Origin of the sequence: Luedemannella flava (genome assembly GCF_039528515.1) — a bacterium.
Classification (GTDB): domain Bacteria; phylum Actinomycetota; class Actinomycetes; order Mycobacteriales; family Micromonosporaceae; genus Luedemannella; species Luedemannella flava.
Map to the genome: position 1 here is coordinate 1 of NZ_BAAALT010000050.1, position 50,970 is coordinate 50,970.

48 protein-coding genes, 2 tRNA genes, 1 other RNA gene and 3 pseudogenes are annotated in these 50,970 nt (G+C 71.9%); 24 read left to right on the forward strand and 30 right to left on the reverse strand.

From position 1 onward, the window contains the following. Nucleotides 1–1,713 (reverse strand): DNA polymerase III subunit gamma and tau (locus tag ABD211_RS09750; protein ID WP_344128533.1); only part of this gene is annotated, 1,713 nt, incomplete at its 3' end. 128 nt (nt 1,714–1,841) lie between these two features. Here ABD211_RS09750 and ABD211_RS09755 point away from each other — a divergent pair. Then, entirely contained in the window at nt 1,842–2,537 is a 696-nt protein-coding gene (locus ABD211_RS09755; protein WP_344128535.1) for a hypothetical protein, read from the forward strand. 11 nt (nt 2,538–2,548) lie between these two features. Here ABD211_RS09755 and ffs read toward each other — a convergent pair. Next, nucleotides 2,549–2,643, reverse strand: an RNA gene (ffs, locus tag ABD211_RS09760) — signal recognition particle sRNA small type. A gap of 53 nt (nt 2,644–2,696) precedes the next feature. Here ffs and ABD211_RS09765 point away from each other — a divergent pair. Next, nucleotides 2,697–2,784, forward strand: a tRNA-Ser gene (locus tag ABD211_RS09765). A gap of 62 nt (nt 2,785–2,846) precedes the next feature. On the opposite strand, the gene ABD211_RS09770 is transcribed toward ABD211_RS09765, so the two are convergent. The 3 genes from ABD211_RS09770 to ABD211_RS09780 form a co-directional block, all read right to left on the reverse strand. Next, entirely contained in the window at nt 2,847–3,311 is a 465-nt protein-coding gene (locus tag ABD211_RS09770) for a DUF3592 domain-containing protein (protein ID WP_344128536.1), read from the reverse strand. A gap of 60 nt (nt 3,312–3,371) precedes the next feature. Further along, on the reverse strand, nt 3,372–3,836 hold the full coding sequence (locus ABD211_RS09775; protein WP_344128538.1) for a hypothetical protein: 465 nt from the start codon (nt 3,834–3,836) through the stop codon (nt 3,372–3,374). 89 nt (nt 3,837–3,925) lie between these two features. Further along, complete coding sequence (locus ABD211_RS09780; protein WP_344128540.1) at nt 3,926–4,150, reverse strand: winged helix-turn-helix domain-containing protein; 225 nt, start codon at nt 4,148–4,150, stop codon at nt 3,926–3,928. 649 nt (nt 4,151–4,799) lie between these two features. Between ABD211_RS09780 and ABD211_RS09785 the strand changes: the two genes are divergently transcribed. Together ABD211_RS09785 and ABD211_RS09790 are read left to right on the forward strand one after the other, a co-directional pair. Beyond that, nucleotides 4,800–5,285 carry a SigE family RNA polymerase sigma factor gene (locus ABD211_RS09785; RefSeq protein WP_344128542.1) on the forward strand — a complete coding sequence of 162 codons (486 nt, stop codon included), beginning with the start codon at nt 4,800–4,802 and terminating at the stop codon, nt 5,283–5,285. Further along, nucleotides 5,282–6,277: a hypothetical protein gene (locus ABD211_RS09790; protein WP_344128544.1), complete on the forward strand. Its 996-nt coding sequence runs from the start codon at nt 5,282–5,284 to the stop codon at nt 6,275–6,277. The genes ABD211_RS09785 and ABD211_RS09790 overlap by 4 nt, the downstream gene beginning before the upstream one ends. 50 nt (nt 6,278–6,327) lie before the next feature. Here ABD211_RS09790 and ABD211_RS09795 read toward each other — a convergent pair whose 3' ends face one another. From ABD211_RS09795 to ABD211_RS09805, 3 genes are read right to left on the reverse strand one after another with little or no spacing between them, the layout of a single operon-like run. Next, on the reverse strand, nt 6,328–7,023 hold the full coding sequence (locus tag ABD211_RS09795) for a hypothetical protein (protein WP_344128546.1): 696 nt from the start codon (nt 7,021–7,023) through the stop codon (nt 6,328–6,330). After that, complete coding sequence (locus tag ABD211_RS09800; protein ID WP_344128548.1) at nt 7,020–7,919, reverse strand: ABC transporter ATP-binding protein; 900 nt, start codon at nt 7,917–7,919, stop codon at nt 7,020–7,022. Before ABD211_RS09800 ends, ABD211_RS09795 begins: the two co-directional genes overlap by 4 nt. Next, the gene (locus ABD211_RS09805) at nt 7,916–8,302 is read right to left on the reverse strand and encodes a GntR family transcriptional regulator (RefSeq protein ID WP_344128550.1); all 387 of its coding nucleotides are present in this window, start codon (nt 8,300–8,302) and stop codon (nt 7,916–7,918) included. The genes ABD211_RS09800 and ABD211_RS09805 overlap by 4 nt, the downstream gene beginning before the upstream one ends. A 294-nt stretch (nt 8,303–8,596) precedes the next feature. Between ABD211_RS09805 and ABD211_RS09810 the strand changes: the two genes are divergently transcribed. Next, on the forward strand, nt 8,597–9,292 hold the full coding sequence (locus tag ABD211_RS09810; protein ID WP_344128552.1) for a hypothetical protein: 696 nt from the start codon (nt 8,597–8,599) through the stop codon (nt 9,290–9,292). Nucleotides 9,293–9,365: 73 nt separating this feature from the next. Here ABD211_RS09810 and deoD read toward each other — a convergent pair whose 3' ends face one another. Next, nucleotides 9,366–10,073, reverse strand: a complete 708-nt coding sequence (deoD, locus tag ABD211_RS09815; RefSeq protein WP_344128554.1) for a purine-nucleoside phosphorylase — start codon at nt 10,071–10,073, stop codon at nt 9,366–9,368. 108 nt (nt 10,074–10,181) lie between these two features. Here deoD and ABD211_RS09820 point away from each other — a divergent pair. Then, nucleotides 10,182–10,271 (forward strand) — tRNA-Ser (locus ABD211_RS09820). An 801-nt stretch (nt 10,272–11,072) separates the two neighbouring features. Continuing rightward, nucleotides 11,073–11,981 (forward strand): aminoglycoside phosphotransferase family protein, encoded by a 909-nt coding sequence (locus ABD211_RS09825; protein ID WP_344128556.1) that lies wholly within the window; start codon nt 11,073–11,075, stop codon nt 11,979–11,981. Between the two features lie 171 nt (nt 11,982–12,152). Here ABD211_RS09825 and ABD211_RS33865 read toward each other — a convergent pair whose 3' ends face one another. Beyond that, nucleotides 12,153–12,449, reverse strand: coding sequence for an AbrB/MazE/SpoVT family DNA-binding domain-containing protein (locus tag ABD211_RS33865; RefSeq protein ID WP_425560387.1), 297 nt, complete (start codon nt 12,447–12,449; stop codon nt 12,153–12,155). 97 nt (nt 12,450–12,546) lie between these two features. Between ABD211_RS33865 and ABD211_RS09830 the strand changes: the two genes are divergently transcribed. Further along, the gene (locus ABD211_RS09830) at nt 12,547–13,176 is read left to right on the forward strand and encodes a TetR/AcrR family transcriptional regulator (protein WP_344128618.1); all 630 of its coding nucleotides are present in this window, start codon (nt 12,547–12,549) and stop codon (nt 13,174–13,176) included. A gap of 4 nt (nt 13,177–13,180) precedes the next feature. Continuing rightward, nucleotides 13,181–13,633: an acyl-CoA thioesterase gene (locus ABD211_RS09835; protein WP_344128558.1), complete on the forward strand. Its 453-nt coding sequence runs from the start codon at nt 13,181–13,183 to the stop codon at nt 13,631–13,633. On the opposite strand, the gene ABD211_RS09840 is transcribed toward ABD211_RS09835, so the two are convergent. The 5 genes from ABD211_RS09840 to ABD211_RS09860 all read right to left on the reverse strand — a co-directional run bounded on the left by ABD211_RS09840 (nt 13,571) and on the right by ABD211_RS09860 (nt 16,401). Beyond that, nucleotides 13,571–14,128, reverse strand: coding sequence for a nucleoside deaminase (locus ABD211_RS09840; protein WP_344128559.1), 558 nt, complete (start codon nt 14,126–14,128; stop codon nt 13,571–13,573). The two genes, ABD211_RS09835 and ABD211_RS09840, sit on opposite strands and share 63 nt — an antisense overlap. After that, nucleotides 14,077–14,595, reverse strand: a complete 519-nt coding sequence (locus ABD211_RS09845; RefSeq protein ID WP_344128561.1) for a tRNA adenosine deaminase-associated protein — start codon at nt 14,593–14,595, stop codon at nt 14,077–14,079. The genes ABD211_RS09840 and ABD211_RS09845 overlap by 52 nt, the downstream gene beginning before the upstream one ends. Nucleotides 14,596–14,682: 87 nt before the next feature. Further along, nucleotides 14,683–14,838: a hypothetical protein gene (locus ABD211_RS09850; RefSeq protein WP_344128563.1), complete on the reverse strand. Its 156-nt coding sequence runs from the start codon at nt 14,836–14,838 to the stop codon at nt 14,683–14,685. 87 nt (nt 14,839–14,925) lie between these two features. Then, nucleotides 14,926–15,264 carry a hypothetical protein gene (locus ABD211_RS09855; RefSeq protein WP_344128565.1) on the reverse strand — a complete coding sequence of 113 codons (339 nt, stop codon included), beginning with the start codon at nt 15,262–15,264 and terminating at the stop codon, nt 14,926–14,928. Nucleotides 15,265–15,291: 27 nt separating this feature from the next. Next, entirely contained in the window at nt 15,292–16,401 is a 1,110-nt protein-coding gene (locus tag ABD211_RS09860; RefSeq protein ID WP_344128567.1) for a PQQ-binding-like beta-propeller repeat protein, read from the reverse strand. A gap of 120 nt (nt 16,402–16,521) precedes the next feature. Between ABD211_RS09860 and ABD211_RS09865 the strand changes: the two genes are divergently transcribed. Next, entirely contained in the window at nt 16,522–17,511 is a 990-nt protein-coding gene (locus ABD211_RS09865) for a prephenate dehydrogenase/arogenate dehydrogenase family protein (protein WP_344128568.1), read from the forward strand. 118 nt (nt 17,512–17,629) lie between these two features. On the opposite strand, the gene mtnA is transcribed toward ABD211_RS09865, so the two are convergent. Then, nucleotides 17,630–18,607 (reverse strand): S-methyl-5-thioribose-1-phosphate isomerase, encoded by a 978-nt coding sequence (gene mtnA / locus ABD211_RS09870; RefSeq protein ID WP_344128570.1) that lies wholly within the window; start codon nt 18,605–18,607, stop codon nt 17,630–17,632. A 13-nt stretch (nt 18,608–18,620) separates the two neighbouring features. After that, a complete protein-coding gene (locus tag ABD211_RS09875) occupies nt 18,621–18,815 on the reverse strand; it encodes a hypothetical protein (RefSeq protein ID WP_344128571.1) in 195 nt (64 codons plus the stop codon). A 172-nt stretch (nt 18,816–18,987) separates the two neighbouring features. On the opposite strand from ABD211_RS09875, the gene ABD211_RS09880 reads away from it, so the two are divergent. Further along, entirely contained in the window at nt 18,988–20,049 is a 1,062-nt protein-coding gene (locus ABD211_RS09880) for a PHP domain-containing protein (protein ID WP_344128573.1), read from the forward strand. Here ABD211_RS09880 and ABD211_RS09885 read toward each other — a convergent pair. Beyond that, the gene (locus ABD211_RS09885) at nt 20,036–20,962 is read right to left on the reverse strand and encodes a DMT family transporter (RefSeq protein WP_344128575.1); all 927 of its coding nucleotides are present in this window, start codon (nt 20,960–20,962) and stop codon (nt 20,036–20,038) included. The genes ABD211_RS09880 and ABD211_RS09885 overlap by 14 nt on opposite strands. Nucleotides 20,963–21,033: 71 nt before the next feature. Here ABD211_RS09885 and ABD211_RS09890 point away from each other — a divergent pair, with 71 nt between their 5' ends. From ABD211_RS09890 to ABD211_RS09900, 3 genes are all read left to right on the forward strand, one after another. Further along, complete coding sequence (locus tag ABD211_RS09890) at nt 21,034–22,713, forward strand: DUF885 domain-containing protein (protein ID WP_344128577.1); 1,680 nt, start codon at nt 21,034–21,036, stop codon at nt 22,711–22,713. 87 nt (nt 22,714–22,800) lie between these two features. Continuing rightward, on the forward strand, nt 22,801–23,781 hold the full coding sequence (locus ABD211_RS09895) for a glycosyltransferase family 2 protein (protein WP_344128579.1): 981 nt from the start codon (nt 22,801–22,803) through the stop codon (nt 23,779–23,781). Between the two features lie 9 nt (nt 23,782–23,790). Next, a complete protein-coding gene (locus ABD211_RS09900; protein WP_344128581.1) occupies nt 23,791–24,792 on the forward strand; it encodes a glycosyltransferase family 2 protein in 1,002 nt (333 codons plus the stop codon). Here ABD211_RS09900 and ABD211_RS09905 read toward each other — a convergent pair. The 3 genes from ABD211_RS09905 to ABD211_RS09915 form a co-directional block, all read right to left on the reverse strand. After that, nucleotides 24,776–26,188 carry a DUF6114 domain-containing protein gene (locus ABD211_RS09905; RefSeq protein ID WP_344128583.1) on the reverse strand — a complete coding sequence of 471 codons (1,413 nt, stop codon included), beginning with the start codon at nt 26,186–26,188 and terminating at the stop codon, nt 24,776–24,778. The genes ABD211_RS09900 and ABD211_RS09905 overlap by 17 nt on opposite strands. A gap of 50 nt (nt 26,189–26,238) precedes the next feature. Beyond that, entirely contained in the window at nt 26,239–26,862 is a 624-nt protein-coding gene (locus ABD211_RS09910; protein WP_344128584.1) for a DUF6230 family protein, read from the reverse strand. Nucleotides 26,863–27,231: 369 nt separating this feature from the next. Beyond that, complete coding sequence (locus ABD211_RS09915) at nt 27,232–29,355, reverse strand: HelD family protein (RefSeq protein ID WP_344128586.1); 2,124 nt, start codon at nt 29,353–29,355, stop codon at nt 27,232–27,234. Nucleotides 29,356–29,492: 137 nt separating this feature from the next. Between ABD211_RS09915 and ABD211_RS09920 the strand changes: the two genes are divergently transcribed. Next, a complete protein-coding gene (locus ABD211_RS09920; RefSeq protein WP_344128588.1) occupies nt 29,493–30,536 on the forward strand; it encodes a lysylphosphatidylglycerol synthase transmembrane domain-containing protein in 1,044 nt (347 codons plus the stop codon). Here the strand turns inward: ABD211_RS09920 and ABD211_RS09925 are convergent. Next, complete coding sequence (locus tag ABD211_RS09925) at nt 30,533–30,925, reverse strand: PPOX class F420-dependent oxidoreductase (RefSeq protein WP_344128589.1); 393 nt, start codon at nt 30,923–30,925, stop codon at nt 30,533–30,535. The genes ABD211_RS09920 and ABD211_RS09925 overlap by 4 nt on opposite strands. Before the next feature lie 62 nt (nt 30,926–30,987). Here ABD211_RS09925 and ABD211_RS09930 point away from each other — a divergent pair, with 62 nt between their 5' ends. Then, nucleotides 30,988–31,908 (forward strand): phosphatase PAP2 family protein, encoded by a 921-nt coding sequence (locus tag ABD211_RS09930; protein WP_425560388.1) that lies wholly within the window; start codon nt 30,988–30,990, stop codon nt 31,906–31,908. A gap of 113 nt (nt 31,909–32,021) precedes the next feature. On the opposite strand, the gene ABD211_RS09935 is transcribed toward ABD211_RS09930, so the two are convergent. Then, entirely contained in the window at nt 32,022–32,369 is a 348-nt protein-coding gene (locus ABD211_RS09935; RefSeq protein ID WP_344128593.1) for a hypothetical protein, read from the reverse strand. 417 nt (nt 32,370–32,786) lie between these two features. After that, nucleotides 32,787–32,885, reverse strand: a pseudogene (locus ABD211_RS33870) (zf-HC2 domain-containing protein); the annotation flags it as partial. A gap of 102 nt (nt 32,886–32,987) precedes the next feature. Between ABD211_RS33870 and ABD211_RS09940 the strand changes: the two are divergent. From ABD211_RS09940 to ABD211_RS09960, 5 genes and pseudogenes are all read left to right on the forward strand, one after another. Continuing rightward, nucleotides 32,988–33,566: a sigma-70 family RNA polymerase sigma factor gene (locus ABD211_RS09940; RefSeq protein WP_344128594.1), complete on the forward strand. Its 579-nt coding sequence runs from the start codon at nt 32,988–32,990 to the stop codon at nt 33,564–33,566. Between the two features lie 125 nt (nt 33,567–33,691). After that, nucleotides 33,692–34,264: a septal ring lytic transglycosylase RlpA family protein gene (locus ABD211_RS09945; RefSeq protein WP_344128596.1), complete on the forward strand. Its 573-nt coding sequence runs from the start codon at nt 33,692–33,694 to the stop codon at nt 34,262–34,264. Nucleotides 34,265–34,441: 177 nt separating this feature from the next. Continuing rightward, nucleotides 34,442–35,530, forward strand: a pseudogene (locus tag ABD211_RS09950) (PP2C family protein-serine/threonine phosphatase); the annotation flags it as partial. 668 nt (nt 35,531–36,198) lie between these two features. After that, on the forward strand, nt 36,199–36,732 hold the full coding sequence (locus tag ABD211_RS09955; protein WP_344128600.1) for an endonuclease domain-containing protein: 534 nt from the start codon (nt 36,199–36,201) through the stop codon (nt 36,730–36,732). Between the two features lie 184 nt (nt 36,733–36,916). Beyond that, entirely contained in the window at nt 36,917–38,776 is a 1,860-nt protein-coding gene (locus ABD211_RS09960; protein ID WP_344128602.1) for an acyl-CoA dehydrogenase, read from the forward strand. A gap of 120 nt (nt 38,777–38,896) precedes the next feature. Here the strand turns inward: ABD211_RS09960 and ABD211_RS09965 are convergent, their stop codons facing one another. Further along, nucleotides 38,897–39,403 carry a SixA phosphatase family protein gene (locus ABD211_RS09965; protein ID WP_425560389.1) on the reverse strand — a complete coding sequence of 169 codons (507 nt, stop codon included), beginning with the start codon at nt 39,401–39,403 and terminating at the stop codon, nt 38,897–38,899. A gap of 70 nt (nt 39,404–39,473) precedes the next feature. Beyond that, nucleotides 39,474–40,151: a PAQR family membrane homeostasis protein TrhA gene (gene trhA, locus ABD211_RS09970; protein ID WP_344128606.1), complete on the reverse strand. Its 678-nt coding sequence runs from the start codon at nt 40,149–40,151 to the stop codon at nt 39,474–39,476. 113 nt (nt 40,152–40,264) lie between these two features. On the opposite strand from trhA, the gene ABD211_RS09975 reads away from it, so the two are divergent. Genes ABD211_RS09975 through ABD211_RS09985 form a run of 3 tightly spaced genes read left to right on the forward strand, consistent with a single transcriptional unit; the run spans nt 40,265 to nt 42,526 of the window. Further along, on the forward strand, nt 40,265–40,918 hold the full coding sequence (locus ABD211_RS09975) for a 5-oxoprolinase subunit B family protein (RefSeq protein ID WP_344128607.1): 654 nt from the start codon (nt 40,265–40,267) through the stop codon (nt 40,916–40,918). Beyond that, the gene (locus tag ABD211_RS09980) at nt 40,915–41,787 is read left to right on the forward strand and encodes a 5-oxoprolinase subunit C family protein (RefSeq protein ID WP_344128609.1); all 873 of its coding nucleotides are present in this window, start codon (nt 40,915–40,917) and stop codon (nt 41,785–41,787) included. Before ABD211_RS09975 ends, ABD211_RS09980 begins: the two co-directional genes overlap by 4 nt. Further along, nucleotides 41,771–42,526, forward strand: coding sequence for a LamB/YcsF family protein (locus ABD211_RS09985; RefSeq protein ID WP_344128611.1), 756 nt, complete (start codon nt 41,771–41,773; stop codon nt 42,524–42,526). Before ABD211_RS09980 ends, ABD211_RS09985 begins: the two co-directional genes overlap by 17 nt. Before the next feature lie 92 nt (nt 42,527–42,618). Here the strand turns inward: ABD211_RS09985 and ABD211_RS09990 are convergent, their stop codons facing one another. The 4 genes and pseudogenes from ABD211_RS09990 to ABD211_RS10005 all read right to left on the reverse strand — a co-directional run. Continuing rightward, nucleotides 42,619–44,451: an NHL domain-containing thioredoxin family protein gene (locus ABD211_RS09990; protein WP_344128613.1), complete on the reverse strand. Its 1,833-nt coding sequence runs from the start codon at nt 44,449–44,451 to the stop codon at nt 42,619–42,621. A 169-nt stretch (nt 44,452–44,620) separates the two neighbouring features. Then, on the reverse strand, nt 44,621–48,997 hold the full coding sequence (locus ABD211_RS09995; RefSeq protein WP_344128615.1) for a DUF7927 domain-containing protein: 4,377 nt from the start codon (nt 48,995–48,997) through the stop codon (nt 44,621–44,623). Nucleotides 48,998–49,053: 56 nt separating this feature from the next. Beyond that, on the reverse strand, nt 49,054–50,376 hold the full coding sequence (locus ABD211_RS10000) for an MFS transporter (RefSeq protein ID WP_344128617.1): 1,323 nt from the start codon (nt 50,374–50,376) through the stop codon (nt 49,054–49,056). A 65-nt stretch (nt 50,377–50,441) separates the two neighbouring features. Beyond that, nucleotides 50,442–50,970: pseudogene (locus ABD211_RS10005) on the reverse strand (hypothetical protein); the annotation flags it as partial.

Genomic DNA, 50,970 nt, shown 5'->3' on the forward strand with positions numbered 1-50,970 from the left:
GCCGCCGGCGTCGCCGGTGCGCGCCGGGACACGTCCGCCGGCGTCCCGACCCGCGCCCGGCCGGGTGGCCTGGGCGGGTGCCGAGCCGGGGGAGACGCGCGGGCCGCCGCCGTCGCCGCCGATCTCGCAGCGGATCTGCCACGTGCCGCCGAACCGCTCGTAGAGCGCCTCGACCAGCAGGGGCGAGTTGTCGGTGAGCATCGTCGCCAGGGCCGCCGACTTCACGACGAGGACGACCGTGTCGCCGTCGAGGGCGCGTACGACCGCGTCGCGCGCCAGCGCGGCGGTCTTCTGGCTCTTGCGGCGCACGGCGGTGAGCAGGTCGTCCCAGACCAGCCGGATCGCCGCCACATCGAGCTGCCCGGCCGGCGCGGGTGCCGCGTCGTGGCGCAGGGCTGGCGCGGGATCGGAGGGCACGGCCGGCGCGGCGGCTGCGGGCGTTGCCACCGGCGCCGGGTCGGCCGGCGCCGCGGTCGGGACGGGCGCTGCCGGGGTGTGTGCTGCCGGGGTGTGCATTGGTGGGGCGTGGGTCGCGGCCGTGCCTTCGGGGGCGGCGGCGAGGCGACGCTCCATGCGTTCCATGCGCTGCAGCAGGGCGGCCGCAGAGTCGTCGGCGCCGGGCAGCAGCATCCGGGCGATGACCAGCTCCAGCAGCAGGCGCGGGTTGGTCGTGCCGCGCATCTCGGTGAGGCCGTTGTGCAGCATGTCGGCCATCCGGGACAGGGTCGCCGGGCCGAAGCGGCTGGCCTGGGCCGCCATCCGGTCGAGCTCGTCGGGCGGGCCGTCGATGATGCCCTTGTCGATCGCGTCCGGCACCTGCTGCAGGATGATCAGATCCCGCAGGCGCTCCAACAGGTCACTGGCGAACCGGCGCGGGTCGTGCCCGGCCTCGGCCACCTTGTCCACCCCCGCGTACGCCGTGGCGCCGTCGCCGGCCGCGAGCGCGTCGCAGACCTCGTCGAGCAGGGCGCCGTCGGTGACGCCGAGGAGGGCGACCGCGTGCGCGTACGTCACGCCACCGTCGCCCGAGCCGGCGATGAGCTGGTCGAGCACGGACTGCGAGTCGCGGGCGCTGCCGCCGCCGGCGCGCACCACGAGCGGGAACACGGCCGGCTCCACCGCGACGCCCTCGGAGGCGCAGAGCTGCTCCAGATGGGGCCGCATCACGCCCGGCGGAATCAGCCGGAAGGGGTAGTGGTGGGTCCGGGAGCGGATGGTGCCGAGGACCTTCTCCGGCTCGGTCGTCGCGAAGATGAACTTGATGTACGAAGGAGGTTCCTCGACGAGCTTGAGCAGGGCGTTGAAGCCCTGGGTCGAGACCATGTGGGCCTCGTCGATCACGTACACCTTGAAGCGGCTCTGCACGGGCGCGAAGAACGCGCGTTCGCGCAGGTCACGGGCGTCGTCGACGCCGCCGTGGCTGGCCGCGTCGATCTCGATGACGTCGATCGAGCCGGCTCCGTCGGGGGCGAGGGCACGGCACGACTCGCACTCGCCGCACGGCTCGGGCGTCGGGCCCTTCTCGCAGTTCAGCGAGCGCGCGAGGATGCGCGCGGACGAGGTCTTCCCGCAGCCGCGCGGGCCGGAGAACAGGTACGCGTGATGGAGCCGGCCCGTACGTAGCGCCTGGATCAACGGCGCGGTGACGTGATCCTGCCCGATGACCTCGGCGAACGTACGCGGCCGGTACTTGCGGTACAGCGCCAGAGCCACGCGGACAACCTACCGCGCCGGTGCGACGCGCGACATGAGTCCAGCTCCGGCGAGGCGCCACGCGGCATACGTACTTTTAATGTGTTTTGTCCTTTGGAATCCGTTTCTCGGCCGCGAGACTGGCCGGCATGACCAACATCACGCGCCGTCTTCTCGGCCTCGCACTCGCCGGCGGTCTGGCCGCCGGCCTGCTCATGCCCGGTGGCCAGGCGTCCGCCGCGGCGGAGGACGTCAACACGCACCGTGCCCAGGTCGCCGGCCGCATCGACGAACGGCTCGCGTCCCTGACCGGCTCCACCCGGATCGTGGCCGAGTCCGAACACCTGACCCGGCGGCACCGCGCCGCCCTGACCTCGATCATCACCCGCGAGCGGGCCGGGCTCACCCGACTGCGGGCGCGCGTCATGGCCGAACGGACCAACCGCGCCCTGCGCGTCCACGCGACCACACTGACCAACAGCCAGGACGCCTTCGGCGCCATCCGCGACAAGGTGCGCACAGTCATCTCGGCCGACACCGACGCGGCCACGATCGTCTCGCTCGGCGAGGTGCGGCACCGGTTCGTCGGCCGGGTGGCGGCCGTCGCGGCGACGGGGGTCGACACCCGCCCGGCGCAGGCGTCGCTGGCCACCCTGCGTACGTCGCTCGCCCAGGCGGGCCGGCTGCTGCGCGGCCAGGCCGACGCGGCGATCGCCGCCCGCCCGGCCGCGCTGGCACGGATCAGCCGGACCGTTGAGGCAGCCCACGAACAGATCCGGGCCGCGCTCGCGGCCTCGCGCGCCGTCCGCGCGTTCCTCGCCGCCCACCCGCCGGGCACCCGCTAGGCCCGGGAACGTAAAGGGCCTCCCGTGCACCCGCCAGAGCCCGCTTATCCTTGCTGCCTTCCGGCCCTGGGGAGGTTCACGAGATGTACGCCGCACGAGAGGCTGCGGACTACTGTACCCGAGTGCGCGGGGCGCCAACCCTTCGGTATCGTTGCCGGCGGAGGATTCGCCTAGAGGCCTAGGGCGCACGCTTGGAAAGCGTGTTGGGATAAAACCCTCACGAGTTCGAATCTCGTATCCTCCGCCACCTGAACAGCACATACGCGTAGGGCCGGCCCTGATCGGGGCCGGCCCTACGCGTATTCGGTCTCAGTTCCGGCGCCGCGCACGGGCACCGGCGGTCCGGCCCCGGGTGGACCACCACCACGCACCGAAGACGTTGAGGCCGATGATGCCCAGGCCGCTGACGGTGTAGAGCCAGCGCGTGATCGCGGCGTTCGTGCCGTCGACGTCCTCGACGCGACCCGCGGGGTCATCCGGGTCGTAGCTGACCGACATAGGCCCGCCGACCTCGTACGGCCCGGAACCCTGATCGTGGACGCGGGCCGTCACCGTTTCGCCCGAGAGTGAGACGAAGCGGACCTCGGCGGACTTCCTACCGAGTTCCAGTACCGTGGCCGTGGTGACAACACCCCGGTCGCCCAACACCCGGTGGTCGTTGAACCGAATCAGCCCGCCCACCAGCAGGGCCACGCCGAACGCGAACGTCGTCAGCATGATCAGCGCATGCCGTATGGTGAACCGCTGCTCCTCGGTCCGTCGCCCGTTCGCCATCGGAACCCCCCGTCTGGTCACCAGCGTAGGGACTCCGCAAAACCCGCCCGCCAGCCGGATTCAGGCGACGGGCGCCGCGGCCGGGGTGATGAAGACCGCGCTCGGCGGGTTCATCTCCGCCACGCGCTCGACGAAGTCCTGCGGCAGTCCGCTGAAGGTCAGGCCGACGCCCCGCTTGTAGACGGGAAACCCCGCCGGACGCAGCAAGCGAAAGAGCACCGACCTAACGATGGTCGCTGCCACGAGAATGCCCCACAGCGTCCAGTTGACGCTGCTCGCGCACGCGAAGTAGATGAACCCGGCCGTAATCGCCAGGCTTACGACGATGCTGATCTTGAGAACCACCTGGAACCGCCGCACCCGACGCGCCTCAGCCGCGGCGTAGGGCAGCTGCCAGATCGCGGTCTTACGCAGGAAGTGCGGAATGGGAAGCGACACGATCTCCCGCTGCCCGGTGGGGTCCGGCTCCAATTGCGGCAGCAACAGACTTTCGTAGTACTCCGGGTTCACGGTCATCGTGTACATGCTTGCTCCTGGCGATCTTTAAACTCGCGTGATCATGGAGCGCGCACCGCCCGACGTCAAGATCTCTTCGGGCGACTGGACGGAGGCCGTTACTCCGCTTGCGTGGCCACGAACACGGCGCGGCCCGGTTCGCCCCGGATCAGCCCTTCGGCCTTGAGGACGAGCATCGCGGTGCGGACCGGGCCGTACGACACCTCGTACTGAGCCTTCAACTGCTCGATCGACGGCAGGGGGTCACCCGGGCGAAGTACGCCCTCACGGATCTTTTCCCGGATGTCTTCCACGATCTCTGGGTAGCGTGGCGCGCGCGGCATGTCAGGCTCCTCGTTGGCCCTGCCATAACACCACCCTCCCTTCTTGATCTCAAGAAACGTAATAGATCAGGTTCTCCGTGCGCTTGTGATCACCAACCTAATCTATTAGGTTCAGCTACGGGAAACTCGCTCCTCGTTGGCGCTTGGAGCACTAGTTGTCTCTGGTCGAGCCCTTAGATATGGCTCGGCGCCGCATGCAAGATGCGGCAAAAGCGACGTTCGGGGCACAGCCTTGGTGGTCGCCCCGACCGTCGCCAGCATTCGCTCCGCATGAAGGCCCCGGCGGGTCGCGACGCGTCTCCGGTCCGCCGGGCTGCCAACCGATGGAGGTGCACATGAGTCAGAGCGACGCTCAGCGGTACCGCTCACACGTACGCGCTGATCTCGCCGACGAGATAACGGCTCACGACCCAACCATGTGTCCGTACTGCACCGACGGGCAGCCGTGCCCCGAGTTGGAGTACGCCCGGCGCGCCGACGAACTCGTCGAGCGCCGGCTGCGTCGTCGCGCCGGCGGCCCCTCACAAGAGCCGGGCCCGTGCTCACCCGTGCAGCGGAACGTTGGCCGGAACCGCCGCTGAGGTGAGGTCCCACACGGCTGCACAGATGGGGCCCGCCAGGCGTGTACTTAGCGGACCTGGGAGGGTGGATGACATTCGAGGAGTTCGTCGCGGCGCGGCTTGCCGCGCTGATGCGGTACGCCACGGTGGTCACGTGCGACCCGCCACTGGCGGAGGACGTCGTCCAGGACGTGATGATCCGGGCGCAGCAGCGGTGGGACCACATCGGAGCGCTGGACAAGCCCGAGTTCTACGTGAAACGCATGATTCTCAACGAGTTCCTGTCCTGGCGACGGCGCTGGGCGGCGCGGGTCGGGCAACTGCACGAGACCCTGCTGCCGGCCGTGCCGGACCATGCGGGCCTGGTCGACGAGCGTGACGCGCTGCTGCGCCAGATCGCCGCCCTGCCGCCGCGCCAACGGGCGGTGCTGGCCCTGCGCTACTTCGACGACCGCTCCGACGCCGATATCGCGGCCCTGCTGGGCTGCTCGGAGGCGACCGTACGCAGCCACAGCTCACGGGCGCTCGCCGCGCTGCGCGCCTCGTACGCCAAGGAAGGAGAGCTGGCGCGATGACCCAGGACGAACTGATCCGCGCCGCGTTCGCGCGGGCCGCCGATTTCACCCCCGATGAGCAGGCGGTACGCCGGACGCTGCTGGAGCGGGACGCCAAGCGCCGGGGGCGGCGCACGATGCTGTTCGCGGGCGGGCTGGCCGCCGCGGCCACCGGTGCCGCCGCGGTCGGGCTCCCGATCGTGCTGCGCAGCTCGCGCGATCCCGATGTGACCTACCCACCGGACATCCCGATGGGCGACGTGCCGGCCAGCGGCAACCTGCGCGCGGCGATGGCCCTGCGCCCCACCTACCTGCCAGCCGGCGTACGTGAGACGGTCCGCATGGCCTCGTTGGGCATGCCCACCGTCACCCAGGTGCGGTCCTGGTTCGACGGTGACGTGAGCGTCCGCCTCGATCTCGGCCACTACGAGGGCAGTGGTCCGCTCGACGACACGACACGGATAACGACGATCAACGGCCTGACGGCGTGGAGCAACGAGGCGCCGGACGAGTCGAGGATCACATGGTTGATCAACCCTCGGGCGGTGGCCAGGCTGACCGTGCGGGGCCTGTCGGACGCCGCCGAGGTGGCCCGGCGCGTGGCACGGTCGGTCACCGCGGACCGCGACGCCGCGGTCGAGGTCCCGGTCCGGTTCGGCTGGCTGCCCGCCGGCATCCCACGTGACCAGATGACCATCGCCGTCACCCCCGGACCGTCGGGCGACAGGTACTACGAGGTCGCCACCGCGTCGGTCGACAGCGACACGTACGAGGTGCCACGCCAGTTCAGCCTGAGCTTCGTCCCGAAGCCGGAAGTCTCGGCCGGCGAACCGGTGACGGTCCGGGGTCGTCAGGGGTCCTACAGTCGCGGCACGTTGAGTGTCCAGCACACCGACGGCCGGTGGCTGGTCCTGAATGCGGCCGCCGAGGAGCCGCTGTCGGTGCTGGTCCGGGTCGTCAACGAGGTCCAGATCGGACCTGAGCCGGCCAACGACTGGTTCGGCACCCGGTAGACGCGCCAGGGCCGGGTCGCGAGAGCGGCCCGGCCCTGGCGACACACACGTCAGGCGGACACCCGCCGCAGGACCAGGTACGTGACGCCGCCCGCGAGTGCCGCGACCGCCGTCGGCCAGACGGTGAGCAGGACGCTGACGGGCTGGTCGGCGAAGAAGCCGAAGATGTTGTCCCACCAGTGCTGCCAGGTGATGACCACGGCGATGGCGCCCAGCACCAGCGTCGCGCCCAGGGTGATGATCCAGAAGCCGCTCGCCCCCCAGCGGAGGAGCACGGTGCCGAGTGCGAACCCCAGGAAGACCATGGCCGTGAGCGTCGCGGCGTACTCCAGGATCTGCAGTATGGGGTTGTCGCGGGTCAGGAACGGCAGGTCGAAGAAGGTCAGGTCGATCCACCAGCCGTCCGTGGCGCGCTCGACCAGCGCGCACAGGTAGAGGCCGACGCCCGAGGCCAGCGCCCAGGCCGTCCAGAGGACGGCGCTCGACGCGACGAAGGTGCGCCGGGTGACGCCGAAGCCGAGCAGGAACGGCAGGACCTGGTACACCAGGACGGTGCTCGACACGATCGCGACGATGAAGATGCTCATCAGGGCGCCGGTCTTCGGTCCCCCGGGGATCTCGTCGCCGATGACGCTGAACAGCGCGACGTTGATGACGAACGCGCCGGCCATGATGATCCACGGCCACACCAGGCCGTTCTGCGCCGTGAGCGTCTGGATGCGGACGACCTGCAGGGCCCGGTTCATCGGGTCGCCTCCTCGCGGGGACCGGGGATGGAATGGGTCGTGAGGCGGACGACGAGCTGCTGCAACGTGGCCGGGTCGATGGCCACCCCGCGCGCCCTGGCGTCGGCGAGGGTGTCGGCGTCGAAGGAGCCGCGCACGGTGGTCCGGGTGACGGCGCCGAGCCGCTCGGTGTGCAGCACCTGGTGGCCGGCCGTGAGCACGTCGACCGCGCCGGCCGGGCCGGTGACGAGCGCCGCCTCGCCCCGCAGCGCGTCGGCCTCCTGGTCGAGCAGCACCCGGCCGTGGTCGATGAGGATGACGTGTTCGAGCAGGTCAGCGACCTCATCGATCAGATGCGTGGAGAGTACGACGGTGCGCGGGTGCTCCGCGACGTCGGCGAGCAGCCGGTCGTAGAACAGCTGCCGGGCGACCGCGTCGAGCCCCAGGTAGGGCTCGTCGAAGAGGGTGACGGGGGCGCGGGCGGCGAGTCCCACGATGACGCCGAGGGCGGACAGCATGCCCCGGGAGAGCTTCTTGACCGGCCGCTTGGGCGGCAGCGCGAAGTCGGCGACCAGCGACGCGGCGAAGTGCGCGTCCCAGTTCGGGTAGAGCAGCGCCGCGCTGGCGAGCACATGCCGCACCTGGAACTGGTCGGGATAGCGCTGACTCTCCTTGATGAAACACATCCTCGCGAGCACGGACTCGTTCTCCACGGGGTCCTCGCCGAAGACCCGGATCTCGCCGGCGGTGCGGAACTGCTGGCCGGTGAGCAGTTGCATGAGCGTGGTCTTGCCGGCGCCGTTGCGGCCGAGCAGCCCGTACACCCGGTTCTCCCGCAGTTCGAAGCTGACCCGGTCGACTGCCGCGACCCGGCCGAAGGTCTTCGACAGGCCTTCAACGGTGACGACCGCGGTCATGACTTCGCCTCCCACTGGTCGATGAGCGTCTTGATGTCGGTGATGCTCAGCCCGAGCTTGTTTGCCTCGGCGAGCAGCGGGCGCAGGTACTGCTGGGCGAACTGGTCACGGCGGCGGGCGATGAGCTTGGCCCGGGCGCCGGTGGTGACGAACATCCCGATCCCTCGTCTCTTGTAGATGGTGCCTTCGTCGACCAGCTGGTTGACGCCCTTCGCGGCGGTGGCCGGGTTGATCCGGTGGAACGCCGCCAGCTCGTTCGTGGAGGGCACCTGCGCCTCCTCGGCGAGCGATCCGTCGACGATCGAGTTCTCGATCATCTCGGCGATCTGCACGAAGATGGGCCGGCCGTCATCCACCCGGATCGCCTCGGTCCGTCGGTTCATTACTCATGTAACTAACCATGCAACCAAGGAACCTCGATGTCAAGATGAGGTTTTCCCCACGTCACGTTGGGTAGCCATTTCGTAGCACTGAGCTACTGTCGTTAGTGCGGCGCGCCAGTCGGTGTCCGGAGCGGTTCTCCACCCGCGGTCCCCCGGATCCGGCCGACGCGCCACCACATACGCAGCGCCCACATCCCCCCAAGGGCGCGCGGAGGCAAGGCGGTCGCTGGCCGACCGTGGCACACCGTGCCGGGAAATACCCGGCCCGGCCGAAAGGGGGGACGAGTTATGACGATGAGGCGATCATTCACGCCGGCCGTCGCCGTCAGCGCGGGACTGTGCGCAGTCGCCCTCACCGCCTGCACACCGGAGAACTCGAGCATCGGCGCCGCGCCCAGCAGCGACGCGGCCGACCGGCACACGGCGGTCACCACCCGCAGCGCGCCCCGCTCCCCGGCCATCCCGTCCCCACGGCCCACGCCGGCTGCCCCGGCCACCCGCGTCAGCGCCCCCGAGGCGGCCACCTTCGTCACGCCGGCGCCACAACCCACCTCGGCCTCGACCGACCCCACGGTCATCAGCTACGAGGGGACGAACGGCGTCCGGATCGGGCAGACCGTCGCCGAACTCACCGAGGCCGGCCTACTGGCCTCGCCCACCCCCGGCTGCTCCCGGCGGTTCGCCGGCATCGACTACGCCGACCCGGTCTTCGACCACGACCGGCTGGCGTTCATCTGGGCGTACCCGCCGCTGCACACGCCCGAGGGCGTCATGGTGGGTACGGCGATCGCGGACCTGAACCGGGCCTACCCGAACGCGGAGCGGCTCACCCCGCCCGCCGGGTCGCCCACCTTCGACGGGGCGCTCGTGCGCAACCCGAACGGCGTCGCCTACCTGATCCTGCACGACGGACTGGCCGTGCAGAAACTGATCGTGGGCGCCGAGAACGCCGTCCGCATGCTTTACACCCAGCGCCTCGACACGTGTTGAGAGGCGGGGTCGCGGCCCGGCCCGGTTCGGGCCGGGCCGCGAAAGACCCCGTCAGCTGACCTTTAGCTGATCTCTACTTGATCGCCGCGTCGAGGGCGACCTCGATCATCTGGCTGAACGACTCCTGCCGCTCCTCGGCGGTGGCGTGCTGGTGCGTCTTGAGCTGGTCGCTCACCGTCAGGATGGTCAGGGCCCGCGCCCGGTAGCGGGCCGCGATCGTGTACAGCGCGGCGGTTTCCATCTCCACCGCGAGTACGCCGTAGTCGGCCAGCCGGTCGTAGAACCGGTCCTTCTCGATGTAGAAGGCGTCGGCGGCGAACACCTGCCCCACCCGCATCGGAATGCCCCGCGCCTCGGCCGCGTCGACCGCGCCGCGCAGCAGCCCGAAGTCCGCCACGGGCGCGTAGTCGATCAGCCCGTCGAACCGGAACCGGTTCATGTTCGAGTCCGTCGACGCGCCGATCGCCGCGATCACGTCCCGCAGCCCGATGTCGTCGGTGATCGCCCCGCACGAGCCGACCCGGATCAAAGTGTTCACCCCGTAGTCGTTGATCAGCTCGTGGGAGTAGATCGAGGCCGACGGCATCCCCATGCCCGACCCCTGCACGCTCACCCGCTCGCCCCTGTACGTGCCCGTGAAGCCGAACATGTTCCGGACCGTGGAGTAGCACGTCGCGTCCTCCAGGAACGTCTCCGCGATCCACTTGGCCCGCAGCGGGTCGCCCGGCATCAGGACCCGTTCGGCGATCTCGCCCGGCTTGGCGCCGATGTGCGTACTCATGGGGCAGATCCTGCCAGGGGTGTCGTCGGCGGACACCCGGAGGCGCGGATTTGATCCGGGGGCATACCTCTTCGACGGGCCGCCGGGGTATCCGGTACCCTTCTCGGCGGTGGTGTGTCCGAGTGGCCTAAGGAGCACGCCTCGAAAGCGTGTGAGGGTTTACGCCCTCCCGGGGTTCAAATCCCCGCGCCACCGCCACGAGCAGGCCAAACGCCGGGCTCCCCGACCAGGGGAGACCCGGTGTTTGATCTTTAGGCCCACATGCGGTCTCACTTGGTCCCAGCGCAACAGTTCAGTTGTCCGCGCCGGGATGGATATCGCTGTCTCCGGTACGGGCGTGCAGTCCGAGCACCGGTCGTCGCCGCGCGTCCTCCCATGATCGCCGAATGCGGTGCGGACGCGCAGTCCCGGCGCCCCTATAACCGACAAACCGCCCCTCGCGAGTTGCGAAGATCGATGTCTTCTGTACGAGAGCGCTTTCTCGGGGCGCGCGAGCCAGCATCAACACCGTCTGCCCACCCGGCGACCCCGGCCCGCATCGCGGGAACCACCGACGCATGGACAGGTACGCGCGAAACTCGGCGCGCGATAACCACACGAAATTGGCCAAACATCGGCTTTTCCGACCCTCACGACAGGCCGGCGACGCCACTTGATCAAAAGGCAAAGTCGACGGGCGGGCCAGACACCAACCCCGCCCATGATCGCGACACTGAGCCGCAAACCCCAGTTCCGACTCGAAAGATCGCCGTCTCGAGCCGAAAACCCTGGCCGCACTACGGTTTCGTGCTCTGGACGCCGATCTCCCGTCCCGAACACCCACCATGATCGCCATCCGGAGACGGAACACGCCTCCGCAACCGATGAACGATGCCGGGCCGTCGCGTGCATCCAAGCCTCTGACCGGCGATAAGCAGGGCCTCTCAATGCGAGAGGCCCTGCTTGAGCTTCTCGAAAAACTGCTGGCGTCGCGGTTCCGGGTCCGGCAAGGATCGCGGCGTGGCGCTACACGAGGGCGAGATTCCGGTCGACGAGTCCATCGTCAGGTCGCTGCTGACGGATCAACGGCCCGACTGGGCCGATCTTCCGCTGGCCCGGGCCGGCGCGGGCACGGACAACACCATGTTCCGGCTGGGTGACGACCTGCTCGTCCGGCTGCCCCGGACGGCCGACAAGGCACAGTCCTTGCGCAAGGAGCAGGAGTGGCTGCCCCGACTCGGTCCGCTCCTGCCGCACCCGGTCCCCGAGGCGGTGCACGCCGGCGAGCCGGGCCCGATGTTTCCGCTGCCCTGGGCGGTCTACCGCTGGATCGAGGGCGCCGAGGCAGGACCGGACACCGTCGAGAACTGGGCCAGCTTCGGCGCCGAGCTGGCGGCGTTCGTCCACGCGCTGCACGGCATCGACCTGATGGGCGCCACCCGTGCGGACGATCTCAGCTGGTACCGAGGGGGCAGCCTCAAGCCCTGCGACGAGTGGATCAGCGGGTGCATCGAGGACTGCCGGCCCAAGGTCGGCGACGAACTCGACGTGGACGCCCTCGCGCGGATGTGGCGCGCCGCCGTCGCGATGCCGGAGCCGACCGGGGCGCACGTGTGGCTGCACGGCGATCTCAAGCCGACCAACATCCTGGTGGCCGGCGGCCGGCTGCGGGCCGTCATCGACTTCGGCGGCCTGTCGATCGGCTTCCCGGACGCCGAGCACTCCACCATCTGGGACCTGCCGGCCGAGGCCCGGGAGTCCTACTGGAACGCGGTGAGCATCGACGAGGCGACCTGGCCGCGCGCCCGGGCGTGGGCGATCGCCGTGGGCGCCAGCGGGATCGCGTACTACTGGGACACGTTCCCGGAGTTCGTCGCCGAATGCCGCGCCAGACTGCACGCCATCCTGAACGACGCCGCCACCCGGTGATGTGGAGCTAACTACGGAGCCCGCAATACATCATGAGTGCCGATGCGACGCCAGATGAGGCCAGGAATCGTTTGCGCTGTTCGGGGGTCAGCTTGCGGTAGTCAGCGCCGAACGTCTGCAGGCTCGTAGGTCCGCGTTACCGCAGCACAGAGGGGTCGTCAACGCCAGCCGTCAGCGCGGAAAGGAACTCCTCATCGCTGCCGAAGATCTGACCCCGCTTGCCGGCCGCGAGGTCGGCATCCGCCTGCCGCTCGCCGGCCTGCCACTCAGGCGTCCAGTACCACTCCTGGTCCCTTGGAACGAGTGTCGCCGGGTTAGGACCACCCGCCCGGCCTCAACGGTCACCAGTAGGTCGTCGCCATCATGCAGGTCCAGCTCCGTCCGCACGTGGGCCGGCAGTGTCACCTGCCCACGGGCGCGCAGCACGGCACGACCGGTCGCAGTTTCGTGTCCGGGTTGAGCTGCCATGGCGGCCTCCGAATTTCTGATAGTCCGAAATTACGCGATGTGATGAAGCCAATAATATGACCGACCGGTCGGTTAGTTCGGTAGGGTGACTCGCGTGATGGTTGATGGGCGGCTGGCCCGTGGGGAGCGGACGCGGGCGAACGTGCTCGACGCCGCCGTGCGGCTCGCCTCCGTGGAAGGGCTCGGTGGGCTGTCGCTCAGCCAGCTCGCCCAGCGGCTCCCGGTGAGCAAGTCGGCGCTGTTCGCTCACTGGGCATCCAAGGAGGAGCTCCAGCTCGCCACCATCGAGCACGCCCGCGAGCAGTTCGGCGACCTGGTCCTGCGCCCCGCGCTGGCCAACCCCAGGGGGGTCCGGCGGCTGTTCGCCGTGCACGAGTCGCGCCTGCGCTTCTACGCCGACGGCGTACTCCCCGGGGGATGTTTCTTTGTCGGCGCGCAGTACGAGTACGACGCTCGCGAAGGGGCCGTGCACGACCGCCTGTGTGAAGTGTCCGCCGAGTGGCTGACCACCCTGGAACGCCTGGCCGGCGAGGCCGTCGCGATCGGCGATCTGGCCGAGGACACCGACCCTGACCTGCTGGCGTTCGCCGTCGACGCGGCCGGGACCGCCGCCGTCTACCGCGCCCGGATGGTCGACCCGGAGCGCGCCTACACGCTGTCGCGGGGCGCGGTGCTGCGCCTGCTGCGGCCCCTGCTGACCGACCCGACCCTGCTGCCCGAGGAGTGAAAGCATGACCGCCGCCGTCGCCTTTGGACATACCCGCACCGTGCCGGTGCACTTCGACGATCTTGACGCGATGGGCATCGTGCACAACGCGCGGTACGCGCTGATGCTGGAGCGGGCGATCACCGCGTTCTGGGCCGACCACGGGCACGCGTTCACCGAGTCCGGGCCGACCTCGACGGACGTGGTCAACGCGGTGCGGGAGTTCAGCATCACCTACTACCGGCCGATCCGGGGGACCGGCGACGTGATCGTGCGGTTCTGGCTGGACAAACTCGGCGAGACGAGCGCCGTGGTGGGGTTCGAGTTCACCTCGCCGGACGGGTCGGCCGTCTACGCCGCCGGGCGGCGGGTCAACGTGAAGCTCGACCCGCGCACGCTGCGTCCCGCCCCCTGGTCAGCCGACGCCCGCGGCATCGCCGCCACGTTGCTGCGTACTCCGGAAGAAATCTCTCATTAAGGCCGCGCACTCCGCCTCGAGCACCCCCGCGTAGACCTCGGGCCGGTGGTTGAGCCGGGCGTCGCGGACCACGTCCCACAGCGAGCCGACGGCGCCCGTCTTCGGCTCCCACGCGCCGAACACCACGACGGCGATCCTGGCCAGGACCAGCGCGCCGGCGCACATCGTGCACGGTTCGACGGTGACGACGAGGGTGCAGCCGTCCAGGCGCCAGCCGTCGCCGCGGGCGGCCGCCGCGCGGCGCAGGGCGAGGATCTCGGCGTGCGCCGTCGGGTCGCCCGTCAGCTCGCGCTCGTTGCGGCCGACGGCCAGCTCCGTGCCGTCGGGCCCGTAGATGACCGCGCCGACGGGAATGTCGATCGCCGGCCGGCCCGCCACGAGGCCGTCGTCGGCGGCCACCTCCAGTGCACGGCGCATCCACGCAATATGGCGCTCTCTACGGATCACGCCTCGCGCAGTTCTTCGACCTCGTCGCCGGCGCCGATGGCCTGGCACACCTCGGCCGTGATGTCGGCGGGCAGCATGCCCTCCTGCGCGCACAGCGCCAGCAGCCGGGGCGACGGCACGCCCAGGTCCGACAGCAGGTCCGCGTCGCCCACCGGGTCGGCGTCGGGCGGCGTGAGCGGGGGCTGCTCCGCGTCGTCGTCCGCCGGCGCCGCGGTCTCCTCGTCAATGTCGAGTACGGGCTCCTCGATCTCGCCGAGCAGCAGCGCGCCGATGCGCGACTCGTCGGCGAAGGCGGCGTCCGAGCCGAAGACCCGCAGGTCCTCGCCGTCGTCCAGCCTGATGATCACCAGGTACGAGTCGTCGGACTCGACGAAGAGCAGCGCCGTATCGGCGTCCGGATCGACGTCGCGGAGCCGCTCGGCGACGTCCTCGACGTCAGCGAGGCCGGTAAGCGAGAACTCGGACGCGGCCCAGGTCCCGGCATCCCTGACCAGCGCTGCGGCGAAGTAAGACACGGTCCCCCCGGACGACTTGGCACCCCGACCATGAACAACGAACGATCATGTACGCGGGCGACCGGTGCGGCCGCCCGGATCGTGAGCTCAGCCGACGACGCGGCGTCGCGGCACGACCAGCCGGCCCACCCGTCGGACGCTCCCGGCGCGTTCGCGCAGCGCCTTGGCGTTGGCCAACGCGGCGAGCACCTCCAACCGCCGCCGATGGCGGTCCGGGTCGAGCCGCTGCGGGTTCCACACCATGTCGCCGAGAGTGAGCCATGGGCGCGACGCCGTCAAGGGTCGTGACAGGCCGTGACAGAGCCACGACAGTGCGCTTGACGTGGGCCTTTACCAAAGAAACCAGCCAGTGGTCACCCACCTGGCGACGACCAGGCCGATCGCGATCGCGACCCCCGCGCCGGCCGACAACGCGACCCCGACGGCCACCCCGCGATCGCCGACGAACGTCAGCAGTACGGCCACCAACCACGCGAGGATCGCCGCCCCCAGGACGAGCCACACGAAGCTGCGCGGCGACGTGGCGAGCAGCGCGGAGACGAGCAGCCAGCCGGCCGTCGCCCCGGCCCCCGCGAGCACGGCGCCGACCCGGACCGGGTGCGGCTCGCGGAACGCGGGGCGCAGCGGCCCGGACGGGAACAGACCCGAAGGGGTACGGGAGCGATCCATCGCACGAAGCGTAGTGTCCTGTGCCCGTCAGCCAAGACTGAACTGCGCGAATCGCCGCTGCGGCGCGCCGCCGATCGCCGTGAAGAGCCCGCCCACCGACAGCTTGCCGACGGACAGATCCACGGTCATGGCCAGTACGCCGGTCACTCCGTTGGCGTCCGCGCGCCAGGGCAGCAGCCGCCCGTCGGTGACGGCCGCGGCGGCAAGTTTCACGCGCGTCTGCGTGCCGTCCACGCAGCGGCCCCGCTCGCCCGTCCGCCCGGTGCGGCAGGCGTGGTCGAAGTGGCCGCCGAACAGCACCATCGCGCCGACCACGACGACGGCCTGGATGTCGCCGTCCGTGGCGAACGTCCACCGGCGCGCGCCGTCCGGGCCGAACGCGAAGCCGCGCCCGCCGGTGCCGGCCGTCGCGACGTACACGCCCCGGTCGGCGACCGCGATGCCGTGCACCGCCGCGCGGGGGTCGGCCCGGAATCCCGTTTCCAGTTCCCCCGAGTACGGGTCGACGACCGCGAGGAAGCGCGTCCCCGTGCCGTTCAGTTCCGTGAACGCACCGCCGAGGAACACCCGGTCGGGGGCGACCGCGACGGCGTGGACGCGGCCGTTGGCGCGGGGTCGCCAGTCGTCGAGGAGTCGGCCGTCGGAGAGGTCGAACGCCGCCGCGCCGCCGCGCCGCCCGCCGTCGACGCGGTGCACCTCACCGGCCACGTACAGGCGGCCGTGCCCGACGGCGGCCGCGTGGACGGGGCCGTCGACGGTGTGGTCGAACCGCGCGTCCAGGTCACCCGTCGCGGCGTCGAGGGCCGCGAGGTACGCCCGCTCCTCGTCGTTGACGCGGGCGAACTCCCCGCCCGCGAAGACCGTGCCGGTGGCGGCCGCGAGGGCGTACACGGGGCCGTCGGCGACCGGGTGCCAGGGGAGCAGGGTTCCGCTGCGCGCGTCCAGCGCGGCCAGATGCTCCCGGGCGTGCGCCCGGCCGCCCGCGTACGCCCTGGTGAAGTCCCCGCCGACGTAGACGGTGCCGCCCGCGTAGACGACCGCGCGCACGGCGCCGTCGAAGGCGGCGGTGGCGTCGGGCCGGAGAGCGACCACGGGCGTCGCGGCGCTGGCGGCCGACCCGTGGCATACAACGATCACGGCGCCGAGGAGATATCTGAGGACGTTTGTGCGAAATTTCGTCACATAAGCACGCTAACCGCGACGCTCAGACACGGTGGCCGTACGCGAGACCGACACACACCGGAATAAGGTGTCCGCGTGGATGTCGCGGTCATCGGGCTCGGGCTCATCGGGGGTTCCCTGCTGCGCGCCCTCGCGGCCGGCGGGCACCGCGCCATCGGCTTCGACGCCGACCCGGCCACCCGCGCCATGGCCCGCAACGCCGCCGCCCAGGCGCCCGCCGACGCGCGCTGGGAGGTCGCCAAGTCGCTGCGCGACACGCTGCGCCACGCCGACCTGGTCGCCATCGCCACGCCGCTGCCGGCCGTCGGCGGGGTCCTCGACCAGATCGCGGCCGCCGGCTACAGCGGGCTGGTCACCGACGCCGTGTCCGTGAAGCAGCCCGTCCGCGAGCTGGTCAACCAGCGGCTCGGCTGGCGCGACGGCGGGCAGCGGCTGGCCGGCTATGTCGGCGGCCACCCGATGGCAGGGCGCGAGCGGGCCGGCTTCGCCGCCGCCGACGCCGACCTGTTCCGCGGCTGCGCGTGGGTGCTCTGCCTGGACGCCGAGACGGACCTCGGCGACTGGCTGACCGTCGCCACCCTGGTCACCGAGCTGGGCGTACGGGTCGTGCCCACCACGGCGATCGCCCACGACGAGGCCGTCGCGACCGTGTCGCACGTGCCGCACCTGCTCGCCTCCGCCCTGTCCCGCGCGGCGGCCGTCCCGTTGGCCGGCACCCTGGCGGCCGGATCGTTCCGCGACGGCACCCGCGTCGCCAGCAGCCCGCCCGGCCTGATCGCCGCGATGTGCGGCGGCAACTCGGGCCCCGTGCTAGCGGCGCTCGACGCGTTGCTGGCCGAGCTGACCCTCGCCCGCGAGGCCCTCCAGGCCGACGACCCGGTCGCGGCGGTCGGCAGCTGGGCGCAGCCCGGCCACGACGTCCGCACCTCCTGGCCCCGAGGCTGGAGCGCCACCGCAACGATCCCCACCCACCCCAAGGACCTCCTGGCCCTGGGCGAATCAGGCGGCTGGCTGACGTCCATCTCCCCCGACCGCCAAACGGCCACGGCCGTCCGCCCCACCTGACCCCCACCGCTCCCCGCGCTGCAAAAGTCGACTTTCGCCGGTTGTCCGGGCCTGCGAAGGGTGCAGAAGTCGACTTTTGCAGCGCGACGCGGCGCGGCGTGGGGCACGCGGGACGCGGTCAGGGGGCGGGGCGGAGGACGCGGGTGTCCGTGACGATTGCCGTGACCAGGGCGGCGGGGGTTACGTCGAAGGCGGGGTTGATCGCGCGGGCCCCGGGAGGGGTGCTGCGGGTGGTGCCGAAGTGGAGGACCTCGTCGGCGGCGCGGTCCTCGATCTCGACCGAGTCGCCGGACGGGGTGTGCTCGTCGACCGTCGACTCGGGCGCCACGACGATGAACGGGATGCCGGCCGCCCTCGCGCCGAGCGCGTGCGCGTAGCTGCCCACCTTGTTGATCACGTCGCCGTTCGCGCAGACCCGGTCGGCGCCGAGGATCACCGCGTCGACCTCACCGCGGGCCATGAGGAACGGCCCCGCCCCGTCGACCGCCACCCGGTAGTCGATGCCGAGCCGGCCCAGCTCCCACGCGGTGAGCCGGGCGCCCTGCAGCAGTGGCCGGGTCTCGCTGGCGATGACGCCGCCGAGCCCGCCGCGCCGGTGCAGCTCCGCGACCACGCCGAGCGCCGTCCCGCCGGTGACGGTGGCCAGCCCACCGGTGTTGCAGTGCGTCAGCAGCCGCGGCGAGGACCCGCACAGCTCCGTCACGAGGTCCGCACCGAGCGAAGCCATCGCGGCCGAGCTGGTCACCTCCGCGTCGCGCAGCGCCAACGCGGCCTCGAGGACGGCCTCCGGCCCGGTGGCCAGAGCGGCGGCGGCGAGCCGCACCCCACGGGCCAGGTTCACCGCCGTGGGCCGCGCGGTCTCCAGCCGGAGTACGGCCGACGACAGCGCGTCGGGCTCCCCGGCGAACTCGCGCGCGGCGATCGCGACCCCGAACGCGCCGGCCACCCCGATCGCGGGCGCGCCCCGCACGGCGAGCCGCTGGATCGCGTCGATCACCTCGTCGACGGTGCTGAGCCGGAGGGTCCGTTCCGTGTCCGGCAACGCGGTCTGGTCGATGATCTCTACCGCGCCGTCCACCCAGTCGATCGTCCGCATGCGCACACGCTACCTAGAACCGGGGCAGCAGCGCGGCGGCCGCACTCGCCAGCAGCGGGCTCACGATGACCAGACCGGCCTGCATCTCGCCGAGCGTCGTGTGGTCGAGGCCGAGGATCTGTTCGAGCTTGGCCCGGTCCTCGGCGGCGACGAGCCGATGAACAGCAGCAGGCTGCCCAGCAGTTGCAGGACCCGCTTGAGCGGGCACTGAGGGCGCGCGGCGGATAGAACACAGTGGACGCGCGAGCGGGTGCGACCCACGCCCCCTGGGCCGCGGCCTCATCGGCAAGCCCGAACTGCTGCGTGGGTACGTGTGTCATCGCCGCGCACCATACCGAGATGGACGTGGCGGCGGGTGGGGACGGTCTACGGTGGGAGGCATGGCCACCCGTGATCCGGTCGCTGACCTGCAACGCATCGCGTTCCTGCTGGAGACGGCGAACGAGGCGACCTACCGCGTCCGCGCGTTCCGCTCGGCGGCCGCGACCCTGACGAAGCTGTCCGCCGAGGAGATCGCGTCGCGGGCGGCGGCGGGCACACTGACGAAGCTGGCCGGGGTCGGCACCGTGACGGCCCGGTGCGTCGAGGAGTCGCTGGCCGGCGAGGAGCCCGTCTACCTGCGTCGACTGCTCGCCACGGAGGGTTCCGATGTGGACGGGGCGACGGCCGCGCTGCGCAAGGCGCTGCGCGGCGACTGCCACACGCACTCGGAGTGGTCGGACGGCTCGGCGCCGATCGAGGAGATGGCGATGGCCGCCCTCGGCCTGGGCCACGAGTACCTGGTGCTGACCGACCACTCGCCGCGCCTGACGGTGGCCAACGGGCTGACGGCCAGCCGCCTGCGCGAGCAGCTCGACGTGGTCGCCGCGCTCAACGAGACGTTCGCGGCCGCGGACACCACGTTCCGCATCCTCACGGGCATCGAGGTGGACATCCTCGCGGACGGCTCGCTGGATCAGAAGGACGACCTGCTCGCCCAGCTCGACGTGGTGGTCGGCTCGATCCACAGCAACCTCGCCGACGAGCCGGACGTGATGACCCGCCGCATGCTGGCCGCCGTCCGCAACCCGCACCTGGACATCCTCGGCCACTGCACGGGCCGCAAGCTCGCCACGACCGGCGGCGACAAGGGCCACCGGGGCCGTGGCCGGCCGGAGAGCCGGTTCGACGCCCTGGCCGTCTTCGCGGCGTGCGCCGAGCACGACAAGGCCGTCGAGATCAACAGTCGCCCCGACCGGCTCGACCCGCCGAAGCGCCTGCTGCGGCTGGCCGTCGAGGCGGGCTGCCGGTTCGCGATCGACACCGACGCGCACGCCCCCGGCCAGCTCGACTGGCAGCTGGTGGGCTGCACGCGGGCGGTGGCCAGCGGCGTCGACCCGGTCCGCGTGGTCAACACGATGCGGGCCGACGACCTGCTCGCCTGGACGGCTAGGCACGCCTAGGCGTGCGTTGGGACAGCGCGACCCCGGCGAGGACGATGACCGCGCCCACCGGCTCGTACCAGCTGAGGTGCTCGCGCAGGACCGCGATGCCGATGATGGTCGACACGACCGGGATCACGTAGGTGACCGTGGCCGACGTGGTCGGCCCGGCGAGCCGGATGACCCGGAAGTTCAGCGCGAACGCGACCCCGGTGCCCAGGGCGCCGAGCGCGAGGATGCTGCCGGTCACCTCGGGCGTCAGCGTCGAGGGACGCGGCGGGGCGCCCGCGAGCAGCGGCGCGATGACGATCAGCTGCACGGTGGCCGCGACGAGCTGTCCGCCGGCGAGCGCGAGGCCCGACTCGGGTCGCTCTTTCATGATCTTTCTGGTGTACGGGAGGGCGACGCTGTAACACGCGGCCGCCCCGAGGCACATGAGCTGGCCGGCGAGCTCCCCGCCGCCGACACCCCGCCACACGCCGAGGACCACGAGGACGCCGACGAACCCGACGGCCAGGCCGATGATGCGTTCGCGCGTCGGCCGCTCGGACGGCATGAACAGCAGGATGACGATCAGCACGAGCAGGGGCGTGGTGCCGTTCCAGATGCCGGCGAGGATCGATGAGATGCGCTGCTCGCCGTACCCGAAGAGGGTGAACGGGATGACGTTGCCGATGAACGCGAGCAGCGCCAGTTGCCCCCACAGGCGCTTGTCGGTGGGCAGCCGGTCGCGGGTGACGAGCAGCAGCACGACGAGGACCAGCGCGCCGGCCGCACAGCGACCCAGCGTCAGGTATATGGGTGCGACGCCGCCCTCGACCGCGACCTTGATGAAGAGGAAGCTCGCGCCCCACAGCACGGCAAGGGCCCCGTACGCCGGAAGCCATGCCCGGGCGTCGACCGCCGGGCGTTCGGTAAGGACCGCACTCGTCACGACGCCTATCCTGCAGGTTACGTGCGACAGAGCGCGCGCCCTTTTCCCGCGTCCGGCGGTAAGTTGCACGAATGGGAAGAACAGATGACATCGCCGACGGATACGTCGACGCGTGGGCCGCTCTCGATCCGGTCGGCGCGACGTCGGTCGGCATCTCCGGCCACGATGACAAGCTGACCGACCTCTCCCCCGACGGGTTCGCCGCCCTCGCCGAGCTGGACCGGCGTACTCTCCAGGATCTTTCCGCGGTCGAACCCGCTGACGAACGCGAACGCGTCGCCAAGGAGGCGATGTCCGAGCGCCTGGGACTCGCCCTGGCCCGGTACGACGCCGGCGAGCTGACCAGCGAGATCAACGTGATCTCCAGCGCGCTGCACGCCACCCGGGGCGTGTTCGACCTCATGCCGCTGTCGGGCAACGACGCGGCCGCGAACATCGCCGCCCGGATGGCGGCCTTCCCGGCGGCGGTCGCCGAGTTCACCGAGACGGTGCGGGACGCGGCCGCGCGCGGGCACGTGTCGGCCCGCCACCAGATGCTCGAGATGGCCAAGCAGTGCGACAGCTGGAGCGACCCGGCCCGGGACAACTTCTGGCCGGGCCTGGTCGAGCGGGTGCGCGCCGAAGGCGACGTGCCCGCGTCGCTGGGCCGCGACCTCGACGCCGCCGCGGCCGCCGCCACCGAGGCCACCGCCGGGTTCGCCGCGTTCCTGCGCGACGAGCTCGCCCCGCAGGGCCGCGCGAAGCAGGCCGTCGGCCGCGACCGCTACAGACTCGCCTCGCAGTACTTCCTCGGCGCCAGGGTCGACCTCGACGAGACCTACGCGTGGGGCTTCGAGGAGCTGGCCCGGCTGGAGACCGAGATGCGGGCCACCGCCGACCGGATCGTCCCGGGCGGCACGGTGGACGAGGCCGTGGCGGCGCTCGACGCCGACCCGGCGCGCAACATCCCCGGCAAGGAGGCCTTCCGCGAGTGGATGCAGCAGCTCGCCCAGAAGGCGGTCGACGAGCTGGCCGGCACCCACTTCGACATCCCTGAGCAGGTGCGCCGCATCGAATGCATGATCGCGCCGACGAGCGACGGCGGCGTCTACTACACGGGCCCGAGCGAGGACTTCTCCCGGCCGGGCCGGATGTGGTGGGCCGTGCCGGAGGGCATCGACGCGTTCTCCACCTGGCGCGAGGTGACCACCGTCTACCACGAGGGTGTGCCCGGCCATCACCTGCAGGTCGCCCAGACGGTCGTCCGCAAGGAGCTGCTCAACCGTTGGCAGCGCCTGCTCTGCTGGGTCTCCGGCCACGGCGAGGGCTGGGCCCTGTACGCCGAGCGCCTCATGGACGAGCTGGGCTACCTCGACGACCCGGGCGACAAGCTCGGCATGCTCGACGCGCAGACGTTCCGCGCGAGCCGCGTCATCGTCGACATCGGCATGCACCTGGAGCTGGAGATCCCGCGCGACAACCCGTTCGGCTTCCACCCGGGCGAGCGCTGGACGCCGGAGCTGGGCTGGGAGTTCCTGCGGGCGCACACCCGCATGGAGGACGAGCTGCTGCGCTTCGAGCTCAACCGGTACCTGGGCTGGCCCGGCCAGGCCCCGTCGTACAAGGTGGGCGAGCGCATCTGGCTGCAGGCCCGCGCCGACGCCGAGGCCCGCAAGGGCGCCGACTTCGACCTCAAGGCGTTCCACCGGGCGGCCCTCGACCTGGGCGCCCTCGGCCTGGACCCGCTGCGCGCGGCCCTGGCCCGCATCTGAGCACCGCCGGTCGCGGCGCGTCCCGGTGAGCCGGGCGCGCCGCGACCTAGAATCGCCCCGGGACCCCTCCTGATCTATGGAGGGTCCGTGCCGCTGCTCAGCATCGTGATCCCGATCCACGGCGTCGAGCCCTACCTGCGGCAGTGCCTCGACTCGGTCCTGGGCCAGGCCTTCACGGACTTCGAGGTCGTCGCCGTCGACGACGCGTCCCCCGACAACTGCGGAAACATCCTTCAGGAGTACGCCGCACGCGACCCGCGCGTCCGCGTCGTCCGCCGCTCGTCGGCCGGTGACGCGGGGCCCGCCCGGGGCGCCGGCTTCGCCGTCGCGACCGGTGACCACGTCTGGTTCGTCGACGGCGACGACTGGCTCGCCGACGGCGCGCTCGAGGCGATCGCCGGACGGTTGCGGGAGACGTCGGCCGACATGCTGTGCTTCGACGCCGTCTACCGCGCGGCCACGGACACCGTCGAGCGCTTCCGGCCGCCCGCGGCCGTGCCCGAGCCGTTCCGGTTCGCCGACTGGCCGGGCGCGTTCAACAGCGCGAAGGCGTGGTGCCGGGTCGTCAGCCGCGACCTGGTGGTGCGCGCCGGGTCGCCGTTCCACGCCGGGGCGTTCGAGGACCTGCCCTTCACGTTCGCGCTGCTCCTGGCGGCGCGACGGATCGCGGTGCTCCCCCGGGTGTGCTACTTCTACCGCGCCGACCGGCCGACCTCCACCATGAACACCGGCAGCGACCGCAAGCTCGCCGTCGTCACCCAGTTCTCCCGCGTCTTCGATCAGCTCGACCGTGCGGGCGTGCCGGCCGACGACCCGCTGCGGGAGGTCGTGCTCCACCGGATGATCACGCTAGGCTGGTCGGTCCCCGGCGACCGGAGCCTGCCGCTGCCGGCCCGGCGGGCACTGCTGCGCGGGCTGTCCGAGGAGTTCCGCCGGCGCTGCAGCGTCCACCTCCGGGGAAGCATCCGGGACCGGCTGCGGCGGCGGATGGTCGTGCACGACATGTGGTGGGCCCACCGTGTCTGGTGCGCGGGCGCGGCGGCCCGCGACCTGGTCCGCAGGTCGTAGGGGCGGCCCGTGCCAGCGCTCAGCGTGATCGTGCCGGTCCACGGCGTCGAGCCCTACCTGCGGCAGTGCCTCGACTCGGTCCTCACCCAGTCGTTCACCGACCTGGAACTGATCGCCGTCGACGACGCCTCCCCCGACAACTGCGGACAGATCCTCGACGGGTACGCCACCCGCGACCCGCGCGTACGCGTGATCCACCTCGATCGCAACGTCGGCCAGGGGCCGGCCCGGGGGGCCGGGTTCGCGACCGCGACGGGCGACTACGTCTGGTTCATCGACAGCGACGACTGGCTCGCCGAGGGCGCGGTCGCCGCCATCCTGGACCGGATCCGCGCCACGGCGGCCGACATGCTTCTCCTCGACAGCGCTTTCGTCGCCGGCGGCGAGTCGACGGTCCACCCGATGCAGCCGCCCCCGGGCGTACCCGAGGTGTTCCGGTTTCTCGACTGGCCGGGGGCCTTCCACAACCCGGCCCCGTGGACCCGTGTGGTCACCCGGGAGCTGGTCGTCCGTGCCGGGCTGCCGTTCCATCCCGGCTGGCACCAGGATGTCCCGTTCACGTTCGCGCTGCTCGTCGCCGCGCAACGCATCGCCCTGCTGCGACGGGTCTGCTACTTCTACCGCACGGGCCGGCCCGGGTCGATCACGGCGAAGCCGGCGGAGGCCCGCTGCCGGATGTTGATCGAGCAGTCCCGTCGGGTCTACGAGCACCTCGACAGCAGACGACTGCCGCCCGACGACCCGCTCCGCGGCGTCGCGACGCAGTGGCTCGTCCTGCGCGGCTTTGTCGGGTCGGCGCAACCCGACCTGCCGGCGCCCGTACGCCGGGCGATCTTCGCTCAGTTCGCCGCCGCGTACCGCCGCCACGGCCGCGCCACGCCGGCGATCGGCCTGGGGGACGCCGTCCGGCGGCGCGTCCTCGGCAGCGGGTCCTGGTGGACCTACCGCGCCTACGCCGCGGCCGGCGCGACCAGGCGCCTGATCCGGAGGTCGCCTACCGGTCGAGGCTGAGCTTCATGCCCGGGGTGCTGAGCTCGTCGCCCTGGACGAGCGCGAGGTGCACCGTGACGTCGGTGAGCTCGAACGCGTCGCCGAGCGGCGGGACGGCGGTCGGCGTGATGGTGATCTCGACGCCGCCGAGCTTGCCGGTGAGGCTGGTGACGAAGACCGTGGCGCCGCCGATGGTCAGCGAGTCCGCGGTCATCACGCTGCCGTTGCCGGTCAGCCGGACGGCGGCCGTCCGCAACGTGCCGGAGCGCAGTTCCAGCGTGGTCTTGGTCGCCCCGGTGGCGGTGCTGAGGACGGCGACGCCGGCGTAGGTCAGGTCCTTCACGGTGAGCTTCGCGGTGGTGAGGACGGAGTCCTTCACCGCGACGACGTTGCCGGCGAGGGTCGTCTTCGGCAGCGTCATGGTCGGTGGGGCCGTGGTGACCGGCGCGGACGTCGTGGCCGGCCCGGACGTGGTCGACGGGGCGGACGTGTCGTCCGGCGCGCCGGTCGTCCGGGGCGCGGACGTGGTCCCGGGCACCGCGGTCGACGGCGCGGTGGTCCCGGGCGCGCCGGTCGGCTCGGTGGCCGTGGTCGGCGCGGCCCCGGTGGGCGTCGCCGTGGGCTCCTCGGTGCTGTCTCCGGCGACCTCGCCGAGCAGCCAGGCCACGAGCGGCGTCGGCTCGACGCCGGCCGCGTTCGCCGTGCCGGAGCCGCTGAGCGCACCGGCGGCCACCGCCGCGACGATCAGCGCCGGCACCACGATCAGCGACAGCGTACGGCCGGGCCACTGTGCGTTCGGCCGGGCGCCGTTCGCGGGGCGCGACTCGTCGGGCGCGGCGTAGTGCCGCGGCGCCGGCGGCTGCGCGGCCGTGGGCGAGTCGGCGGACGCGCCAGGGCTGTCGGACGCGCCGAACCACGGCAGGACGCCGTTGTCACTGCCGTGGTTCGCGCTGTCCACAGTGGTGTCCGCCGGGGCGTCCACCTGATGGTCGTCATCCGACGAGGGGTCCGCCTGGTCCGCCGGCGCGGCCGCGGGCCGCACCGGCGCCCAGGCGAAGGCGAGCGCGCCACCGATCATGCCGAACAGCATGCCGCAGCCGAGCCCGCCGAAGTTGAGGCCGACGAAGGAGTACAGCGCCGTGACCGTGCCGATGGCGCTGTAGAAGATGCGCTGCTGCGGGGTGAACCACAGCAACAGCCCGGACAGCAGCATGAGCAGCGGCAGCAGGTACGACAGGAAGCCCTCGACGCCCACATGGATCTGCAGGCCGTTGAGGTCCATGTGGCTGCTGAACAACAGCAACAGCCCGGAGAGGACGAAGAAGAGCCCGCCCCAGAAGGGTCGGCTCCGCCGCCACTGTCGGAAGGTCAGCCGTGTCCGGCCGGACTCACGGCGTCCCGCTGCTGTCTTACCCATCACGCCTGCTCCTAGCTCGCGCTCTGTCCTGACCTACTGACCGGGGAAGGTCAGTCCTCGAAGCACTCGACCGCGTCGTCGCCGGTGAGGACCTTCATGGAGAGCCCGTTGAGGGCGAAGGTGCCGGCGGTCGTCGAGTAGGCCTTCTGCTCCAGATCGGTGATCTTGACGCCGGCGGCGTTCTGGGCGAACGTGCCGGTCAGGAGCTTGCTGCCGCTGACCTCGCCGCCGTCCGCACCAATGTTGATGTTGGTGAAGGTGGCGTTGCCGGACAGCTCGGTCATGCCGATGACCAGGTTGGTCGCCGACGCGGGGGTCGACTTGCCGGCCTCGATGCGCAGGACGATCTTGAGGCCGGGGAAGAGCGGGCTGGACGCGTCGACCGACTGGCACATGTTCTTCAGCGTGGCCGACTTGATCACCGACGTGGCGACCGGGATCTTCGAGCCGTCCTTGGCGACCGTCTCGTACCCGCCAAACTGGGCGAAGCCCTGTCCGTCCAGTTCGGAGGCCGAGACCTTGAACTGCTCGCCGGAGATGTTGAAGGAGGCGGCGATCGCGCCGTTGGCAACGCCGAAGACCAGGGCGCCGGCGACGACGGTCGCCCCGCCCATCACGGCGGCGAACCGGCGCCACCGCGTGCGGCCGACAGCCGCGTTGTTCGAGTCCGTCATGCGGAACTCCTTCTTGCTTGGTGGCACGCCGCGACGAGCGACGAGCATCGTCGAACGATGACCACAGCTTGGGACGTAGATCGACGCCGAGTACGTCGGCGCAGGTGGGCCAGATGCTCTCGCGGCGAACCCGGCGGTAACAAGAGGGGGGTGGCACGCGTGTCACCTTGCACCCGCGCCATGATCACGCAGCGTGAGGTGACGTTGGTTACTTGCTAGTAACCAATTCGGACCATTGCCCTGTCGAAGGCCAAACGATCACTGTGAGCGGGCCCACACGTGTTACTCAACGGTAGAGTTACGGTCCGGTAACAATCTTGAGGTAGGCCTCAGGTCCTCCACCGTTCGGCCGATCCAGGCGCCGGTTGTTCAGCCGTTGAGCCAGGAATCGTTGGCACCAACGGTGATGAGGCGGTGCGTCGCCCGCGTCAGGGCGACATAGAGCACCCGCACGCCGGCCGCCGACTCGGCCGCCAGCTCCTCGGGCGCGACGACGAGCACCGCGTCGTACTCCATGCCCTTGGCCTGCATGCCGTCGACGACCTGCAGGCGGCCGTCGGGCCGCAACCACCCCGCCACCTCGGGCCGCCGCGCCGCCGTGCTGATCACGCCGACCGTGCCGTCGACGGCCGCGAGCAGCTCGTCGACCGCCGCGCGCGACGCGGCCACCAGGTCGGTCACCTCGCGGTGCTCCGGGACCGCGCCGGTGCGGCGCACCGCGACCGGCAGGTCCGCGTCGGGCACGGCGCGGCGCACGACAGGCGCCGCGAACTCGAAGATCTCGGCGGGGTTGCGGTAGTTCGTGCCCAGGTGGAAGCGGCGCACGCGCTTGCCGCGCAGCGCGTCGTCGCGGGCCGCGCGGGCCTCGGCCAGGTCCGGCCAGGCGCTCTGCGCGGCGTCGCCGACGATCGTCCAACTGGCGTACTGGCCGCGGCGGCCCAGCATGCGCCACTGCATCGGGGAGACGTCCTGCGCCTCGTCGAGCAGCACGTGGGCGTACCCGTCGTAGTTGTCGGGGCGCACGTAGCGCTCGCGGGACGCGAACTCGCGGTCGGCCGCGCTGGTCAGCTCGCGGACGCCGTCGATGAGCAGGTACGGGTCCTTCTTGCGGGGCGGGGCCGGCGGCTCGCCGAGCATGGTGCGCAGCTCGTCGAGCAGGGCGATGTCGGCCACGGACGGGTCCTCGCGCACGGTCGACCACGAGCGGGCGAGCGGCGACACCTCGGCGGGGGACAGGTCGCGGCCGCCGACGCGGGCGAGCCGCTTCGGGTCGGCCAGCGAGGCGAGGACGTCCAGCGGCGTCCGGACCGGCCACCAGCGCGGCACGAAGTCGACGAAGGCGTCCGAGTCGGCCACGTCCTCGTTGAACCGCGCCCGCTCCCACGACACACCCTGGGGCCGCGCCGCCCAGGCCGCGTCGAGCAGCGCCCGGCGCACCTCCTGGCGGGCCGCGTTGGCCCGCTGCACCCGGCCGCCGACGTGGCGACGGACGTTGGCCAGCTCCCGCTCGCGCACCCGCAGCACCTGGCCGCCGAAGACCACCCGCAGCTCGCGGGGCGCGTCCGTGGGGGCCTCGCGCACGGCGCGGCGCAGGATCCCCCGCATCCGCAGCGCGCCCTTGATGCCCGCGAGCGCGGGCGGGTCGAGCCGCTGCGACCGCACGCCGTCCATCACGGCGCCCAGCGACCGGAGTTCGACCGTCTCCTCGCCCAGCGACGGCAGCACGCGCTCCACATAGGACATGAACACGGCCGACGGGCCGACCAGCAGCACGCCGCCGCCCTCGAACCGGCGCCGGTCGCGGTAGAGCAGGTGCGCCGCCCGGTGCAGCGCCACCGCCGTCTTGCCCGTGCCCGGGCCGCCCTCGATGATCGTCACGCCGCCGGCGGGGGCGCGGATCGCCTCGTCCTGCTCGCGCTGGATCGTCGCCACGATGTCGCGCATCCGGGTGCTCTTCGCGCGGGCGAGGCTCGCGATCAGGGCGCCGTCGCCCACCGCCGTGACCGACACCCCGGCCGCCTCGGCGCCCGCGAGGTCGAGCAGGTCGTCCTCCACGTCGAGCACCTTCGGGCCGTCCGAACGGATCACCCGGCGGCGCGCGACGCCCAGCGGCTGCTCGGCCGTGGCCTGGTAGAACGGCGCCGCCCCCGGCGCGCGCCAGTCGATGACCAGCGGCTGGTGCTCGTCGTCGCGCATCCCGAGCCGGCCGACGTGGCGCACCTCACCATCGACGAGGTCGAGCCGCCCGAAGACCAGTCCCTCGTACTCCGCGTCGAGGGCCCGCAGTCGCTGCGCCGCGTGGTGCACCATCGCGTCGCGCTCGACCAGGGACCCGGGCGTACGCGCGTGCGCGATCCCGAACCCCTCCCGGTGCGTACGCTCCGCCTCCTCGCGCACCGCGTCGAGGCGCGCGTACACCTTGTCGACGTGGCGCTGCTCACGTTCGATCTCGGCCTGCCGGACCGACTCGGTGGGCTGCACGGCTTCGGGCACGGCGAGGGACCTCTTTCCGGTGGGGGCGCGACCCTTGATTGTCCGTCATGCCATCGGATGCCCGCGCCCGTGACCTCGATCTCTTAAGGGGTAATCCCGATAGTTGTTCTGTCAACGGACGAGTACGGTTCCGTTTCGTGCAACGCATCCCCCGGTGGCTCCGCCTCATCATCGCCGTGGCCACAGTGGCCGCCGTGATGCTGACGCTGCGTGGCAAGCTCCCGGACGCCGGCGAGTTGCTCGCCGCACTGCGTTCCGCCAACCCCTTCTGGCTGCTCGTGGCCGCCGTCGCCGAGGCGCTCTCGCTGCGCGCGTTCGCCCGCCAGCAGAAGCGCCTGCTGCTGGCCTTCGGCGTCGAGACCACGATGCCCCGCGCCATGGCGCTGACCGTGAGCCGCTCGGCGATCGCCATCGGCCTGCCGGCCGGTTCGGCCGTTTCGTCCGGTTTCGCGTACAAGCAGTTCCGCACGTGGGGGGCGAGCCGCCAGACCGCCACCACGGTCATGATCCTCTCCGGGCTCATCTCGTTTGCCGGCCTGGCCGCGCTCTACCTCACCGGCGCGGTCGCGCACCTGCTCAGCGGCCTCGGCGACGTGGTGCACGCCCACCCGGACGAGGCCGGCGCGCTCGGCGTCCTCGCCGCCGTCATCGGCGTGGCCGCCATCGGCAGCCTGCTCACCCGTGACCGGACCGCGAGGTCCGCGTCGGTCGCCGCCGAGAACGCCGTCGCCCCCACCGGGTGGCTGGCTACCAAGATCTTCCCGGTACGGTCGGCACTTCGCGCCGCGGGCGCCGTCCCGTGGCGGCACTGGCACCTCGCGCTGCTGTGCGCCGTACTCTCCTGGGTCGCGGACCTGGCGTGTCTCCTGGCCGCAACCCAGGCGTTCCACCTGCCGCTCGGCTTCTTCGACCTGGCCGCGCCCTACCTGGCGATCCAGCTCATCCGGCAGGTTCCGGTGACCCCCGGCGGCATCGGCCTCATCGAGGCGAGCCTGCTCACGGCCCTCGTGTCGGCGGGGGCCGCGCAGGCGCCGGCCGCCGCCGCCGTGCTCGGCTACCGCCTGTTCTCCTGCTGGCTGATCCTGCCCGCCGGGCTGGTGACGTGGTTCGCCATCCGGCGCAGCGAGCGCCGGTGGCGGGTCCCCGAGGCGGCGCCCCTGGCCGATCCGGTGGCCAGCTAGCCCTGGTGCAGCTTCTGGGTCGGCGAGATCCGCACAATCACGCGCTGCTCGCCCGGCTTGCGGAACGGGTAGCTGTCCTTGCCCAGGTACTTCTTCGCGAGCTTGTCGATGTGCGCGTCCGCGCCCTCCTCGACCAGCTCGGCGGTGCCCTTCACCCAGAGCGTGCGCCAGTCGTCGGACTTGTCCACGATCGAGACCGCCACGTGCGGGTCGCGCCGCAGGCTCTCGTACTTGGCCCGACCCTTGGCCGTGTTGATCAGAATGTGCACCCCGTCGGTGTCCACCCAGACAGGTGTGACGTGTGGCGCCCCATCGGAATCTATGACTGCGAGGTGGGCCAACTGGGGCTCGCTGAGCAGGGCGACGTCGGCGTCGGTCAGTGTTGCCATGCCTCGGACCCTACGCCGGTGGGTTGGCTCGTGATGCCAGGTTCGCGTCCCGACGGATACCTTTGCGTATGCGCAACCGGGGCTTCGGGTCGACCGCGGCGTGGCTGGTCCTCGTGGGGCTCCTCCAGGCCGCCGCGCTCCTCGCCGTCTGGCGGTTCTCCGTCCGCACGGCGCACGGGCAGCTCGTCGACACGGCCGCGCTGGTCGGCAACACGATCGGCCACGACACGGTCGAGCCGCTCGTCTCCCGGGTGCTCGACGCCGTGTCGGTCGCCTCGCTGGCCGCCGCGACCGCCGTCATCGTGCTCATCGCCCTGGCCCGCGGCCGGGTGCTGCTCGCCCTCGTCGCCGGCGGCCTCATCGCCGGCGCCAACGTGACGTCGCAGCTGCTCAAACACGCGCTCTACCGGCCCGACTTCGGCATCGACCCCGGCCGCGAGGCGGTCGGCAACAGCCTGCCCAGCGGCCACACCACGGTCGCCGCGTCGGTGGCCGTCGCGCTCGTCCTCGTGCTGCCCGTCGCGATGCGCGGCGTGGCGGGCGTGGCCGGCGCGGCCTACGCGGCGCTCGCCGGTGTCGCCACGATGTCCGCCGGCTGGCACCGGCCCAGCGACGCGGTCGCCGCACTCCTGATCGTCGGCTGCTGGGCCGCGCTGGGCGGGCTCGTCCTGCTCGTCGGTCAGCGGCGCGACGAGGCGGCGGTCGAGGCGCGCCGCACCAACGTCCTGGCCGCGGCCAGCCTGGGGCTGGTCGGCGTGTTCGCGCTGGCGGTCGCGGTCGGCGCGCTGAACTGGGCCGACTCCGGGCTGGTGAACCCGCCGGAGGAGATGACGCGCAAGCAGCTGTTCCTCGTCTACGCGGGCAGCGCCGCGGCCATCACCGCCACGGCCGCGCTCATGATGGCCGCCGTCCTGGCGACCGTGCACCGCGTGGTCCCGCCACGGCCGGAGCACGTCCCGGCGCTGGTGGCCGCCGCACAGTAAGCGGTGCGCTACCTAGCGGTCCGGCCCTGCTCCGCGGCGGCCGTGCAAGGAAGCCCGGCCCGCTCGGCAGACGGTGGGGCGGCCGACGCCGGTCCCCTGAGCGCGCGGGCAACCTACGCGGCGCGGGTCTGCTCAGCGGTGCGCCGGTCGGCGCTGGCGGTCGCGGGTGGCGGTGCCGGGAAACGGAGCAGCGCGGCCGTGCCCTCGGCCGGGTCCGCCGGGGCGTCGAACCGGACGCTCCAGCGGCGCGTTCCGTCCGCGCGGGCGCCGGGCGGGGTGCCCTCCTCGCCGAGCCGGCGCAGGGCCAGCAGGATCAGATAACCCGCGACGAGTACGCCGTGACTGGCCAGTCGGGTCCACTCGACCCGGCCGCTGAGCGCGTCACCGACGCTCACCAGCGCCAGCACGGCCAGGAACGCGGTCAGGATCGGCAGACTCCCGGCCGGCCGCGTCCGCCGCACCGAGATCCACAAAAACGCCGCCCCGATCGCGACATTCCAGGCAGCTGACTCATGCCACAGATGCCCCGCGGTAACCCCACCGCCCGCCCCCACATGCCAGTGATCCGCCGACGCACTCCCGATCTGCGCCACCCCGAGCAGCAACTGCGCCGCCCCCAACCCACCCAACCCCCACCACAACCCACTCACCCACCGCCCGCCGCTCTTTTCGGCGTTCGGACCGTCAGGAACGTTATCCGGGGCGGAATTCCGGGCGGAACGGTCCAAACGTCGGCCGGGAGGGGCGGAAGGGGCGGGCGCGGCGGCGAGGATGGTCGCGAGGGTTTCGGGGGCGAGGGTGGGGGGTGGTTGCGCTGGGCGGAGGCGGGACAGGCGGGTTACCGTCGCGGCCGCGTCGTACCAGGTGGCGCAGGGCGGGCACGCGGATACGTGGGCGTCCGTCAGCGACGCGTCGATCGGTTCCGATTCGCCGTCCAGGCGGGCGGACAGTGCCTCACGAAATTCCTCGCACCCCATGCACCCATAGTCGTCGCCGCGTCCAGTGTGGTTCCCACCAGGGACGAAGTTGTCACGCGTGGGCGTTGGGCGGGTCGCGGTGGCATGCACTACCCTGACCGGATGCCAGGGACGCGCATCGATGACTCTGAGATCACTCAGCTGGCGCTGGCAGCCGGGCGCGGTGACCGCGGGGCCGCGGGTGCCTTCGTCGCCGCGACCCAGTCCGACCTGCTCCGCTTCCTGGCGTACCTGGTCGGGGCCGGGCTGGCCGAGGACCTGGCCCAGGAGACGTACCTGCGGGCGATGCGGGCACTGCCCGGGTTCGCCGGGCTCTCCGGCGCGCGCACGTGGCTGCTCTCCATCGCCCGGCGCGTCGCGGTCGACCACATCCGCCACGTGACCCGCCGGCCCCGGGCGGCCGACCTGGCCGACTGGCAGTCGGCGGCCGAGGCCACCGCGGGCGGCCAGCGGGCCGGTTTCGAGGACGGGGTGCTCCTCATCGACCTCGTCCGCGCGCTGCCCGACGACCGGCGCGAGGCGTTCGTGGCCACCCAGCTGCTCGGCATGAGCTACGAGGAGGCCGCCGAGGTCTGCGAGTGCCCGATCGGCACCATCCGGTCGCGGGTGGCCCGCGCCCGCGCCGACCTCGCGGCCGCGCTCGACGGCACCGGCGTCGGACGCACCCGCCGGATCGGCTGACGTTTCACCCTTCCGGCATCACATAGGACATGATTCGGGTATAACCGCCCACTCGACTTGACGGCTGCCGTGACGCGTTCGTTATCTTCATCGTCGGCCCTGCCGCCCCCGAGAAGGATGGTCACGTGAGCGACCGCTACTCCGCCCGACACGGCGGCCGGATCACACCGCGCCAGCGACGCGCCCGTTCCCGCAGGCTCGGCCGGCTGGCGGCCACGCTCACCGTGGCCGGCCTGCTCGTCGGCGGGGCCGGGGCCGTTCTGCGCGTCACCGCGGCGCCGGCGACCCAGACCGCCGCTCCCAGCACGTACTCCCTGGGGTCCTTCGCGGACCCGGAGCGGACCGCGGACCGTGCCGACCGCGGCAGTGCCCGCGGGACGGCGGCGGCGCCCGCGACCGGCGGCAAGGTCGTCGCGAGCGGCACCTGCGACGTGTCGTTCTACGACGAGCCGCAGGGCACCGCGAGCGGCGAGGCGTTCGACCCGACGGCGCTCACGGCGGCCCACCGCACGCTGCCGTTCGACACCCGGGTGCGGGTCACCAACCCGTCCACCGGGAAGTCCGTCGTGGTCCGGATCAACGACCGTGGTCCGGCCCTCGAGGACCGCTGCCTGGACCTGTCGGCAGCCGCGTTCTCCAGGATCGCCAGGGCGTCGGACGGCGTGGTCCGGGTCACGTTCGAGGTGCTCGCCAACTGACCGCTAAGACCCCCTCAGCGGGGTCTTACTCGTAGGTAGGGGCTTCGCCTAAGGCGTCCGACCGAACGGGTCGAAGCGGCCGCCGCCCGGTCACCTTCAGGTCCGGCGGATCAGCAAAACGACCACGTTCCGGCATGCTGAAGGGGCAAGCTTCGCCCTGATGGACGAGAGAATGTCGTGGCCAGAGAACCGCTGAACCCGGAGGCGCGCGCCGGCCTCGCCGCGGCCGGCGCTCTCATCGTGTTCGTCACCGGGTTCGAGATCTTCGACGGTCCGATGCTGCACTACGCCGGCTGGCTGTCCGCCGCCCCGTTCCTCGCCGCCTCGTTCGTCCGCTGGCGGTACGTGGTGACGATCGGCGCGATCTGCACCGCGCTCACGCTGGCCTTCAGCCTCGTCGACCCGGACGGCTTCGACCTGTACGGGGTGATCCGGGTGACCGCCATGGTCCTCGCCACGGCGGTGGCCGTCGCGGTGAGCATGGTGCGCCAACGCCAGGAGGAGCGGTACGCGGAGCTCTCCCGGCTGGTCGCCATCGCCCAGGAGGCGGTGCTGCGCCCCATCGGCCCGCAGATCGGCCAGCTCACCGTCGCCGGCCGGTACGTGTCCGCGAGCGCGGCGGCCGACATCGGCGGCGACCTCTACGAGGCGGTCGAGACGCGGTACGGCGTACGCATGATCATCGGGGACGTGCGGGGCAAGGGCATCGACGCGATCCGCCTCGCGATCAACGTCCTCGGGTCGTTCCGGCACGCGGCCTTCGAACGGGCCGAGCTGCGCGCCATCGTCGCCGACCTCGACCACGCCGTGGTCCGCTCCGTCGGCGAGGAGGACTTCGTCACCGCCGCCGTCATCGAGGAGCGCGGCGGCACCCTCTCGGTCTACAACTGCGGCCACCCGGCGCCCCTGCTCCTGCGGCGCGGCCAGGTCATCCCGCTCGACCCGCCGGCACCCGCGCCGCCGCTCGGCTTCGGGCCGGTGCCGCAGGTGCGCACCGAGCGTCTCGAGCCCGGCGACCGCCTGCTGCTCTACACCGACGGCCTGGCCGAGGCCCGCCGGGCCGGCGAGTTCTTCCCGACCACCGACCGGGCCTGGGCCCTGCTCGGCCACGGCACCGTCGAGCACGGCCTCGCCTCGCTGGAGAGCGCGCTGACCGAGTGGGTCCGCGGCCGCCTCGACGACGACATCGCGCTGCTCCTGCTGGAGTACACGGGCGCCCGTCCGCCCGCGGAGCCCACGGTGCCGAGCTGGGAGATCGCCGGCACACCACCCCCGTCCCCGGTCGCCCGACGCCCCGCCGAACCGACCCCGGTCGTCAGCCCCGGCGCAGCGAAGGCAGGCTGACCGGCAACGGAATCGCGTACCGCGCCCGGTGACGCCCGACGTAGTTTTTCGGATAGTGCGGCGCGAACAGCGACTGGAAGAACGACATCATGAACTGCCAACGAACGCGATTCACGTCCGGTGTCGTCCCCTTTAGACGGATACGGTGACCCGCCCGACTGTCCACAGGGCACCGACTTATGCACAGGGCGACTCCCGAACGCGCCCGCAGCGGCAACGATGACCCCATGCCACGCCGTCCCCACCGCCCACCCGCCTTACGCGGCCGCCTCTTCCACGGCCCCACCGCCGTCGCGAACGGGCTCCTGACCAGGGCCGCGTTGCGCAGCAGCGCCTGGCGCTCCGTGATACGGGGCGTCTACGTCGACTCATCCGTGCCGCCCACTCACGAGCTACGGTGCCGGGCCGTCGCGGCCTTCGCACTGTCGGCGGACGGAGTGATCACCGGACGGTCCGCGGCCACGCTCCTCGGACCGGGCCTGAGCGGGTGCGACGATCCGGTGGAGGCTCTCATGCCGCCGGGTCTTGTCTCACGGGTTGAAGGGTTGGTGCCGCACAAGGCTCGGGTGGATCCGTCCGACGTGTGCGTAGTGCGGGGCACGCGGGTCACCACGCCACCGAGAACCTGCTGGGACCTGGCCCAATGGTGTTCCGTCGAGGAGGCGGTCGTCCTCGTTGACCGCTTCCTGCGGGACCGGCTTGTTACCCCAGCCGAACTACGGACGTATGTCGCAAAGCGACGAAGGACGCTCGGACCTCGCGGAGCGCGCCGCTGTGACCGGGTTATCGCCCTCGCCGACGGTCGGGCGGAGTCGCCGCAGGAGTCCCGGCTGCGGCTGGCCATCGTGCTCGGGGGTCTGCCCACACCGGAGGTGCAGTGGGAGATTCGCGACGAGTCCGGCTTCGTCGCCCGCGTGGATCTCGCCTACCCCCGGTGGCGCATCGCGATCGAGTACGACGGCGCCTGGCACGCCACGACGGAGCAGCTCCAACGAGATCGCCGCCGCCTCAACCGCCTCCAGGCCGCCGGCTGGCTGATCATCCACGTAACAGCGGACACCCTGCGCTCCAACCGCCCCACCCTCCTCCACGAAATCCGCGGCGCGATCTCCGCCCGGCGGTGATCAACTCTGCAAAGGTCGACCTTCGGTGGTTATATGGGCCGCCATTCGGTGCAGAAGTCGACTTTTGCAGCAGGGAGGGCGCGGAGCGCCCTCAGGGTGTGACGTGGATCACACGCGGGCGGTTACCGGGGGGTAATAGAGTGGGTTACTCGTGAGTAACCGCGTCGCAGAGGGGATCCCGGCCATGAGCCATTACAAGAGCAACCGGCGTGACCTGGAGTTCAACCTCTTCGAGGTCTTTGGCGCTGATCAAGTGCTCGGCACCGGACCGTACTCCGAGATCGATGGGGAGACGGCCCGGAGCATTCTCGAGGAGATGGAGCGGATCGCGAGGGACATCCTCGCGCCGAGCTACGCGGTCTCCGACCGGAACCCGCCCGTGTTCGACCCGAACACCTTCACCGCGCCGCTGCCGCAGGCGTTCAAGGACTCGTACCACACGTTCATGGGCAGCGAGTTCTGGCGCATGGACCTACCCGCCGACCTGGGCGGCACGAACGCGCCCCGGATGCTGTGGTGGTCGCTGGCCGAGATGATCCTCGGCGCGAACGCCCCCATCTGGATGTACGCGTCCGGCCCGAGCTTCGCGCACACCCTCTACCGCGAGGGCACGCCGGAGCAGAAGAAGTGGGCGCAGATCTTCGTCGACAAGCAGTGGGGCTCGACGATGGTGCTGACCGAGCCGGACGCCGGCTCGGACGTGGGCGCGGGGCGCACGAAGGCGTTCCCGCAGGCCGACGGCTCCTGGCACATCGAGGGCGTGAAGCGCTTCATCACGTCCGGCGAGCACGACCTGACCGACAACATCATCCACTACGTGCTCGCCCGGCCGGTCGACACGGAGGGCGCGGGCGGCCCGGGCACGAAGGGCCTGAGCCTGTTCGTCGTACCGAAGATCCACTTTGACCCGGAGACCGGCGAGCTGGGCGAGCGCAACGGCGTCTACGCGACGAACGTCGAGCACAAGATGGGCATCAAGGTCTCGAACACCTGCGAGCTGACCTTCGGTCAGCACGGCGTTCCGGCCAAGGGCTGGCTGATGGGCGAGGTGCACGAGGGCATCCGCCAGATGTTCATGATCATCGAGTACGCCCGGATGATGGTGGGCACGAAGGCGATCGCGACCCTGTCGACGGGCTACCTCAACGCCCTCGAGTACGCGAAGTCGCGCGTGCAGGGCGCCGACCTGGTCGAGAACGCCAACAAGGCGGCCCCCCGGGTGACGATCACCCACCACCCGGACGTGCGCCGCTCGCTGGCCCTGCAGAAGGCGTACGCGGAGGGCCTGCGCGCCCTGGTCTGCTACACGTCAAGCTGGCAGGACAAGATGCGCATCGCCCTGGACGCGGGCGACGAGAAGGCCGCCAGGCACGCCGAGAAGGTCAACGACCTGCTGCTGCCGCTGGTCAAGGGCGTCGGCTCGGAGCGGGCGTACGAGCTGCTGGGTCACGAGTCGCTGCAGACGTTCGGCGGTTCGGGCTTCCTGCAGGACTACCCGCTGGAGCAGTACGTCCGCGACTCGAAGATCGACACGCTCTACGAGGGCACCACGGCCATCCAGAGCCTCGACCTGATCTTCCGGAAGATCGTCAAGAACAACGGCAAGGCCCTCATGACGGTCGCCGGCGAGATCCAGGCCTTCCTGGACGCCGAGGCCGGCAACGGGCAGCTCAAGGAGGAGCGCCTGGCGCTCGGCACCGCCCTGGCCGACGTGCAGGCCATGCTCGGCACGATGCTCGGCTGGCTCGGCGCCGTGCAGGCCGGCGAGACCCGCGAGCTGTACAAGGTGGGGCTGAGCTCCCGCCGGGTGCTGCTCGCCCTCGGTGACCTGGTGGTCGGCTGGCTGCTGCAGAAGCAGGCCGAGGTCGCGCTGGCGGCCCTGGGCCGCGGCGGCCTGTCCGACGCGGACAAGAACTTCTACGAGGGCAAGGTCGCCTCGGCCCGGTTCTTCGCCCGCGAGGTGCTCCCGCGCCTGAGCAGCGACAAGGTCATCGTGGAGCGCACCACGCTCGACGTGATGGACCTGCCGGAAGAGGCGTTCTGACGGCCCGTCGGGTCGGCCCGGTGGGGGCAGGTCCGGCGGTGTCATAACTGAGGGGCGGCACGCGCGCGTGCCGCCCCTCAGTGTCTCTCTATCTGCGCGAAGCTTTCGGCGTGCGGAGGGTCAGGCCTCCGCACGGGCGGTGTGGCTGCCGACGAGGGCCGCCTCCGACCAGGACGACCACAAGGCGTCCGAGGTGTGCACGGCGAGCCCGCAGGTGCGCAGGCCGTCGTCGTCGGCGTGGGCCGGGTCGAGCTGGGCCGACAACTGTGACACGGTCGGGTTGTGCCCGATCAGCAGCACGGTCGGCATGGTGTCGTCGATCTCGGTGACGAGGCCGAGCAGGTCGTCGACGTCGCCGGTGTAGACGGCGCGCTCGTAGATGACGACGGGGGCGGCGCTCAGCCCGAGGGCGACGCCGTGCCAGGTCTCGCGGGTGCGCCGGGCCGGGGAGCAGATCACCAGATCCGGCAGGATCGCCTTCGCGGCCAGCCAGGCGCCGGCGGCGGTCGCGTCCGCGTGGCCGCGGGGCGTCAACGGACGGTCGAGGTCCGCGACGCCCGGCGGGTTGTCCGCCTTGGCGTGCCGCAGGATGGCGAGCGTCCGGATGGTCACCCGATCATCGTGCACCGTCGGGGGACACTGTCAGGACGCCGCGCCGTCTCGGTCTGGTCACGGTACGGCGAACACAAACCATCGTTCAGGCGTACAGGGCGAAGTAAATCGCGACATGGTGGCAGATTGCGGCGACCAGTGTGCAGGCGTGGAAGAACTCGTGGTGGCCGAAGACGGTGGGCCACGGGTTGGGCCGGCGCAGCGCGTAGAACACCGCGCCGACGCTGTACGCGGCGCCGCCGACGAGCAGCAGCACCAGGGCCGCGACGCCGCCGCGGTGCAGCAGGTCGGGCAGCACGGCCACGGCGACCCAGCCCAGCGCGAGGTAGAGCGGCGCGGACACCCAGCGCGGCCCGTGCGGCCAGGCGAGCTTCATGATCACGCCGCCCAGCGCGCCGGTCCACACGATGGCGAGCAGGACGGTCGCCTTCGTGGGGGAGAGCAGCAGCACGCAGAACGGCGTGTACGTGCCCGCGATGAAGACGAAGATCATGGTGTGGTCGAGCCGGCGCATGATCTGGTAGCCGCGCGGGCTCCACACGCGACGGTGGTAGAGCGCGCTCGTGCCGAACAGCGCGCACACCGTGATGCTGTAGATGGCGCAGCTCACCAGCGGCGCCACGCCCGGCCGCGCGGCGGCGAGCGAGCACAGCACCATGCCGCACACCGCGGCGGCGAAGAACGCGTACGCGTGCAGCCAGCCGCGCATCCGCGGCTTGCCCAGGTCAACGGGGCGCAGTCGGATAGGGGATAGCGTCGTCACGCCCGACATCTTACGGTTACGGAACCGTAAGTTACCAGCTAGTAGTGACTGTTTTCACCGCCACTCCCCGTCCGGATCTCCCGTTATGGCGCCGCAAAGGGCAGGATGGGCGGGTGCGGATCCTGCGCGTCGGCGTCCACGCCGTCCTGCTCGAACTCGCCGACGGCGACGAGGTCGACGCCTGGCGCGCCGAGCTCCTGCGCCGCCGCGCCGTCGGTGAGCTGCGCGCGATCGAGATCGTGCCCGGCGCGCGCACCATCCTGCTCGACGGCGTCACCGACGTCGCGACCACGGCCACCCTCGTCGGCGGCTGGGGTCCGCCGCCGGCCGCCGGCCCCGCGACCGGCGACCTCATCAGAATCCCCGTCGAGTACGACGGTGAGGACCTCGCCGACGTGGCCGCCGCCTGGGGCACCGACGAGGCCGGCGTGATCGAGCGCCTCTCGGCCACCGAACTGCGCGTGGCGTTCTGCGGCTTCTCCCCCGGCTGGGGCTACCTGACCGGCCTGCCGCCCGAGCTCGCGATGCCGCGCCTGGACACCCCGCGCCAGCGCGTCCCGGCCGGCTCGGTCGCCCTGGGCGGCGAGTACGTCGGGATCTACCCCACCGCCTCGCCCGGCGGCTGGCGGCTGATCGGCCGCACCGACGTGACCCTCTTCGACGTGACCGCCGACCCCCCGGCTCTGCTCACCCCGGGTAAGCGGGTGCGGCTGGTGGCAGTCGCCGCCACCCGCGACGAGCCGGTGCCCCTCGAGGCCGCGCGATGATCGAGATAACCCAACCGGGCCTGCTCACGACCGTGCAGGACCTCGGCCGCCCCGGCTGGGCGCACCTCGGCGTGCCGCGCTCCGGGGCGCTGGACGTGCCCGCGTTGGAGCTCGCGAACCAGCTCGCCGGCAACGTCACGGGCGCCGCGGGGCTCGAGGTCACCATGCGCGGCTGCGCGTTCCGCACCCACGTGTCGACGGTCGTCGCCGTCACGGGCGCGCCGACCGAGGTGCTCGTCGACGGCGGGACGGCACCGTTCTGCGCGCCGCTCGTGCTCGCGCCCGGCTCCACGGTGGAGATCAAGCCACCGCGCACCGGGGTGCGGACCTACGTCGCCTTTGCCGGCGGGGTCGTCGTCCCCGAGGTGCTCGGCAGCCGGGCCACCGACACGCTGTCCGGGCTCGGGCCGTCGCCGCTGAAGGCGGGCGACCGGCTGCCGCTCGGCATGACCTGGCACGACCCGACGATCCTCGACACGGTCCGCGGCCGGCGCACCCGGTGGGACGAGATCACGCTCGCCATCAGCCTCGGCCCCCGCGACGACTGGTTCACCGACGAGGCGATCGGCACGCTGCTCGGCACCGCGTACTCGCTGAGCATGAAGAGCAACCGGGTCGGCGCGCGGCTCACAGGCCCCAGCCTGACCCGCGCGGTGGCCGGTGAGCTGCCCAGCGAGGGGATCGTCCTCGGCGCGGTGCAGGTGCCCGCGGACGGGCAGCCGCTGGTGTTCCTCGCGGACCATCCGACGACCGGTGGGTACCCGGTGATCGCGGTGGTCGACGCGGCGGACCTGCCGCTGCTCGCGCAGGCGCGGCCCGGCGCGGCCGTGCGGTTCCGGCAGACGGGCGGGCATGGACCTCAACGCTGACCTGGGCGAGGGGTTCGGGGCGTGGCGACTCGGCGACGACGACGCCCTGCTGTCCGTGGTGACCTCGGCGAACGTGGCGTGCGGGTTCCACGCGGGCGACGCGTCGACGATGCGGCGGGTGTGTGCCGGCGCCGCGTCGTCGGGGGTGTCGGTGGGCGCCCAGGTGGGCTACCGCGACCTCGCGGGGTTCGGGCGCCGACGCATCGAGTACGCCCACGACGAGCTGCGCGACGAGATCGTCTATCAGGTCGGGGCGCTGTCTCTGCTGGCCGCGTCGGAGGGAACCTCGGTGCGGTACGTGAAGCCGCACGGGGCGCTCTACAACGTGGCGGCCGTCGACGACGGTCAGGCGTCGGCCGTGGTCGACGCGGTGGTCGCGGCCGGGCGGCTGCCGGTGCTGTGCCAGCCGGGGTCGCGACTCGCCGTGCTCGCGGCCGGCGCCGGGCTGCGGGTGGTCGCGGAGGGGTTCGCGGACCGGGGGTACCTGGCGTCCGGACGCCTGGTGGCGCGGTCGGCGCCCGGGGCGCTGATCACGTCGACCGAGGCGGTGTGCGCCCGGGTCGTGCAGCTCGCGACGACCGGGACGCTGGTGGCGGTCACCGGGGAGACGATCGAGGTCCCGGTGGAGTCCATCTGCCTGCACGGCGACACTCCCGGGGCGGTCGCGCTGGCCCACGCGGTCCGCGCGGCCCTCGCGTCGGCGGGCGTGCGCGTCGCGCCCTTCACGTCGGCGACCTGACGGTCAAGATCGCGCGTGACCTGCAGGTTCTGCTGCTACGCGACCTTCTGGAAACAGCAGAACCTGCAGGCTACGTCCCATTACGGGTGGGGTCAGGCGTCGAGGCCGCGGAGGATCAACGGGAGGCGGGGGGTGCCTGCGTCCGTGATCTGGACCGGGACGCCCCAGTCCTGGCGGGTCAGGTGGCAGGCGGCGTGTTCCGCTTCGGCGTCGCAGGTGGCGGCCTGGGCCGTGACCTGGAGGACCCCGTTCGGGACGCCGGCGGCGATCAGGAGGCGGCGGGACAGCTCCGGGCCGGTGCCGGCGCCCTCCAGCAGCAGTTCGGGTGGCGAGGCGGAGACCACCAGGCGCGTGGACGGGCCGAACGAATCGTCCAGCTTCTGGCCCGGGGCCGGGGTGAAGATGACGTCGAGGGTCACCTCGCCGGGCGTGAGCAGGGTCGGCGGGCGCTCGGTGTGCTGGCGGGCGCCGGCGACCGCGCCGGCCTCGGCCAGGGCGCCGGGGGCCAGTCGGGTCAGCCGGTGTGCGGCCGACTCGACGATGATCACGCCGCCGTCCTCGGTGAGGACGATGTCGCTCGGCTCCGCCAGTCCGGTCGTCACCGTGGAGACGGTCTTCGACGCCGGGTCGTAGCGGCGTACGGCGCCGTTGTAGGTGTCCGCGACCAGGACCGCGCCGTCGGGCAGCGCGCCCACGCCCAGCGGGTGCTGGAACAGGGCGTCGGTCGCCGGGCCGTCCACGTGACCGAAGTCGAACAGGCCCTGGCCGACGGCCGTGTGCATCGCGCCGTCGCGGACGTAGCGCAGCGCCGAGGACTCGGAGTCGGCGATCCACAGGGTCGTCCCGTCGGCGCTCACCGACAGGCCCGACGGCTGGGCCATCCAGACCTGGTCGAGCGCGCCGTCGCGCAGCGCCTCGACGGTCGTGCCGGCGTACACCCCGGTGGTGCGCTTGACCGGGTCGTACCACCAGAGCTGGTGGATGCCCGCCATGGCGATCACCACCCGGCCGTCGAACCAGGCCAGGTCCCACGGGGACGACAGGTCGGCGGCCAGGGCGTCGTGCGCGACCGTGTCGACGGTCGAGCGCCAGGCGTTGCCGGTGCCGGCGACGGTGGTGACCTCGCCGGTGGTCAGGTTCACGCCGCGCAGCTTGTGGTTGACGGTGTCGGCGACGACGAGGTCGTAGCCGGCGATCCCGGCCTCGTGACGCGGGAGCAGGCACAGGCCGGCCGGCTCGTTGAAGCTCGCCTTCTCGGCCGGGCCGTCCGCGTCACCCCGCTCGCCGGAGCCGATCCGGCGGACGAGCGTCTCGCCGTCCGGGGCGAGCTCGACGAGGCTGTGCTGGGCGGAGTCGGCGACCAGCAGGTTCCTGTTGGGCAGCGCGATCGCCTTGCCGGGGAAGCGCAGCGTGGTCGAGGTGTCGGCGGGCGGGACGTACGGGCCGTCGCCGCGCCGGAGCGTGCCCTTCGCCTCGTGCGTCGCGATCAGCTCGTCGATCAGGCGCGCCAGGCCCTCGGCGTGGCCCTCGCCCGCCATCGCGGCGACGACGTACCCCTCGGGGTCGATGACGTTGAGCGTCGGCCAGGCCTTCGCGGCGTACTGACGCCACATGCTCAGCTCGGGGTCGTCGAGCACGGGGTGGGCGACGCCGTAGCGCTCCACGGCCGCCGCGAGCGCGGCCGGGTCCTTCTCGTGCTCGAACTTGGGCGAGTGCACCCCGATGATCACGAGCACGTCGCCGTAGCGCTCCTCCAGCGGCCGCAGCTCGTCGAGGACATGGAGGCAGTTGATACAACAAAAGGTCCAGAAGTCGAGTACGACGATCTTGCCGCGCAGATCGTTCAGGGTCAGGTCGCGCCCACCCGTGTTCAGCCAACCCCGTCCGCGCAGCTCCGGCGCCCGTACCCGTGCCATGACCACCATCCTGCCCGACGAGGGCAGGCCTACCGCACGCGCGCCCAGCTAACCGCCCTGATCCTGGCGCTGCTGCTGTCCCGGACGGCGGTCCGCCACATCCTTCAGCGAGCCTCGAACTGAGTCTTGGGGCCGCTAACGGCCTATGGGACGGTGACGGCCCCAAGATTCAAACGCGTCACACCCGGTGTCGGCCCGCTGGGCGGCGGTGCAGGTGGCTGGCCGCGAACAGGACGAGGCCGAGCAGGATGAAGCCGGCCGACCAGGGGACGATCGGGCCCGCCGGGCCGCCGGTCACGGGCAGCGTGCCCGACGGAACCGGACCGATCACCGGGATCACCGTCGGCCCGGCGACGGTCACCACGGCGCGGCAGCGGGTGTCGGTCGAGCCCGCCGCGCAGTTCGAGCCCGGCGTGGTCGAGGCGACCACGTTGGTGAGCCGGCCGTCGCCCAGGTGCGGGTCAGCCACGGTCACGGTGTAGGTGATCGTCACCGAGGCGCCGGCCGCGAGCGGGCCGTTCCAGGTCATGCGCGGCTCGCTGTACGCGGGCGCGGGACCGGCGGACGCGCGGGCGTCGCCGCCGTACGCGGCGTCGTCGAGTACCCCGGTGAGGTTGTCCGTGTAGTTGGCCGGGTCGAGGTCGCCGGTGCCGGTGTTGGTCAGCGTCACCGTGTACGTCACGACGTCACCGGGCGCCGCCGTGTCCACGCTGGCCCTCTTCGTGATGGCCAGGGCCGGGACCGCGACGGTCGTCGCGCACTCGGGCGCCGGGTCGACCCTGGGGCAGTTGGACAGCGGCGGGCCGACGACCACGTTGGCGAGGCGGCGGTCGCCGGTGTCCGGATTGTTGATCTTCACCTGGTACGTCAGGACCACCGGCTCGGCCGTCGTCACGTCGCCGGTCCAGGACAACCCGGACGCGTCGATCGTGGGCGCCGCGCCGGACGAGGCGGTCGCCGTGCCGGTGACGGTCGCGTCGTCGAGGACGTCGGCGAGGTCGTCGGTGACGGTCGCGTCGGCGTACGTGGCGGTGCCGGTGTTCGTGATCGTCACCTGGTAGGTCACGACCTCACCCGGTTGCGCCGTGGTCGAGCCGGCGTGCTGCGTGCGTACGGCCTTGGCGATGTGCAGGCCGACCACGGGTACGTCCGTCGCGCACGGTTCGGGCAGGTCGACGGTCGCGCAGTTGGAGGCCGGCGGGCCGACGACCGCGTTGCGCAGTCGGCGGTCGCCCGTGTCCGGGCTGTTGACCCGCACGGAGTACCGCAGGGTGACGGTCTCACCGCCCGGCACGTCACCGGTCCAGGTCACGAACCCGCCGCCGAACGTCGGCGCCACCCCGCGGGTGCTGGTGGCCGGGCCCTCGTACACGGCGTCGTCGAGCACGCTGGACAGCGGGTCGCCGATCCGGGCGGCCGGGTACGTCGCGACGCCCGGGTTGGTCACGGTGATCGTGTAGGTGACCAGCCCGCCCGGTTCGACCTGGGTCCGGTTGGCCACCTTGTTGATGACCAGGTCGGCGACGTCGACGACGGTGCCGCAGACCGGGTCGGTCGAACCGGTGGCGCAGTTGGAGTTGGCCGGGCCGACGACCGTGTTGCGCAGCGACCAGTCACCCGGGTTCGGGTCCTTGATCTTCACGGAGTACGTGAGGGTGATGGTGCGACCGGCCGGCACGTCGCCGCCCCAGGTGAGGTTCGGCGAGGTGAACACCGGGTCGGGCGGCTTCGGCGCGCCCTGCGACGTGGCGCCGACGTAGGTCGCGTCCTTGAGCACGTCGGTCAGGTCGTCGGTGACCGTCGCGCCCGGGAAGTCGAGGTCGGCCAGCGGGTTGGTCAGCGTCACCGTGTACGTCACGGTCGCGCCGGGCACCGCGACCGCCAACGGGCCGGACGCGTCGCTCACCGCGACGTCCTTGGCGATGGTCAGCTGCGGTACGGGCACGGTCGTGCCGCAGTCGTCGGCCGGGGCGGGCTCGGCGCAGTTGGAGTCGGCGGGGCCGACGACGAGGTTGGTCAGCCGGTGGTCGCCCTCGTCGGGATCGTTCACCGTGACCGAGTACGTGATCGTGACGGTCTGACCCGCGGGCACGGTGCCCTGCCAGGAGACAGTCGACGTCGCGTACGTGGGTGTCGGCGGCGTCGGCGTGCCGGTCGCGGCCGCGTCGTTGTTGTAGGCCGCGTCGTCGAGCACGCCCGTGGCCAGGTTGTCGGACATCGTGGCGTTCGGGTAGTCGGCCTGGCCAGCGTTGCGCAGCGTGACCGTGTACGTCACCGTCTGGCCGGGCGCCGCGACCGCCGGGGTCACGGACTTGCTGACGATGAGCGCCCGGATGATGACGACGTCGTCGCAGTCAGGATCGGTGGAGCCGACCGGGCAGTTGGAGTCGTCGGGGCCCACGACCGCGTTGCGCATGCGCTTGTCGCCGGTGCCCGGGTCGGCCACCACCAGGGTGTAGGTGATGGTCAGGGTGCCGTCCGCCGGGATCAGGCCCGTCCAGCTGACGGTCGGCGCGCTGTAGGTCGGCGCGGCCGGCGCGGTGCCGGTCCACGAGCCCGTCGCGGTCGCGTCGCCACCGTAGGCGGCGTCGTCCAGGTCCCCGGTGAGGTTGTCGCTGATCGTCGCACCCGGGTAGTCGGTCGGGCTGACATTCCTGGCGGTCACGGTGTAGGTGACCGTGTCGCCGGGGGCGGCCGAGTCCACGCTCGCCGTCTTCCCGATCACCAGGTGGCGTACGGGCACGGTGGTGGTGCAGCGCGGGTCGGTGCTGCCGGTCTGGCAGTTGCTGCCGGCCGGCCCGGTCACGACGTTGGTCATCCCCCAGTCGCCGGTGTGCGGGACGGTCGTCGGGACGGTCACCGAGTACGTGATCGTGACGGTCCCGCCGGCCGGCACGTTGCCGGTCCAGGCCAGCCTGGGCGCCGTGTAGGTCGGCGCGGACGGCACTGGCGACCCGGTCGCGGCGGCGGTGTCGTCCCAGGTCGCGTCGTCGAGGACCTCGGTGAGGTTGTCCGTGATCGCGGCGCCCGGATAGTCGTCCGTGCCCGGGTTGTGGACGGTGATGGTGTACGTGACGCGGTCGCCGAGCTGCACGGCCGTACGGCTGGCGGTCTTTGAGATCACCAACTGCTGGGACCGGATGGTGAGGCGGACGTCCTCGACCTCGCCCTGCACGGTGCTCGACCCGACGGGTGACGGGTTGGCGACCGTGCCGGCGTAGATCCGCAGGCGGACGTAGCTCTGCCCGGACCCCAGGCCGGACAGACCGGACCACGTCAACGGCACGCTGGTGGCACCGGCCGGCACCGGGGCGGTGATCCGCTCGCCGGCGTCGAAGGCGCCGTTGCGGTCGGCGTCCAGCCAGGCGGCCAGCGTGGCCGTGGCGCCGGACGTGTTGGTCACCGCGGCGCTGGCGGACATGCTGGTGGCGGTCGTCAGCAGGGCGGGCAGCGGCGCGGTGAACGCGTCCTCCAGGGTGTCGCCCAGGCCGTCGTGCGGCATGCGGGCGTCCTGCTCGCTGGAGACGTCGGCGCCGAGCCCCACGGTGCGCGTCAACGCGATCGGGTTCGACGGCCCGTTGTCGTCCTTCGACGTGTGGTACGAGTCGGGGGCGTCACCGTAGTCGTGGGCGACGAGGCAGCCGGCACCGTCGTTGACGTTGACGTCGCTGCCCGTCCCGACCTGGATGCCCGCGGCGACGGCGCTGCCGGCGATCGGATCGGCGGCCGTGGACGCGCTCAGGTCGAGCTGGAAGATCGGGCCGTCGTTGCGGGAGACGAACATGTTGCCGACCGCGTCGAAGTACACGGCGCCGTAGTAGCGGGCCGAGGCGGGCACCTTGCGCCCCAGGTTCGTCAGCGTCGTGGTCGCGCCGGTAGGGGCGAACGCCAGGCGCCACAGGTTGCCGCTGTTGTCGACCGAGTACGCGAAGCCGTCGCCCGGGTTGAACGCGAGGTCGCGGATGGCCGGCGCGGCGCTCATCGTGGTCTTGCTGATGAAGCGGCCGAAGTTGGCCGTGTCCGCGCTGTTGACGTTGATCCGGTAGGCGTCGCGGGTGTCGAGGTCGACGACGTACAGGATGGTCCCGTCCAGCGACGTCGCGCCGGACGTGTAGTCGCCGGCGGGCAGGGCGACGTTGGTCGTGCTGTTGCGCACGGGCCGGATGACGTTCGTGCGGTTGATCGGGTCGATGTCGATGAACTGGCGCTGGCCGACCACGATGCCGTAGATGTGGCCGTCGACGCCGCTGGCGCCGATGGCGTTGTAGGCGACGTTGTCGGTGCCGGGGATGGCGGTCATGGTGCCGGCGGTGAGGTCCAGTTCGAAGAGCTGCACGCGCGACCCGTTCGCCGCGATGGCCCGGCTCAGGTAGGCGGTGTCCGTGCAGGCCGTGGTGTCGCCGGGGGCGCGACCCGGGGCGGGGGTCACCGTCGCGGTCGCCGGCAGCACGCCGCCCGGCCAGCTCAGCAGCCCGATCAGGGCCGCGAGGATGACCGGCGGTCGCAGACGGCGCCGCGGTCGCCCAGAAAGGACCGGTCCCTGGTCAATCGCCACGAATGTTTAATAGCACTGCTATCACCCGAAATAGCAATCTTTCGCATTAACAGCGTTCAAACGGATGTCCGAGATGATTTCGGGAGCTCGGCCTCAGACCCGTCGCGCTGGCCCGGAACGTCGGCGGCGGACGGCAGGTCCCGACCATCCTGCGCCGGCGTCAGGCGGGCGCGCAGGCTCAGCGCCATGACCGCCGCCAGGGCGCACCCCGCGGTGACCATGATGACCCACAGGGTGGACCGGTGCGCGCCGATGAGCGGGGCGGCCGTCACCGGGCCGATGATGCCGCTCAGACCCCAGATCATCGAGCTCAGCGCGTTGTACCGCCCCCGCACCGCGTCGGTGGCCAGGGCGTTGGTGATGGCCGGCATCACCGGGGACAGGAGCGTCTCGCCCGCCGCGAAGATCGCCGCGCAGGCGATGACGCCGACGATCGCCAGCACCGCCGCGCCGCGCTGCCCGGCCATGCCCGCCGCGCCGAGAACCAGCCACGAGAAGCCCATGACGGCGGCCGCGCCCGCGAGCGCCCCGGTGCGGCTGCGACCCTCGAGCCACTTCAGCACGAACAGCTGCGACACCACGATGACCACGGTATTGGCCGCCAGCGCCCAGCCGACGGCCCGGGCCGGCGCGCCCGCGATCACCGTGGTGAACGCGGCGAAGCCCACCTCGATCTGGGCGTACCCACAACTGGTGAGCACGAGGCCGAACAGGATGAACCGCAGGAACGCGCGGTCGCGAAGGACCAGCGAGTACCCACCCTGGGTCTTCTGTCTGGTGGTCGGGGGGTCGACCAGCCGGCGGCCGACCGCGGGCATGCTGAGCAGAATGCCGAACGGGATCACGTAGGTGAGCGCGTCCAGCGCGTAGAGGAGCTGGAACGTGGCCGGGTCGGCCACGTCCACGATCAGGCCGGACAACATGCCGCCGATGCCGATGCCCAGGTTGAGCAGGGTGAAGGACAACCCGAAGGTCTTCTGCTGTTCGTCGGCGTCGGTGAGCGAGGCGAGGATGGTGTTCTGCGCCGACCACAGCGCCGGCCCGCCGAGCGCCGAGACCGTCAGCACCGCGAACGCGGTCGGGACGTTGTGCACGAACGCGAGCGCACCCACGCCGGCCGCGTCGAGGAGGAACAGCGGCAGCACGACGCGGCGGGCGCCGAAGCGGTCGACCAGCGTGCCGCCGAACGGGGCGACGACCAGCGCGACGACACCGAACCAGCCGATGAGCAGGCCGACCATGCCGGCCTCGATGCCCCGCACCTGGTGCAGGTAGATGAACAGGAACGGCAGGGTGAGGCCGCGGCCGATCGCGGAGACGGCCGTGCCCGCCAGGATGCGGCGGGCCTCGGGGCGGCGGGGCAGGGCGGCGCGGAGCATCTCCGCAGTCTGGGCCGGGGGTGTGACAGGACGCGAGCGGTTTTCGCCCGCGCCCCGTCAGCGGCTCAGCTGGCGGCGGGCGCCAGGCAGGCCACCTCGTCGGACTTCGTCGCCGACTTGAGCACGATCGCCGGCTGCGACGGGTCGGGGCACTTGTCCACGCTCGCCACCCGGTTGGTGATCTTGTAGGCGCCGCTGGTGGAACAGTCGACCACCGCCGCGCCCGTGCCGTCCTGGCGGACGCACGCGCCGACCTTGTAGTCGTCGCCCGTGCCGCCGAGGGCGAGGAAACCGATCGCGGCCGCGCCGCCGATGACGATCACGGCCCCGACGATGGCGAGGATGATGACCAGGCCCTTGCGCGACTTCGGGGCCGGCGCGGGACCGCCCACGTACGGCCAGCCGCCGGTCGGCGCGGCCGGCGCGGGCGGCTCAGCGCCCGGACGGCCGTAGTCACCGCGGGGCGACTGCCCCTGCGGGGCGTTGGCGCCGCCGAAGACGCCCGGCGCGGGCGCGCCGTAGGTCTGCGGACCCTGGTTGGGGGTGGCCGGCGCCTGCCAGGCCGGGGCGGCGGGCGGGGCTTGCGGCGGGGCC

Excerpts from the sequence above, each read along its gene's own strand:
- ABD211_RS09755 (WP_344128535.1), top strand. The coding sequence starts at position 1,842 with ATGACCAACATCACGCGCCGTCTTCTCGGCCTCGCACTCGCCGGCGGT.
- ABD211_RS09770 (WP_344128536.1), bottom strand. The coding sequence starts at position 3,311 with ATGGCGAACGGGCGACGGACCGAGGAGCAGCGGTTCACCATACGGCAT.
- ABD211_RS09775 (WP_344128538.1), bottom strand. The coding sequence starts at position 3,836 with ATGTACACGATGACCGTGAACCCGGAGTACTACGAAAGTCTGTTGCTG.
- ABD211_RS09780 (WP_344128540.1), bottom strand. The coding sequence starts at position 4,150 with ATGCCGCGCGCGCCACGCTACCCAGAGATCGTGGAAGACATCCGGGAA.
- ABD211_RS09785 (WP_344128542.1), top strand. The coding sequence starts at position 4,800 with ATGACATTCGAGGAGTTCGTCGCGGCGCGGCTTGCCGCGCTGATGCGG.
- ABD211_RS09790 (WP_344128544.1), top strand. The coding sequence starts at position 5,282 with ATGACCCAGGACGAACTGATCCGCGCCGCGTTCGCGCGGGCCGCCGAT.
- ABD211_RS09795 (WP_344128546.1), bottom strand. The coding sequence starts at position 7,023 with ATGAACCGGGCCCTGCAGGTCGTCCGCATCCAGACGCTCACGGCGCAG.
- ABD211_RS09800 (WP_344128548.1), bottom strand. The coding sequence starts at position 7,919 with ATGACCGCGGTCGTCACCGTTGAAGGCCTGTCGAAGACCTTCGGCCGG.
- ABD211_RS09805 (WP_344128550.1), bottom strand. The coding sequence starts at position 8,302 with ATGAACCGACGGACCGAGGCGATCCGGGTGGATGACGGCCGGCCCATC.
- ABD211_RS09810 (WP_344128552.1), top strand. The coding sequence starts at position 8,597 with ATGAGGCGATCATTCACGCCGGCCGTCGCCGTCAGCGCGGGACTGTGC.
- deoD (WP_344128554.1), bottom strand. The coding sequence starts at position 10,073 with ATGAGTACGCACATCGGCGCCAAGCCGGGCGAGATCGCCGAACGGGTC.
- ABD211_RS33865 (WP_425560387.1), bottom strand. The coding sequence starts at position 12,449 with ATGGCAGCTCAACCCGGACACGAAACTGCGACCGGTCGTGCCGTGCTG.
- ABD211_RS09830 (WP_344128618.1), top strand. The coding sequence starts at position 12,547 with ATGGTTGATGGGCGGCTGGCCCGTGGGGAGCGGACGCGGGCGAACGTG.
- ABD211_RS09835 (WP_344128558.1), top strand. The coding sequence starts at position 13,181 with ATGACCGCCGCCGTCGCCTTTGGACATACCCGCACCGTGCCGGTGCAC.
- ABD211_RS09850 (WP_344128563.1), bottom strand. The coding sequence starts at position 14,838 with ATGGTGTGGAACCCGCAGCGGCTCGACCCGGACCGCCATCGGCGGCGG.
- ABD211_RS09855 (WP_344128565.1), bottom strand. The coding sequence starts at position 15,264 with ATGGATCGCTCCCGTACCCCTTCGGGTCTGTTCCCGTCCGGGCCGCTG.
- mtnA (WP_344128570.1), bottom strand. The coding sequence starts at position 18,607 with ATGCGGACGATCGACTGGGTGGACGGCGCGGTAGAGATCATCGACCAG.
- ABD211_RS09880 (WP_344128573.1), top strand. The coding sequence starts at position 18,988 with ATGGCCACCCGTGATCCGGTCGCTGACCTGCAACGCATCGCGTTCCTG.
- ABD211_RS09890 (WP_344128577.1), top strand. The coding sequence starts at position 21,034 with ATGGGAAGAACAGATGACATCGCCGACGGATACGTCGACGCGTGGGCC.
- ABD211_RS09905 (WP_344128583.1), bottom strand. The coding sequence starts at position 26,188 with ATGGGTAAGACAGCAGCGGGACGCCGTGAGTCCGGCCGGACACGGCTG.
- ABD211_RS09910 (WP_344128584.1), bottom strand. The coding sequence starts at position 26,862 with ATGACGGACTCGAACAACGCGGCTGTCGGCCGCACGCGGTGGCGCCGG.
- ABD211_RS09925 (WP_344128589.1), bottom strand. The coding sequence starts at position 30,925 with ATGGCAACACTGACCGACGCCGACGTCGCCCTGCTCAGCGAGCCCCAG.
- ABD211_RS09940 (WP_344128594.1), top strand. The coding sequence starts at position 32,988 with ATGCCAGGGACGCGCATCGATGACTCTGAGATCACTCAGCTGGCGCTG.
- ABD211_RS09960 (WP_344128602.1), top strand. The coding sequence starts at position 36,917 with ATGAGCCATTACAAGAGCAACCGGCGTGACCTGGAGTTCAACCTCTTC.
- ABD211_RS09980 (WP_344128609.1), top strand. The coding sequence starts at position 40,915 with ATGATCGAGATAACCCAACCGGGCCTGCTCACGACCGTGCAGGACCTC.
- ABD211_RS09985 (WP_344128611.1), top strand. The coding sequence starts at position 41,771 with ATGGACCTCAACGCTGACCTGGGCGAGGGGTTCGGGGCGTGGCGACTC.
- ABD211_RS09990 (WP_344128613.1), bottom strand. The coding sequence starts at position 44,451 with ATGGTGGTCATGGCACGGGTACGGGCGCCGGAGCTGCGCGGACGGGGT.
- ABD211_RS10000 (WP_344128617.1), bottom strand. The coding sequence starts at position 50,376 with ATGCTCCGCGCCGCCCTGCCCCGCCGCCCCGAGGCCCGCCGCATCCTG.